General features: G+C 60.4%; 49 protein-coding genes and 2 pseudogenes. 21 read left to right on the top strand and 30 right to left on the bottom strand.

From position 1 onward, the window contains the following. Positions 1 to 220: 220 nt before the first annotated feature. The 7 genes from hslV to ACWKV5_RS08990 all read left to right on the top strand — a co-directional run bounded on the left by hslV (position 221) and on the right by ACWKV5_RS08990 (position 8,144). Positions 221 to 751 (top strand): ATP-dependent protease subunit HslV, encoded by a 531-nt coding sequence (hslV, locus tag ACWKV5_RS09020; protein ID WP_007899242.1) that lies wholly within the window; start codon positions 221 to 223, stop codon positions 749 to 751. Positions 752 to 806: 55 nt separating this feature from the next. After that, positions 807 to 2,147 carry an ATP-dependent protease ATPase subunit HslU gene (gene hslU / locus ACWKV5_RS09015; RefSeq protein WP_483840995.1) on the top strand — a complete coding sequence of 447 codons (1,341 nt, stop codon included), beginning with the start codon at positions 807 to 809 and terminating at the stop codon, positions 2,145 to 2,147. A 205-nt stretch (positions 2,148 to 2,352) separates the two neighbouring features. Then, the gene (locus ACWKV5_RS09010) at positions 2,353 to 2,733 is read left to right on the top strand and encodes a gamma-butyrobetaine hydroxylase family protein (RefSeq protein WP_483840994.1); all 381 of its coding nucleotides are present in this window, start codon (positions 2,353 to 2,355) and stop codon (positions 2,731 to 2,733) included. Between the two features lie 258 nt (positions 2,734 to 2,991). Beyond that, a complete protein-coding gene (gene phaC, locus ACWKV5_RS09005) occupies positions 2,992 to 4,671 on the top strand; it encodes a class II poly(R)-hydroxyalkanoic acid synthase (RefSeq protein WP_483840993.1) in 1,680 nt (559 codons plus the stop codon). Positions 4,672 to 4,815: 144 nt separating this feature from the next. Beyond that, complete coding sequence (phaZ, locus tag ACWKV5_RS09000) at positions 4,816 to 5,670, top strand: poly(3-hydroxyalkanoate) depolymerase (RefSeq protein ID WP_123435489.1); 855 nt, start codon at positions 4,816 to 4,818, stop codon at positions 5,668 to 5,670. Between the two features lie 110 nt (positions 5,671 to 5,780). Continuing rightward, complete coding sequence (gene phaC / locus ACWKV5_RS08995) at positions 5,781 to 7,463, top strand: class II poly(R)-hydroxyalkanoic acid synthase (protein WP_483840992.1); 1,683 nt, start codon at positions 5,781 to 5,783, stop codon at positions 7,461 to 7,463. Positions 7,464 to 7,523: 60 nt separating this feature from the next. Beyond that, complete coding sequence (locus tag ACWKV5_RS08990; protein ID WP_483840991.1) at positions 7,524 to 8,144, top strand: TetR/AcrR family transcriptional regulator; 621 nt, start codon at positions 7,524 to 7,526, stop codon at positions 8,142 to 8,144. 192 nt (positions 8,145 to 8,336) lie between these two features. Here ACWKV5_RS08990 and ACWKV5_RS08985 read toward each other — a convergent pair whose 3' ends face one another. From ACWKV5_RS08985 to ACWKV5_RS08975, 3 genes are all read right to left on the bottom strand, one after another. Continuing rightward, the gene (locus tag ACWKV5_RS08985) at positions 8,337 to 9,221 is read right to left on the bottom strand and encodes a phasin family protein (RefSeq protein ID WP_483840990.1); all 885 of its coding nucleotides are present in this window, start codon (positions 9,219 to 9,221) and stop codon (positions 8,337 to 8,339) included. Between the two features lie 10 nt (positions 9,222 to 9,231). Continuing rightward, entirely contained in the window at positions 9,232 to 9,654 is a 423-nt protein-coding gene (locus ACWKV5_RS08980; RefSeq protein ID WP_027922115.1) for a phasin family protein, read from the bottom strand. Positions 9,655 to 9,898: 244 nt separating this feature from the next. Beyond that, positions 9,899 to 10,174, bottom strand: a complete 276-nt coding sequence (locus tag ACWKV5_RS08975) for a polyhydroxyalkanoic acid system family protein (protein ID WP_077432309.1) — start codon at positions 10,172 to 10,174, stop codon at positions 9,899 to 9,901. Between the two features lie 155 nt (positions 10,175 to 10,329). Here ACWKV5_RS08975 and ubiE point away from each other — a divergent pair, with 155 nt between their 5' ends. From ubiE to ACWKV5_RS08920, 11 genes and pseudogenes are all read left to right on the top strand, one after another. Then, positions 10,330 to 11,100 carry a bifunctional demethylmenaquinone methyltransferase/2-methoxy-6-polyprenyl-1,4-benzoquinol methylase UbiE gene (ubiE, locus tag ACWKV5_RS08970; RefSeq protein WP_007948968.1) on the top strand — a complete coding sequence of 257 codons (771 nt, stop codon included), beginning with the start codon at positions 10,330 to 10,332 and terminating at the stop codon, positions 11,098 to 11,100. Next, a complete protein-coding gene (locus ACWKV5_RS08965) occupies positions 11,100 to 11,723 on the top strand; it encodes a ubiquinone biosynthesis accessory factor UbiJ (protein ID WP_483840989.1) in 624 nt (207 codons plus the stop codon). Before ubiE ends, ACWKV5_RS08965 begins: the two co-directional genes overlap by 1 nt. Next, positions 11,720 to 13,324 carry a ubiquinone biosynthesis regulatory protein kinase UbiB gene (gene ubiB / locus ACWKV5_RS08960; protein WP_483840988.1) on the top strand — a complete coding sequence of 535 codons (1,605 nt, stop codon included), beginning with the start codon at positions 11,720 to 11,722 and terminating at the stop codon, positions 13,322 to 13,324. Before ACWKV5_RS08965 ends, ubiB begins: the two co-directional genes overlap by 4 nt. A gap of 81 nt (positions 13,325 to 13,405) precedes the next feature. Then, positions 13,406 to 13,807, top strand: a complete 402-nt coding sequence (gene hisI, locus ACWKV5_RS08955) for a phosphoribosyl-AMP cyclohydrolase (RefSeq protein WP_046816940.1) — start codon at positions 13,406 to 13,408, stop codon at positions 13,805 to 13,807. Further along, positions 13,800 to 14,132 (top strand): phosphoribosyl-ATP diphosphatase, encoded by a 333-nt coding sequence (locus ACWKV5_RS08950; protein ID WP_008047820.1) that lies wholly within the window; start codon positions 13,800 to 13,802, stop codon positions 14,130 to 14,132. The genes hisI and ACWKV5_RS08950 overlap by 8 nt, the downstream gene beginning before the upstream one ends. A gap of 25 nt (positions 14,133 to 14,157) precedes the next feature. After that, entirely contained in the window at positions 14,158 to 14,436 is a 279-nt protein-coding gene (locus tag ACWKV5_RS08945) for a twin-arginine translocase TatA/TatE family subunit (RefSeq protein WP_010464483.1), read from the top strand. Positions 14,437 to 14,446: 10 nt separating this feature from the next. Next, positions 14,447 to 14,896: a Sec-independent protein translocase protein TatB gene (gene tatB, locus ACWKV5_RS08940; RefSeq protein WP_027922120.1), complete on the top strand. Its 450-nt coding sequence runs from the start codon at positions 14,447 to 14,449 to the stop codon at positions 14,894 to 14,896. Next, positions 14,893 to 15,687: a twin-arginine translocase subunit TatC gene (gene tatC, locus ACWKV5_RS08935; protein ID WP_027922121.1), complete on the top strand. Its 795-nt coding sequence runs from the start codon at positions 14,893 to 14,895 to the stop codon at positions 15,685 to 15,687. The genes tatB and tatC overlap by 4 nt, the downstream gene beginning before the upstream one ends. Next, positions 15,684 to 16,391, top strand: a complete 708-nt coding sequence (locus ACWKV5_RS08930; RefSeq protein WP_483840987.1) for a 16S rRNA (uracil(1498)-N(3))-methyltransferase — start codon at positions 15,684 to 15,686, stop codon at positions 16,389 to 16,391. The genes tatC and ACWKV5_RS08930 overlap by 4 nt, the downstream gene beginning before the upstream one ends. 221 nt (positions 16,392 to 16,612) lie before the next feature. After that, positions 16,613 to 17,671, top strand: a pseudogene (locus tag ACWKV5_RS08925) (methyl-accepting chemotaxis protein); the annotation flags it as partial. After that, positions 17,657 to 18,529, top strand: a complete 873-nt coding sequence (locus ACWKV5_RS08920) for a methyl-accepting chemotaxis protein (protein ID WP_483841186.1) — start codon at positions 17,657 to 17,659, stop codon at positions 18,527 to 18,529. The pseudogene ACWKV5_RS08925 and the gene ACWKV5_RS08920, both read left to right, overlap by 15 nt. 148 nt (positions 18,530 to 18,677) lie before the next feature. On the opposite strand, the gene ACWKV5_RS08915 is transcribed toward ACWKV5_RS08920, so the two are convergent. From ACWKV5_RS08915 to hutC, 20 genes are all read right to left on the bottom strand, one after another. After that, a complete protein-coding gene (locus ACWKV5_RS08915) occupies positions 18,678 to 19,412 on the bottom strand; it encodes an amino acid ABC transporter ATP-binding protein (protein WP_109627537.1) in 735 nt (244 codons plus the stop codon). Next, positions 19,405 to 20,364 (bottom strand): amino acid ABC transporter permease, encoded by a 960-nt coding sequence (locus tag ACWKV5_RS08910; RefSeq protein WP_483840986.1) that lies wholly within the window; start codon positions 20,362 to 20,364, stop codon positions 19,405 to 19,407. The genes ACWKV5_RS08915 and ACWKV5_RS08910 overlap by 8 nt, the downstream gene beginning before the upstream one ends. Positions 20,365 to 20,499: 135 nt before the next feature. Continuing rightward, complete coding sequence (locus tag ACWKV5_RS08905) at positions 20,500 to 21,297, bottom strand: transporter substrate-binding domain-containing protein (RefSeq protein ID WP_483840985.1); 798 nt, start codon at positions 21,295 to 21,297, stop codon at positions 20,500 to 20,502. Positions 21,298 to 21,489: 192 nt separating this feature from the next. Further along, positions 21,490 to 24,060 carry a glucans biosynthesis glucosyltransferase MdoH gene (gene mdoH, locus ACWKV5_RS08900; protein ID WP_483840984.1) on the bottom strand — a complete coding sequence of 857 codons (2,571 nt, stop codon included), beginning with the start codon at positions 24,058 to 24,060 and terminating at the stop codon, positions 21,490 to 21,492. Next, complete coding sequence (locus tag ACWKV5_RS08895; protein WP_483840983.1) at positions 24,053 to 25,867, bottom strand: glucan biosynthesis protein G; 1,815 nt, start codon at positions 25,865 to 25,867, stop codon at positions 24,053 to 24,055. The genes mdoH and ACWKV5_RS08895 overlap by 8 nt, the downstream gene beginning before the upstream one ends. Positions 25,868 to 26,188: 321 nt before the next feature. Beyond that, positions 26,189 to 26,626, bottom strand: coding sequence for a D-aminoacyl-tRNA deacylase (dtd, locus tag ACWKV5_RS08890; RefSeq protein ID WP_034148582.1), 438 nt, complete (start codon positions 26,624 to 26,626; stop codon positions 26,189 to 26,191). Next, on the bottom strand, positions 26,623 to 27,594 hold the full coding sequence (gene pip, locus ACWKV5_RS08885; RefSeq protein ID WP_483840982.1) for a prolyl aminopeptidase: 972 nt from the start codon (positions 27,592 to 27,594) through the stop codon (positions 26,623 to 26,625). The genes dtd and pip overlap by 4 nt, the downstream gene beginning before the upstream one ends. Positions 27,595 to 27,699: 105 nt before the next feature. Then, positions 27,700 to 28,617 carry an alpha/beta hydrolase gene (locus ACWKV5_RS08880; RefSeq protein WP_483840981.1) on the bottom strand — a complete coding sequence of 306 codons (918 nt, stop codon included), beginning with the start codon at positions 28,615 to 28,617 and terminating at the stop codon, positions 27,700 to 27,702. Positions 28,618 to 28,763: 146 nt separating this feature from the next. Next, positions 28,764 to 29,711, bottom strand: a complete 948-nt coding sequence (choX, locus tag ACWKV5_RS08875) for a choline ABC transporter substrate-binding protein (protein ID WP_483840980.1) — start codon at positions 29,709 to 29,711, stop codon at positions 28,764 to 28,766. Between the two features lie 266 nt (positions 29,712 to 29,977). Beyond that, entirely contained in the window at positions 29,978 to 30,781 is an 804-nt protein-coding gene (hutG, locus tag ACWKV5_RS08870) for an N-formylglutamate deformylase (RefSeq protein WP_483840979.1), read from the bottom strand. Between the two features lie 10 nt (positions 30,782 to 30,791). Next, positions 30,792 to 31,997: an imidazolonepropionase gene (gene hutI, locus ACWKV5_RS08865; protein ID WP_483840978.1), complete on the bottom strand. Its 1,206-nt coding sequence runs from the start codon at positions 31,995 to 31,997 to the stop codon at positions 30,792 to 30,794. Between the two features lie 100 nt (positions 31,998 to 32,097). Continuing rightward, positions 32,098 to 33,630 (bottom strand): histidine ammonia-lyase, encoded by a 1,533-nt coding sequence (hutH, locus tag ACWKV5_RS08860; protein WP_483840977.1) that lies wholly within the window; start codon positions 33,628 to 33,630, stop codon positions 32,098 to 32,100. A gap of 118 nt (positions 33,631 to 33,748) precedes the next feature. Further along, a complete protein-coding gene (hutH, locus tag ACWKV5_RS08855) occupies positions 33,749 to 35,272 on the bottom strand; it encodes a histidine ammonia-lyase (protein ID WP_483840976.1) in 1,524 nt (507 codons plus the stop codon). Between the two features lie 141 nt (positions 35,273 to 35,413). After that, positions 35,414 to 36,244, bottom strand: a complete 831-nt coding sequence (locus ACWKV5_RS08850; protein ID WP_007948989.1) for a quaternary amine ABC transporter ATP-binding protein — start codon at positions 36,242 to 36,244, stop codon at positions 35,414 to 35,416. Continuing rightward, on the bottom strand, positions 36,241 to 37,092 hold the full coding sequence (locus tag ACWKV5_RS08845) for an ABC transporter permease (RefSeq protein WP_483840975.1): 852 nt from the start codon (positions 37,090 to 37,092) through the stop codon (positions 36,241 to 36,243). Before ACWKV5_RS08845 ends, ACWKV5_RS08850 begins: the two co-directional genes overlap by 4 nt. A gap of 70 nt (positions 37,093 to 37,162) precedes the next feature. Beyond that, positions 37,163 to 38,131 (bottom strand): ABC transporter substrate-binding protein, encoded by a 969-nt coding sequence (locus ACWKV5_RS08840; RefSeq protein WP_483840974.1) that lies wholly within the window; start codon positions 38,129 to 38,131, stop codon positions 37,163 to 37,165. 69 nt (positions 38,132 to 38,200) lie between these two features. Continuing rightward, complete coding sequence (locus ACWKV5_RS08835; RefSeq protein ID WP_483840973.1) at positions 38,201 to 39,670, bottom strand: purine-cytosine permease family protein; 1,470 nt, start codon at positions 39,668 to 39,670, stop codon at positions 38,201 to 38,203. 153 nt (positions 39,671 to 39,823) lie between these two features. After that, a complete protein-coding gene (hutU, locus tag ACWKV5_RS08830) occupies positions 39,824 to 41,491 on the bottom strand; it encodes a urocanate hydratase (protein WP_483840972.1) in 1,668 nt (555 codons plus the stop codon). A gap of 492 nt (positions 41,492 to 41,983) precedes the next feature. Beyond that, on the bottom strand, positions 41,984 to 42,550 hold the full coding sequence (locus ACWKV5_RS08825; RefSeq protein ID WP_483840971.1) for a HutD/Ves family protein: 567 nt from the start codon (positions 42,548 to 42,550) through the stop codon (positions 41,984 to 41,986). A gap of 10 nt (positions 42,551 to 42,560) precedes the next feature. Beyond that, the gene (hutC, locus tag ACWKV5_RS08820) at positions 42,561 to 43,271 is read right to left on the bottom strand and encodes a histidine utilization transcriptional repressor HutC (RefSeq protein ID WP_172825957.1); all 711 of its coding nucleotides are present in this window, start codon (positions 43,269 to 43,271) and stop codon (positions 42,561 to 42,563) included. 146 nt (positions 43,272 to 43,417) lie between these two features. Between hutC and ACWKV5_RS08815 the strand changes: the two genes are divergently transcribed. Then, positions 43,418 to 44,782, top strand: a complete 1,365-nt coding sequence (locus ACWKV5_RS08815; protein WP_483840970.1) for a formimidoylglutamate deiminase — start codon at positions 43,418 to 43,420, stop codon at positions 44,780 to 44,782. Positions 44,783 to 44,901: 119 nt separating this feature from the next. Here the strand turns inward: ACWKV5_RS08815 and ACWKV5_RS08810 are convergent, their stop codons facing one another. Continuing rightward, entirely contained in the window at positions 44,902 to 45,471 is a 570-nt protein-coding gene (locus ACWKV5_RS08810; protein ID WP_483840969.1) for a lipocalin family protein, read from the bottom strand. A 31-nt stretch (positions 45,472 to 45,502) separates the two neighbouring features. Further along, positions 45,503 to 45,757: a hypothetical protein gene (locus tag ACWKV5_RS08805; protein WP_007949003.1), complete on the bottom strand. Its 255-nt coding sequence runs from the start codon at positions 45,755 to 45,757 to the stop codon at positions 45,503 to 45,505. A 283-nt stretch (positions 45,758 to 46,040) separates the two neighbouring features. Here ACWKV5_RS08805 and ACWKV5_RS08800 point away from each other — a divergent pair. Together ACWKV5_RS08800 and ACWKV5_RS08795 are read left to right on the top strand one after the other, a co-directional pair. Next, positions 46,041 to 47,075 (top strand): annotated as a pseudogene (locus ACWKV5_RS08800) (HAMP domain-containing protein); the annotation flags it as partial. 93 nt (positions 47,076 to 47,168) lie between these two features. Beyond that, a complete protein-coding gene (locus ACWKV5_RS08795) occupies positions 47,169 to 47,933 on the top strand; it encodes a methyl-accepting chemotaxis protein (RefSeq protein WP_370694468.1) in 765 nt (254 codons plus the stop codon). A gap of 115 nt (positions 47,934 to 48,048) precedes the next feature. Here the strand turns inward: ACWKV5_RS08795 and ACWKV5_RS08790 are convergent, their stop codons facing one another. From ACWKV5_RS08790 to ACWKV5_RS08770, 5 genes are all read right to left on the bottom strand, one after another. Then, positions 48,049 to 48,651, bottom strand: a complete 603-nt coding sequence (locus tag ACWKV5_RS08790) for a DUF924 family protein (RefSeq protein WP_483840968.1) — start codon at positions 48,649 to 48,651, stop codon at positions 48,049 to 48,051. A gap of 3 nt (positions 48,652 to 48,654) precedes the next feature. Next, a complete protein-coding gene (locus ACWKV5_RS08785; protein ID WP_059181786.1) occupies positions 48,655 to 49,665 on the bottom strand; it encodes a class 1 fructose-bisphosphatase in 1,011 nt (336 codons plus the stop codon). A gap of 285 nt (positions 49,666 to 49,950) precedes the next feature. After that, positions 49,951 to 51,324 carry a DUF3999 domain-containing protein gene (locus tag ACWKV5_RS08780; protein ID WP_483840967.1) on the bottom strand — a complete coding sequence of 458 codons (1,374 nt, stop codon included), beginning with the start codon at positions 51,322 to 51,324 and terminating at the stop codon, positions 49,951 to 49,953. Further along, positions 51,321 to 54,899, bottom strand: coding sequence for a DUF2339 domain-containing protein (locus tag ACWKV5_RS08775; RefSeq protein WP_483840966.1), 3,579 nt, complete (start codon positions 54,897 to 54,899; stop codon positions 51,321 to 51,323). The genes ACWKV5_RS08780 and ACWKV5_RS08775 overlap by 4 nt, the downstream gene beginning before the upstream one ends. A gap of 269 nt (positions 54,900 to 55,168) precedes the next feature. Next, the gene (locus tag ACWKV5_RS08770) at positions 55,169 to 57,619 is read right to left on the bottom strand and encodes a glycogen/starch/alpha-glucan phosphorylase (protein WP_483840965.1); all 2,451 of its coding nucleotides are present in this window, start codon (positions 57,617 to 57,619) and stop codon (positions 55,169 to 55,171) included. Positions 57,620 to 57,671: the final 52 nt, after the last annotated feature.

Here is a 57,671-nt window from a genome sequence, read left to right as displayed (position 1 = left end):
CCTGTAACTACGGTCCATCAGACAGACCGTGAAGACCGGGTTTGTGGCTGCTTCGCAGCCAAGCGGGAGCAAGCTCCCTCGCCACAATTGTTTCAGCGACCACAATCTCCACCGCCGAACACCACTCGTCCCCTCTCCCATCCCGCAGTTGAAAAACGCTCCACCACCCCCATATGAGTTGGCATAAGGCATTTTCGCCCCGCTGCGTGGAGACTCTCCCTTGACCACCATCGTTTCAGTTCGCCGCCACGGCAAAGTCGTCATGGGCGGCGACGGCCAGGTTTCTCTCGGCAATACCGTGATGAAAGGCAACGCGAAGAAAGTTCGCCGCCTGTACCACGGCCAGGTTATCGCCGGTTTTGCCGGGGCCACCGCTGACGCCTTCACCCTCTTCGAGCGTTTCGAAGGCCAGCTTGAGAAACACCAAGGTCACCTGGTTCGCGCTGCCGTCGAGCTCGCCAAAGAATGGCGCACCGACCGCTCCCTCAGCCGCCTCGAAGCCATGCTCGCAGTCGCCAACAAAGACGCGTCCCTGATCATCACCGGCAACGGCGATGTGGTTGAACCCGAAGAAGGCCTGATCGCCATGGGTTCCGGCGGCGGGTACGCCCAGGCCGCTGCCAGCGCACTGCTGAAGAAGACCGATCTGTCGGCCCGGGAAATCGTCGAAACCGCCCTCGGCATCGCCGGCGACATCTGTGTATTCACCAACCACACCTTCACCATTGAGGAGCAGGACCTCGCTGAGTAAGCCTGTTTTGGCCACCACGCCACGGCTCACTTTTACCTGAGGACCGCCAATTACTATGTCCATGACTCCCCGTGAAATCGTCCACGAACTCAATCGCCATATCATCGGCCAGGACGATGCCAAGCGCGCCGTCGCCATCGCGCTGCGTAACCGCTGGCGCCGGATGCAGCTGCCTGAAGAGCTGCGCGTTGAAGTAACCCCCAAGAACATCCTGATGATCGGCCCGACCGGTGTCGGTAAAACCGAAATCGCTCGCCGCCTGGCCAAACTCGCCAACGCGCCGTTCATCAAAGTCGAAGCGACCAAGTTCACCGAAGTCGGCTACGTCGGCCGCGACGTTGAATCGATCATTCGTGACCTCGCGGACGCAGCGATCAAGCTGCTGCGCGAACAGGAAATGACCAAGGTTCGCCATCGCGCTGAAGACGCTGCCGAAGATCGTATCCTCGACGCCCTGCTGCCACCGGCTCGCATGGGTTTCAGTAACGAAGACGCCGGATCGGCAACCGATTCCAACACCCGCCAGCTGTTCCGCAAGCGCCTGCGCGAAGGTCAGCTGGATGACAAGGAGATCGAAATCGAAGTCGCCGACGTGGCTGGCGTCGACATCTCCGCGCCACCGGGCATGGAAGAAATGACCAACCAGTTGCAGAGCCTGTTCGCCAACATGGGCAAGGGCAAAAAGAAAAGCCGCAAGCTCAAGGTCAAGGAAGCACTGAAACTGGTGCGAGACGAAGAAGCCGGCCGCCTGGTCAATGAAGAAGAGTTGAAGGCCAAGGCGCTGGAAGCGGTCGAGCAGCACGGTATCGTGTTCATCGACGAAATCGACAAGGTCGCCAAGCGTGGCAACTCCGGCGGCGTCGACGTGTCCCGTGAAGGCGTGCAGCGTGACTTGCTGCCGCTGATCGAAGGCTGCACCGTCAACACCAAGCTGGGCATGGTCAAGACCGACCACATTCTGTTCATTGCCTCCGGTGCATTCCACCTGAGCAAGCCGAGCGACCTGGTGCCTGAACTGCAAGGCCGTCTGCCGATTCGTGTCGAGCTCAAGGCACTGACACCGGAAGACTTCGAACGCATTCTCAGCGAACCGCACGCGTCGCTCACCGAGCAGTATTGCGCCTTGCTGAAAACCGAAGGCCTGGGCATCGAGTTCCAGCCAAGCGGCATCAAGCGCATTGCCGAGATCGCCTGGCAGGTCAACGAGAAGACCGAGAACATCGGCGCCCGTCGCCTGCACACCTTGCTCGAGCGCCTGCTTGAAGAGGTGTCGTTCAGCGCCGGTGACCTGGCCAGCGCCCATGACGGCAAGGTGATCATGATCGACGCCGACTACGTCAACAGCCACTTGGGCGAATTGGCGCAAAACGAAGACCTGTCCCGTTATATCCTGTAGGTCTCATTCTGTGAGGGCGGGCTTCTGTGGCGAGGGAGCTTGCTCCCGCTGGGTCGCGGAGCGGCCCCAAAATCGGCGAATGCGGTTTATCAGCAAGACCCATTCGCTGGATTTACGACTGCTGCGCAGCCGAGCGGGAGCAAGCTCCCTCGCCACAGGAATACCCGTCAGCACAGGGCCTACATAACGACGGAAGATCGGCCCCATGACGACCCAACTCCCCACCGACATCAAACTGCACAAAGCCTCGAAAACCCTGTCGCTGAAATACGCTTCCGGCGAGGAGTATCACCTGCGCGCCGAGTTCCTGCGCGTGCACTCTCCCTCCGCCGAGGTCCAGGGCCACGGCAAACCCATCCTGCAATTTGGCAAGATCAACGTAGGACTGACCAAGGTAGAACCGGCCGGTCAGTACGCACTGAAATTGACCTTCGACGACGGCCACGACAGCGGCCTGTTCACCTGGGAATACCTCTACGAACTGGCGCGACGTTATGACGCACTTTGGGACGACTATCTTGCCGAGCTCAAAGCCGCCGGAAAAACCCGCGACCCGAACGAATCCGTGGTCAAGCTGATGCTCTAGGTCAAGCCTCTTGCTCTTTAGAGGGCATTTTCTAATTTCATCTGTTTGAATGCTCCGCCTCAGGGCCAATGATTGGCCCGCTTGCGAAAAAAATTAAACTCGGGTAACCAATGGATCTGGCAAGTTCCCTGCAGTGCTCTCTGAACTAAAAAGCAGCGATGCAGAATTAACGGTCACCCGAGCAGTAGTACCTGGCATTGGCTGTATGACTGCACAGTCAGGCTCAGGTACTCGTCTCAGGACAATGGAGCGTCGTAGATGAGTAACAAGAATAACGATGACTTGAAATCTCAAGCCTCGGAAAACACTTTGGGGCTGAATCCTGTCGTTGGGCTGCGTGGTAAAGATCTACTGGCTTCTGCTCGCATGGTGCTCAGGCAGGCCATCAAACAACCGGTCCACAGTGCAAAGCATGTTGCCCATTTCGGCCTTGAACTGAAGAACGTGTTGTTCGGTAAATCCGAACTTCTTCCGACTCCCGAAGACCGTCGCTTCGCCGATCCGGCGTGGAGTCAGAACCCGCTCTATAAACGTTATCTGCAAACCTACCTGGCGTGGCGCAAGGAGCTCCACGACTGGATCGACGAGAGTAATCTGACGCCCAAGGATGTCGCGCGCGGGCACTTCGTGATCAACCTCATGACCGAAGCCATGGCCCCGACCAACACGGCGGCCAACCCGGCGGCAGTCAAGCGCTTCTTCGAAACCGGCGGCAAAAGCCTGCTCGATGGCCTTTCGCATCTGGCCAAGGACATGGTGCACAACGGCGGCATGCCGAGCCAGGTCAACATGGGCGCCTTCGAAGTCGGCAAGAGCCTGGGCGTGACCGAAGGCGCTGTGGTGTTCCGCAACGACGTGCTGGAACTGATCCAGTACAAGCCGACCACCGAACAAGTCTTCGAGCGCCCGCTGTTGGTGGTGCCGCCACAGATCAATAAATTCTACGTATTCGACTTGAGCCCGGAAAAGAGCCTGGCGCGCTACTGCCTTCGCAGCAATGTGCAGACCTTTATCGTCAGCTGGCGCAACCCGACCAAGGAACAGCGCGAGTGGGGCCTGTCGACTTACATCGAAGCGCTCAAGGAAGCGGTCGATGTGGTCAGCGCCATCACTGGCAGCAAAGACATCAACATGCTTGGCGCCTGCTCCGGCGGCATCACCTGCACCGCGCTGCTGGGCCATTACGCGGCACTCGGCGAGAAAAAGGTCAACGCCCTGACGCTGCTGGTCAGCGTGCTGGACACCACCCTGGACAGCGACGTCGCCCTGTTCGTCGACGAGCAAACCCTGGAATCCGCCAAGCGCCAGTCCTATCAGGCCGGTGTGCTGGAAGGCCGCGACATGGCGAAAGTCTTCGCCTGGATGCGCCCCAACGATTTGATCTGGAACTACTGGGTCAACAACTACCTGCTGGGTAACGAACCGCCGGTGTTCGACATCCTGTTCTGGAACAATGACACCACACGGTTGCCCGCCGCGTTCCACGGCGACCTGATCGAGATGTTCAAAAGTAATCCACTGATCCGTCCCGATGCACTGGAAGTGTGCGGTACGCCAATCGACCTGAAACAAGTCACCGCTGACATTTACAGCCTGGCCGGCACCACCGACCACATCACCCCGTGGAAGTCCTGCTACAAGTCGGCGCAACTGTTTGGCGGCAAGGTTGAATTCGTGCTGTCGAGCAGTGGGCATATCCAGAGCATCCTGAACCCGCCAGGCAACCCGAAATCGCGCTACATGACCAGCAGCGACATGCCGGTCAAGGCCGAAGACTGGCAAGAAAACTCCACCAAGCACACCGACTCCTGGTGGCTTCACTGGCAGACATGGCTGGGCGAACGTTCGGGCAAACTGAAGAAGGCCCCAACGGTTTATGGCAACAAAACCTTCACCGCCGGCGAAGCAGCGCCGGGCACTTATGTACATGAGCGGTAACTGACACACCCCACCCAGTGTGGGAGCGAGCTTGCTCGCGGAAGCGGCCCATCAGCGCAGCCTTTTTGGATGCGCTACCGCTATCGCGAGCAGGCTCACTCCTACAAGGGATCGGGGATGAATTCACCCACAGGGCCTTGAAGCATGCCGCAACCGTTCATATTCCGTACCGTCGACCTGGATGGCCAGACCCTCCGCACGGCGGTACGCCCCGGCAAGCCTCACTTGACGCCCTTGCTGATTTTCAACGGCATCGGCGCCAACCTGGAGCTGGTGTTTCCGTTCGTCGCGGCATTGGACCCGGACCTGGAAGTCATTGCGTTCGACGTCCCCGGTGTCGGCGGCTCGTCGACGCCGAATCGGCCGTACCGCTTTCCCGGTCTGGCGAAACTCACGGCACGGATGCTCGACTATCTCGACTATGGTCAAGTCAACGTGATCGGCGTTTCCTGGGGCGGCGCCCTCGCCCAGCAGTTTGCGTATGACTACCCCGAACGCTGCAAGAAACTCGTGTTGGCGGCCACCGCGGCCGGCGCAGTCATGGTGCCGGGCAAACCGAAAGTGCTGTGGATGATGGCCAGCCCACGACGCTACATCCAGCCGTCACACGTGATCCGCATCGCCCCGATGATCTATGGCGGCGCGTTCCGTCGCGACCCCACCCTGGCGGCCAGCCACGCGGCGAAAGTCCGTTCGGCGGGCAAGCTCGGTTATTACTGGCAGCTGTTTGCCGGCCTGGGCTGGACCAGCATTCACTGGCTGCACAAGATCAACCAGCCGACGCTGGTACTGGCCGGTGACGACGATCCACTGATCCCGTTGGTCAACATGCGCCTGCTGGCCTGGCGAATTCCCAACGCCCAGTTGCACATCATCGATGACGGGCATCTGTTCCTGATCACCCGCGCCGAAGCCGTGGCACCGATCATCATGAAATTCCTCGAGGAAGAACGTCAGCGCGCCGTGATGCATCCGCATCCTTCGCCGTTGGGCAGTTAGTCGCTTCATCGGCCGGCAGGACGCCGCGCCGCGCAACAACCCACAACAGCGTCTATGGTGATCTGGTTCAGTGAGTTTGTTTTTGGCTTGAAACGAAGGAGTGTTGAGACATGCGCGACAAACCAGCGAGAGACGCTTTACCCACTCCCGCCGCGTTCATCAACGCACAGAGTGCGATTACCGGCCTGCGTGGCCGGGATCTGATTTCGACCTTGCGCAGCGTGGCGGCCCACAGCTTGCGCAACCCGGTGCACAGCGCCCGACACGCCTTGAAACTGGGCGGTCAGTTGGGCCGTGTCTTATTGGGTGAAACCTTGCACGCGACCAACCCGCAGGACAGTCGTTTCAGCGACCCGGCGTGGAGTCTCAACCCGTTTTATCGTCGCAGCCTGCAGGCCTATCTGAGCTGGCAGAAACAGGTCAAAAACTGGATCGACGACAGCGCCATGTCCCCCGACGATCGTGCCCGCGCGCACTTTGCGTTTGCCTTGCTCAATGACGCCGTGTCGCCGTCCAACACCCTGCTCAATCCGCTGGCGATAAAGGAGATCTTCAATTCCGGCGGCAACAGCCTGGTGCGCGGTATCAGCCATCTGGTCGACGACTTCCTGCACAACGACGGTCTGCCCCGGCAAGTCACCAAGCAAGCGTTTGAAGTGGGCAGAACGGTAGCCACCACCACTGGCTCGGTGGTGTTTCGCAACGAGCTGCTGGAGCTGATCCAGTACAAGCCGATGAGCGAAAAACAATATTCCAAACCGCTGCTGGTGGTGCCACCGCAGATCAACAAGTACTACATTTTCGACCTGAGCCCGCATAACAGCTTCGTCCAGTTCGCCCTGAAAAACGGCCTGCAGACGTTCATGATCAGTTGGCGCAATCCGGATGTGCGCCATCGCGAATGGGGGCTGTCGACCTACGTTGAAGCCGTGGAAGAAGCGATGAATGTCTGCCGTGCGATCACTGGTGCGCGCGAGGTGAACCTGATGGGCGCCTGCGCTGGCGGGCTGACCATCGCCGCGCTGCAAGGACACCTGCAGGCAAAGCGGCAGCTGCGCCGCGTGTCGAGCGCGACCTATCTGGTGAGCCTGCTCGACAGTCAGATGGACTCCCCGGCGACGCTGTTCGCCGACGAGCAGACCCTTGAGGCGGCCAAGCGCAAGTCGTATCAGAAAGGTGTGCTGGATGGTCGCGACATGGCCAAGGTGTTCGCCTGGATGCGCCCCAACGACTTGATCTGGAGTTATTTCGTCAATAACTACCTGCTCGGCAAAGAACCGCCAGCGTTCGACATCCTCTACTGGAACAACGACAACACACGGCTGCCGGCGGCCTTTCATGGCGATCTGCTGGACTTCTTCAAACACAACCCGCTGAGCCATCCGGGCGGCCTTGAAGTGTGCGGCACGCCCATCGACTTGCAGAAAGTCACCGTCGACAGCTTCAGCGTCGCGGGCATCAACGACCACATCACGCCGTGGGATGCGGTGTACCGCTCGACGCTGTTGCTGGGTGGCGAGCGACGCTTCGTGCTGTCCAACAGCGGTCACGTGCAGAGCATTCTCAACCCGCCGAGCAACCCGAAAGCCAACTACGTCGAAGGCGCAAAGCTGAGCAGCGATCCACGGGCCTGGTATTACGACGCCAAGCAGGTCGACGGCAGTTGGTGGACGCAATGGCTGGAGTGGATTCAGCAACGGTCCGGCGCGCTGAAAGAAACCCACATGGCCCTCGGCAATCAGAATTATCCACCGCAGGAGGCAGCACCCGGTACTTACGTGCGTGTGCGCTGACGTTCAACCCACCACGGCCGACGCTGGCCGTGGCATTGACTCGACCATTAAGAAGACTGGATGAAAACCCGCGACCGGATTCTCGAATGTGCTTTGCAGTTGTTCAATCAGAAAGGCGAACCGAACGTCTCCACCATGGAAGTTGCCAACGAGATGGGCATCAGCCCCGGCAACCTCTACTACCACTTTCACGGCAAGGAGCCGTTGATTCTCGGGTTGTTCGAGCGCTTCCAGGCTGAACTGGCGCCGCTGCTCGACCCTCCTGCCGATGTGGAACTGGCACCGGACGATTACTGGCTGTTCCTGCACCTGATCGTCGAACGGCTGTCGCATTACCGGTTTCTGTTCCAGGACCTGTCGAACCTCGCCGGACGCCTGCCCAAACTGGCCAAGGGCATCCGCAACCTGCTCAATGCGCTGAAGCGCACCTTGGCGTCATTGTTGGCGCGGTTGAAGGCTCAGGGGCAATTGGTCAGTGATACGCAGGCGCTGGGGCAGTTGGTGGAGCAGATCACCATGACGCTGCTGTTCTCGCTGGACTACCAGCGGATTCTTGATCGTGAGGGTGAGGTGAGGCTGGTGGTGTACCAGATCATGATGCTGGTGGCGCCGCACTTGCTGCCGCCGATCAAGGTGGCGACCGAGCAGATGGCCCTCCAATACCTGGAAGAACACGAGTAGTCCCGACCACTGACAACCCTGTGGGAGCGAGCCTGCTCGCGAAAGCGGCATATCATTCAACATTGATGGCGACTGATACACCGCTTTCGCGAGCAGGCTCGCTCCCACATTTGATCTGCGGCGTTTGCAAAACCGCTCACAAACAAAAACGCCCGACCTTGGCAGGCCGGGCGTTTTTTTGAGCCCTGAAAATCAGGACTGACTGGTTGGCGTCGTTGCTGGCGCTACAGTCGGGGTTACAGCAGGGGTCGGCGCGGTAGCAGAGTTCGATGCGCTGACCGGGGCGACCGGGGTTGCCGGTTTGGCAACAGCAGCCACTGCTGGTTTTGGTGCGGCGGCTTTCGGCGCAGCCGGTTTTTTCACCGCTGGCTTCTTCGCTGCAGCAGGTTTTGCTGCTGGCTTGGCGGCCGGTTTGGCAGCTGCGGTTTTGGCAACTGGCTTGGCGGCTGGTTTTGCTGCTGGCTTGGCGGCTGCTTTGGCGGCAACCGGTTTAGCCGCTGGCTTGGCTGCAGCAGGTTTTGCTGCGGCAGTTTTGGCGGCAGGCTTGGCCGCTGCTTTCGCAGCTGGTTTGGCTGCCGGTTTAGCGGCTGCTTTGGCCAGTGGCTTGGCAGCGGTTTTAGCCGCTGGTTTGGCTGCTGCGGTTTTCGCCGCAACAGGCGCAACCTTGGCACCGGTGAGTTTTTCGATTTGCTTGGTCAGGGTATCGACCTTGCTGTGCAGTGCTTTCACTTCGTTGCGGCTCGGGACACCAAGGCGCGAAATGGCACTGTTCAGACGCTTGTCGAAAGCCCCTTCCAGCTCATCCCATTTGCCCAGTGCACGATCTTTAACGCCAGTGATGCGCGACTTGGCCGACGAAGCGGAATCCTTGACGTCATCGACTTTCTTGCCAACAGCGCTCTTGGTGAGCTTCTCGGCTTTCTCGCCGTCTTTGACCAATGTATCGAAGAGCTTGCTGCCGTCAGTGTCGATCTTCGAGTACACGCCTAAACCAGCCAGCCAGATTTTGCGGGAGTAGTCTTCGACTTTCCCGATCCACGAGCTGCCTTCTTTTGCGGTGTTCTTTTTAACAGCCATCCCGTTCTCCTTAAGATTTACGCGCGACGCGTTCGAGCAATGCCGTCAGCTCATCGAGCTTAGCAGAGAGTGTCTCAACGTCATGTTTAGACGGAATGCCGATACGATTCAAGGCACTTGCGACACGCGAGTCAAAAGCCTTCTCGACCTTGTCGAGTTGAACTTCGACCTTGCCTTTGAAAGTACTCACTTCACTCTTGGCTTCAACGATCTCGGCGTTAGCGGCTTCAAGCTTTTCAGCCACTACTTTTTTGCCTTTCTTTTCAACAGTTTGACCAGCCTTGATCAACTCTTGAAAGTATTCGCTACCCTCTTGCCCGACCTTGGCGTAGGCACCCAGGCCTGCCAGCCAGATCTTGCGGGCATAGGATTTGACGTCGCCCAGAGCTGTAGTCGAAGCGTCGATTTTTTTCTTCAAAATAACTTTGGCCATGGTGCACCTCACGCGCAGAAGGTTTGAGGAACTGCCCGGACAAGTGTCGGGCTCAGGCACAAAGTAGGGAGAAAAATTAGAAACGGCACCCTAACAACTGACATAAACCTTCGGAGGCACCGCAATAAAAATGTGGGAGCGAGCCTGCTCGCGAAAGCGTCAGGTCACCAACATCAATGCTGAATGACACACCGTCTTCGCGAGCAGGCTCGCTCCCACATTTGATTTTCATTCCAACCGGAAATCAGACGAGGGCTTTATCCAGCGCCTTCTCGATTTCAGATTTGATCATGCCGCTCATGGCCGACATCATCAGGCCCAATTCCACATCGACGCGGATCGAATCGTCGCTGACATGCACCGCGCCTTTCACTCCCGAGCGCTTGAGATTCAGCGTGTCGCCGGACCACTGCGGCTCCAGGCCATATTGCTCGGACAGTTTCTGCGCCAGCTTGTCGGCCTTCTCGCGGGCCGCTTCCTTGCCCAGGCCGTGGGCACGCTCAACACTAATACGGGCCATCGAATGACTCCTGCGTTATGGATACGTTCCTGAAGCATCTTGACCATTACTGCGTCAAAACGTCCCGGTGGTTGCCCATCTTACCTTCAGCCTTGCCAAGACAAAGCATGCCTTGGGGATTAGAATGTCCCGCATTCTCTTCTGGTGACAGCGATATGACTGATCAGCGCAAAGGCAGCGATGCCGAACCCACCACACACTTCGGTTTCAAAAACGTTCCGGAAAGCCAAAAAGCGGAAAAAGTCGCTGAGGTTTTCCATTCGGTAGCCGCCAAGTACGACTTGATGAACGACCTCCTGTCGGGCGGCATGCACCGTTTGTGGAAGCGTTTCGCAATCGAGCTTTCGGGCGTGCGCACTGGTAATCGCGTACTCGACATCGCCGGCGGCACGGGCGACCTGACCAAGAAATTCTCGCACCTCGTCGGCCCGACCGGCCAGGTGGTATTGGCCGACATCAACGAATCCATGCTCAAGGTCGGTCGTGACCGCCTGCTGGACCTCGGTGTCGCCGGCAACGTCGAATTCGTTCAGGCTGACGCCGAAAAGCTGCCGTTCCCGGACAACCATTTCGACTGCGTGACCATCGCTTTCGGCCTGCGCAACGTTACCCATAAAGAAGACGCCCTGCGTTCGATGCTGCGCGTGCTGAAACCGGGCGGCCGTTTGCTGGTACTGGAGTTCTCCAAGCCGACCAATGCGCTGATGTCCAAAGCCTACGACGCCTACTCGTTCGCCTTCATGCCGCTGATGGGCAAGCTGATCACCAACGACTCGGAAAGCTATCGCTACCTGGCCGAATCGATCCGCATGCACCCGAATCAGGAAACCCTGAAGTCGATGATGGTCGAGGCCGGTTTCGACCGCGTGACCTACCACAACATGACCGCAGGCATCGTCGCCCTGCACCGCGGCATCAAACCCTGATGTTGCTGGCCGGCCTGCTCGCCAGCGTTGAACTCGGCCTTAACCGGGTGCTGCGTCTCGACAGCACGGCGCTGCCGCGGCTGGCGCATTTAAGCGGTCGGGTGATTGCCGTCGACTGCCGCAGCCCGGCATTGCAGCTGTTCATCCTGCCCAGCGATGAAGGCATGATGCTCGCTTCCCATTGGGAAACCGGCGCCGACTGCACCCTGCGTGCACCGGCCTCTAGCCTGTTGAAACTGGCGATGAGCAAGGACAAGACCTCGGTCCTGCATGGCCCTGAAGTCGAACTCGACGGTGACAGCGGCGTGCTGCTGGAGCTGGCGGCGATCCTTCAGGACCTCGAACTGGACTGGGAGTACGAACTCTCGCGCTGGCTGGGACCGGTGGCCACGCAACTGGTTGGCGGTCACCTGCGAAGTCGCGCTCGCTGGTATCAGCAAGGGTTCGTCAGCCTGGGGCAGAACCTCGGCGAATACCTGGCTGAAGAGTCGCGCACCCTCGTCGGCCAGCGCGAGGCCGAAGCCCGTTTCAGTGAATTGGACCAGATCAAACTCGATCTGGAACGTCTCGAGGCGCGTTTCGAGCGCCTTTCCCGATCCCTCGACCCAAGCGATAACGCATGAAGCTGCTTGCCGTCCGCCGTTTGTTGCGCATCCAGCGCGTTGTGATTCGTTACCGCCTCGATGACCTGCTGTTTGCCCTGCCGCTGCCCTGGTTTCTGCTGGCGCTGCGTTACGCCTTGCCGTGGCGCTGGTTCCCGCGCAAGACGCTGGACCTGAGCCGTGGTGCGCGATTGCGCCTGGCGTTGCAGGACCTTGGGCCGATTTTCATCAAGTTCGGGCAGATTTTGTCCACCCGCCGCGACCTGTTGCCGGAAGACATCGCCGATGAGCTGATGAAGCTGCAGGACCGCGTGCCGCCGTTCGACTCGCAAGTCTCGGTAAGGTTGATCGAAGAGCAGCTCGGCAAGAAGATCAGTGAAGTGTTCAGCCGTTTCGACGTCGAGCCGCTGGCGTCCGCCTCGGTAGCGCAGGTGCATGCCGCGCAGTTGAAAACCGGCGAAGAAGTGGTGGTCAAGGTGATCCGCCCGGGCCTCAAGCCGATCATCGCCCAGGATCTGGCGTGGTTATTCATCCTCGCTCGCGCCGCTGAAAAGCTCTCGGCCGACGCGCGCCTGCTGCACCCGGTGGACGTGGTCCAGGATTACGAAAAAACCATCTACGACGAACTCGACCTGCTGCGCGAAGCGGCCAACGCCAGCCAGTTGAAGCGCAACTTCGAAGGCTCGCCGTTGCTGTACGTGCCGCAAGTCTATTGGGACTGGTGCCGGCCGAAAGTGTTGGTGATGGAGCGCATCTACGGCATCCAGGTCACCGACCTGGCCACCCTGGCCGACCAGCGCACCGACATGAAAATGCTCGCCGAACGCGGTGTGGAGATCTTCTTCACCCAGGTGTTCCGCGACAGCTTCTTCCACGCCGACATGCACCCCGGCAACATCTTCGTCAGCACCGTCAACCCGTGGAGCCCGCAGTACATCGCGATCGACTGCGGCATCGTCGGCAGCCTGACCCCGGAAGACCAAGACTATCTCGCCCGCAACCTGTTCGCTTTCTTCAAGCGTGACTACCGCCGTGTGGCGCAATTGCACATCGATTCGGGCTGGGTGCCGGCGGAAACCAAACTCAACGAATTCGAAGCGGCGATCCGCACCGTGTGCGAACCGATCTTCGAAAAACCGTTAAAAGATATTTCCTTCGGCCAGGTGCTGATGCGCCTGTTCCAGACCGCTCGACGCTTCAATATGGAAGTGCAACCGCAGCTCGTGCTGCTGCAAAAAACCTTGTTGAACATCGAAGGCCTGGGCCGTCAGCTGTACCCGGACCTGGACTTGTGGAACACCGCGCAGCCGTTCCTTGAGCGCTGGATGCGCGAGCGTGTCAGCCCCAAAGCCTTGATCGGCAACGTGCAGAGCCAGTTCGAACAGCTGCCGCACCTGGCCAACATGGCCCGCGACCTGCTCGAACGCATGTCCCAACCCCACGCCTACGACCCGCCACCGCCCTGGCATAAACGCAAGGATGACTGGTTCTTGCGCCTGCTCGGCTGCGCACACCTGGCGGGCGGCGTTATTCTGCTGGCCGGCGGACCGCTGAACGAGCTGGGTCATTGGCCCGGGGGAATCATGGTGGCCGTTGGTTTGTATCTGGTCGTTCGCCGATAGCCAGTCACGCAAGTCGCTGGCACACTGTTCAGACGCTTGGGCTCTACTCATGAAGTGTGGAGCCCGCTGTCGGAGTCGAAGATGAAAAACTGGCTGGACGAGATCAAGTGGGACGCTGATGGCCTGGTGCCGGCGATTGCCCAGGATCACAAGACCGGGCGCGTCCTGATGATGGCCTGGATGAACCGTGAAGCGCTGGAACTGACCGCTGCCGAGAACCGTGCCATTTACTGGTCGCGCTCCCGTGGCAAGCTGTGGCGCAAGGGCGAAGAGTCCGGCCACGTGCAAACCCTGCATGAGATGCGCCTGGACTGCGACGCCGACGTGATCATCCTGATGGTCGAGCAGATCGGCGACATCGCCTGTCATACCGGCCGCCAAAGTTGCTTCTACCGCGTCTTCGAGAACGGCGACTGGACAACCGTCGACCCGGTGCTCAAGGACCCGCACGCTATCTATTCCGCAGGGCACAAACATGAGTGACACGCTGACCCGCCTGGCCGAAGTGCTGGAAGAGCGCAAAGGCGCCGCCGCCGACAGCTCGTATGTCGCCAGCCTGTACCACAAGGGCTTGAACAAGATTCTGGAAAAAGTCGGCGAAGAGTCGGTCGAAACCATCATTGCTGCCAAGGATGCCGCCATCAGCGGCGACTGCAGCGATGTGATCTACGAGACCGCCGATTTGTGGTTCCACAGCATGGTCATGCTCGCCCAACTGGGGCAGCATCCGCAGGCTGTACTTGATGAACTGGACCGTCGCTTCGGTCTGTCCGGACACGCCGAGAAAGCCTCGCGCCCGTCCGCCTGAACAATTATTAGAGAGGAGCAGCAACATGGGCATTTTTGACTGGAAACACTGGATCGTCATCCTGGTTGTTGTCGTATTGGTATTCGGCACCAAGAAACTGAAAAACCTCGGCACGGACGTGGGCGAATCGATCAAGGGCTTCAAGAAAGCCATGAACGATGACGAAAAACCGGCCGATCCGACCGTGACCCCGGCGCAACCGGTTCCGCCTGTTCAGCCGCAGACCACGCAGTCCGTGAACCAGCCGCACACCATCGACGTGCAGGCACAAAAAGTCGAAGAGCCGATCCGCAAAGACGTGTGAGCACTGACTAATGTTTGGTATCAGCTTCTCTGAACTGCTGCTCGTCGGCCTCGTTGCCCTGCTGGTGCTGGGCCCCGAGCGCTTGCCGGGTGCTGCGCGCACCGCCGGCCTGTGGGTCGGGCGCTTGAAGCGCAGCTTCAACGCGATCAAACAGGAAGTTGAACGTGAAATCGGTGCCGACGAGATTCGTCGGCAGTTGCACAACGAGCACATTCTGTCGCTGGAGCAGGAGGCGCGGAAGATTTTCTCGCCGACCCAGCAGGAGCCGACGCCAGTGGAGCACGTGGGGGAACAGACGATTCACGCGCCTGTCGCCGCCACTGAACCAACGCCTGCGCCAGCACCTGTTGTAGCGACTGCGCAACCTGAGTCCGTTGTATCAGCACCACCGGTTGCTCCTGCCGCCGCGCCGACAGCGCCGGCCCCTCATGACCCAACACTGCCGCCGCGAGCCCCATGAGCGATCTCCCCGAAAACGACCAGCACATGCCGCTGGTTTCGCACCTCACCGAGTTGCGTACCCGCCTGCTGCGCTGTGTAGCGGCGATTTTCATCATCTTCGCCGGGTTGTTTGCCTTCACCCAGCAGATCTACACCTTCGTCTCCACGCCGCTGCGCGCGTACCTGCCCGCCGGCGCGACGATGATCGCCACCGACGTGTCGTCGCCCTTCCTGACGCCGCTGAAGCTGACCATGATGGTCTCGCTGTTCCTGGCGATCCCGGTGATCCTCCACCAGATCTGGGGCTTCATCGCACCGGGCCTGTACAAGCATGAAAAACGCATTGCCGTGCCGTTGCTGATGTCCAGCATCGTGCTGTTCTACACCGGCATGGCGTTCGCCTATTACCTGGTGTTCCCGTTGATCTTCAAGTTCTTCGCCGCCGCCACCCCGGCCGGCGTGGAAATGATGACCGACATCACCAGCTACCTCGATTTCGTCATGACGCTGTTCTTCGCCTTTGGCGTGGCGTTTGAAATCCCGGTGGCCGTGGTGTTGCTGGTGTGGATCGGCGTGGTCGACGTCAAATACCTGAAGAAAATCCGCCCGTACGTGGTCATCGGCTGCTTCGTGGTCGGCATGATCCTGACGCCGCCGGACATCTTCTCGCAGACGCTGTTGGCGGTTCCGATGTGGCTGCTGTTCGAGATCGGCATCCTGTTTGGCAGCCTGATCAGCAAACGTGGCGAGCATCCGGACGATCAACCGGTTGACGATCACAACGACCAGCCGCCAGCGACCCAACCGTGAACCTGCTGCTGCTCGAAGAAGCCGATTTCATTGCGGCCGACCGGGTGATCCTGCGTGATCGCCGGTTGACGCACATGCAGGAAGTTCACCGCTGCGAAGTCGGTGACAGCATGCGCGTCGGCAAGATCGGCGGGTTGATGGGCGCGGCCGAGGTGCTGCGCCTGGACGCCGCTGAAGCCGAATTGCGCGTTACCCTCGACCAACCGCCCCCGAGCAAGCTGCCGTTGACCCTGGTGTTGGCCCTGCCACGCCCGAAAATGCTCCGTAGGGTGTTTCAGACCGTGGCCGCCATGGGTGTGCCGCGCGTCGTGCTGGTGAACAGCTATCGCGTCGAGAAGAGCTTCTGGCAAACCCCGTTCCTAGAACCCGAGGCGATTCGCGAGCAATTGATCCTCGGCCTCGAACAGGCCCGGGACAGCGTGCTGCCCGAGATCGTTATCGAGAAGCGCTTCAAACCCTTCGTTGAGGACCGTCTGCCGGCAATCACCGAGGGCACCCTCGGCCTTGTCGGCCATCCCGGCAATTACCCGCCCTGCCCTCGCGGTCTGGACGAACCGGTGACCCTGGCCATCGGCCCTGAAGGTGGCTGGATTCCTTACGAGATCGACCTGCTGGGCAAGTCCGGCCTGCAACCGGTGCAACTCGGCGAGCGCATCCTGCGCGTCGAAACCGCCGTCACCGCCCTGCTCGCCCGCCTGTTCTAACTTCAAACACAATCCACTGTGGCGAGGGAGCTTGCTCCCGCTCGGCTGCGAAGCAGTCGTAAACCGGCACATGCAGTCTCGATGGAAAAAAGCGATGGCCGCTTCGCGCCCAAGCGGGAGCAAGCTCCCTCGCCACAGGTATTTATTCCCCGCCTTCAGATTCTCTTCCGCCTGCCGATACAGTTCCCACAAAACCAATCAGTGGTCCAGGGAGTTGCAGCATGTACCAATGGCTAGCCGAGAATCTGGGGAACATCAGCGTCAATCGCAAACTGGGAATCGGTTTCGGTCTGGTGTTGTTGCTTACCCTGTTGATCACCTTCACCGGCTGGACTGGCCTGAGCGACGTGACGAGCCGTGGCGACAAGCTCGGGTTCATCGCCAGCCTCAATGACTTGACCAAAGACCTGCGCCTGGCCCGCCTGGACTATGAAATGCGCCGGGGCGAACAAGGCCCGGGGGCAGTCAACGACAAGCTTGCGCAACTCGATACTGGCCTGCAAACCGCTCGCAAACTGATTGAGCAACCGGCCGACGCGGCGATGGTTGATCAGCAACTGGCTGCCGTCAGCCAGTACCAACAAGCATTCAGCGCGATGATCCAGGCCGGCGCCAACCGCGAAGATGCCCGCAGCAAACTCGGGGCCACGGCCGATAACGCTGTCGCCCGTGTCGCTGAAGTCGAGAAATCCCTACTGCAAGGTGAGAGCGTCGCCCAGTTCAACAGCGTGATCGACTTGAGCAAACTGATTCAGCAAGCGCGCTTCCAGGTTCGCGGCTACACCTACAGCGCCAAGCCTGAAGCCGAACAGCCTGCGCTGGACGCCATCGACAACGCCCTGAAAAACCTCGAAAGCCTGACATCCAAACTGCCGGAAGAGCACGCCGCCAACCTGCAACAGGCCAGTGACTCGCTCAAGGCCTATCGCGCTGCCGTCAGCCAGTACCGTGATTCCCAGGTCGCCAGTGCTGCTGCGCTCGTGCGCATGGCCGCGCAAGGCGACATTCTGCTCGACGTCAGCAAAAAACTCACCGTCTCGCAAACCATCGTCCGCGACACCGATGCGGCACACGCCAAGAACATGCTGCTGATGGCCACCGCCCTGGCCCTGGCCTTCGGTATTGTCGCGGCCTGGGCGATCACGCGCCAGATCGTCATCCCGCTGAACCAGACCCTGAAAGTGGCTGAACGCGTGGCGGCCGGCGACCTGACTCACAACCTGACATCCAAGCGTCGCGACGAACTCGGCCAGCTCCAGCGCGCCATGCAGAGCATGACCTTGGGCTTGCGTGAATTGATCGGTGGCATCAGCGACGGCGTCACGCAAATCGCCAGCGCCGCCGAAGAGTTGTCGGCGGTTACCGAGCAGACCAGTGCCGGGGTCAACAGCCAGAAGGTCGAGACCGATCAAGTGGCCACCGCCATGAACGAAATGACCGCGACCGTGCAGGAAGTCGCGCGCAATGCCGAAGAAGCCTCCGAAGCCGCCGTCGCCGCCGATCAGCAAGCCCGCGAAGGTGACAAAGTGGTCGGCGAAGCCATCGCCCAGATCGAGCGCCTGGCCCTCGAAGTCGGCAATTCCACCGCGGCGATGGGCGATTTGAAACGCGAAAGCGACAAGATCGGCAGCGTGCTCGATGTGATCAAATCCGTGGCCCAGCAAACCAACTTGCTGGCCCTCAACGCCGCCATCGAAGCCGCCCGTGCCGGTGAGGCCGGACGGGGTTTCGCGGTGGTGGCCGATGAAGTCCGCAGCCTGGCGCAACGGACCCAGAAGTCCACCGAGGAAATCGAAGAGCTGATCGTCGGTTTGCAAAACGGCACCCAGCAAGTCGCCACGATCATGGACAACAGCCGCGTCCTGACCGACAGCAGCGTTGAACTGACCCGCCGCGCCGGGGGCTCACTGGAAAGCATCACCCGCACCGTGTCGGCGATTCAGTCGATGAACCAGCAGATCGCCGCCGCTGCCGAGCAGCAAACGGCGGTGGCCGAGGAGATCAACCGGAGCGTGCTCAACGTGCGTGACGTGTCCGAGCAGACCTCGGCAGCCAGCGAAGAAACGGCGGCGTCCAGTATTGAGCTGGCGCGGCTGGGGACGCATCTGCAGATGCTGGTGGGCAGGTTCAAGGTTTGAGGTGATTCAATGGCCTCGGTTCGCTTGGGACCGAGGTGAAACATTCGCGAGCAGGCTCGCTCCCACATTTAACCGGGTTTCAATTCAGTAACGCGGTCAAAATGTGGGAGCGAGCCTGCTCGCGAAAGCGGTTCGACAGGCACCGAAGTTAGAGAACCTGCCGCAAAAACGCCTGCGCCCGCGGATCCTTCGGCGCATCAAAGAACTCCGCCGGCGAAGCATCCTCCAGCAATTTGCCGTGATCGAAGAACAACACCCGATCCGCCACTTCCCGCGCAAAGCCCATTTCATGGGTCACACAAACCATGGTCATGCCTTCCACAGCCAGGGTTTTCATCACGTCCAGCACTTCGCCGACCATTTCCGGGTCGAGCGCCGAAGTCGGTTCATCAAACAGCATGACCTTGGGTTCCATGGCCAACGCCCGGGCAATCGCAACGCGCTGTTGTTGGCCGCCGGACAGGCGCGACGGAAACTCGTTGGCCTTCTGTGCAATGCCAACCTTTTCCAGCAACGCCAGGGCCTTGGCCTCGCGTTCCTTCTTGCCGCGCTTGCGCACGACTTTCTGTGCCAGGCAGAGGTTTTCCAGCACGGTCATGTGCGGGAACAGGTTGAAGTGCTGAAACACCATGCCGACTTCGCGGCGGTAGGCGTTGACGTCGGTTTTCGGGTCGGCCAGTTGCAGGCCGTCGATGCTCACCGAGCCCGAATCAAACTCTTCCAGGCCATTGAGGCAGCGCAGGAAGGTCGACTTGCCGGAGCCGGACGGGCCGATCACCACCAGCACTTCACCCTTGGCCACGTGCGTGGTGACGTTATCCACCGCGCGAACCACCTGGCCGCGGGTGTCGAAGACTTTTACCAGATCGCGGACTTCAATCACTTTGCGCGAGCCTCCGCTCAAGCCGGCTGGCGATTTTCGACAGCGGCAGGTTGATCAACAGGTACAACCCGGCCACACAGAACAGGATTTCGAATGGCGAGAACGAGGTGGTGATGACTTCGCGGCCGCTTTTCAGCAGTTCGGTAATCGCGATCACCGAAACCAGCGACGTGTCCTTGACCAGGCTGATGAATTGCCCAGCCAGGGGCGGCAGCACCCGCTTCAAGGCTTGCGGCATCACCACGTGGCGCATCGACTGGCCAGCGCTCAGGCCCAATGAACGTGCGGCCTCGTTCTGGCCACGGGCAATGGACTGCACGCCGGAACGGATGATTTCCGCAACGTAGGCGCCCGTGAACAGCGACAACGCCGCGATCCCGGCGAATTCCCGGGACAGGTTCATCACGGTGCCAATGAAGAAGTAGAAAATGAAGATCTGCACCAGCAGCGGCGTGCCACGGACCAGTTCAACGTAAATCGTCGAGAGATCACGCAGGGTCGGGTTGTTCGACAGCCGGCACAGGCCGGTGACGAGACCAATCAACAGGCCAAGTACGCCGGACACCACGGACAACCACAACGTGGTCCACAGTCCCCAAAGCAGTGGACCGGCAGCCCAATGGCGGGTCACGCCGATCACATCGCCTTCGGCCACATCATCGCCTTGGGCGACTTGCAGACTGTCGTCGTCGACGGTCACACGCTGCTCATCACCCGCATCGTTGCGCAGGGTGACTTTGGCTTTATCGCCCTTGCGCACCAGTTCGCTGACGGTGGAGATGTCGGCGGCGCGCTGGGATTCTTCGGCGTGGTAGGCGAAGTATTGCGGCACGCGGTTCCAGCGCCATTCGTAGGACATCAGCGAGGTGGCGTAATACAACGCGCCGGCCAGGCCGATCAGTACCAGCACGGTTAAAACGTGCCAGGGCCATTGGGATTTTTTTTGTTTCATTGAGTTTGAAGCTTCCGAATTCTGTGTCGCGAAGGAGGCCGTCTTCGCGAGCAGGCTCGCTCCCACAGGGGAACGCATTCCAATGTGTGCGAGCCTGCTCGCGAATGGGGCGACGCGGTCTGTCTGGCCGAGCCCTTATTCCATGTCTTTCTGCCAAGCGGTGTCTTTGAACCACTTGTCATGGATGCGATCGTAGGTGCCGTCTTCATGGATCTGGTGCAGGAAGTTGTTGATGAAGTTGATGCTGTCGTAATCACCCTTCTTCAGACCGAAGGCCAGCGGCTCGTAGGTGAACGGCTTGTCGAGGAACACCAGTTTGCCGGCACCAACCTTGTTCACGGCCACCACGTTGTACGGCGCATCGTAGATGAAGGCGTCAGCCTTGCCATTGACCACGTCCAGCACTGCTTCCTGTTCGTTGTCGTAGCCGTGGTACTTGGCTTTGGAGATCAACTTCCTGGCGACCATCTCGCCGGTGGTGCCGAGCTTTGAAGTGATGCGGTAGTCGGCGGTGTTCAGGTCTTTATAGGACTTGATGGAGCCTTCCAGCTCCTTGCGGATCAGCAGAGTCTGGCCGACGACGATGAACGGTTCGCTGAAGTTCAGGCGCAGGTTGCGTTCCTGGGTCAGGGTCATGCCGCTGCCGATCATGTCGAACTTATCGGTCATCAGGGCCGGGATGATGCCGTCGTAACCGGTGGACACCAGCTCCAGCTTGACGCCCATGGCTTTGGCCATGGCCTTTAGAATGTCGACTTCGAAACCGATGATCTCACCGCGCTTGTTGGTCATCTCGAACGGCATGTAGGTCGGGTCCATGCCGACTTTCAGCGTGCCGCGCTTGACCGCGTCATCGATGGCACCGGCCTGCGCCGCGCTGACTGCAACCAATGCCGTGACGCCGACCAGCAGCATCGAGAGATACTTCTTCATCATCATGTCCCCAAAACCATTGCGGTGTGAGGCGCGCAAAAACGGCGGTTTCCCTCGGGAAACACACCCCTACGGATAAAAATTATCCGGGCGCACCAATTCGGGGACGGATCCTAAACTACTCGCCCGTTTGCACAAGGGCTGGCAAACGATCAGGCAAAAAAAAACCCGCTGCATGAGCGGGGTTTTTTATCACGCCAACTGAGGCTGTACGCTCACAGGCTTGAGCGGCAGCAGCGGCGCGTGGGGATCCGCGCTCACCGATTGACGCCAGGCTTGCAGCCATTCGGGGTGGCCTTCACTCCAGATCTGCTCATGCAGTCGACCCAATGCCACCGGGTCACTCAGCAATTGCACACGCTCATTGTTGTTCAAGCCCTGCGGCCCGACCTTCAAGGCGTGACGAACCCGCTCTACCCGCAGCCATTCGATGGGCTCGGCCTGACCGTGACGCGAGGTCGCCAGCGCGCACGCCAGGGCGTTCTGCTGCGGATCGACCACCGACCGGACGAAGCCGTCGTTCAGGGCGTGATAACGGTTTTCGTGGGTGTACTGGTCTGTGGCCAGCAGCGCCTGCGGCGGATTGTATTCCTCAGGGATCAGGAACAGGCTTTCGTCACGGGACTTCAAGCCCAGACCGACACGACTGGAAATCACCGACACCGGAATCGACAGCATCAACGAACCGACAATCGGCACCAGCCACCACAGGAAGCTCGGGTTCAGCCAGATCACTAGCAAGGCCCAGAAGAAGCCCAGCAAGGTCTGCGGACCGTGGCGCTTGACCGCTTCGCTCCATGGCGTGGAATCGTCGTCACGTTGAGGCGAGTTCCAGGTCGCGGCCCAGCCGAGGAACGCGGCCAGTACGAAACGGGTGTGGAAAATCATCCGCACCGGCGCCAGCAGCATGGAGAACAGGACCTCCAGCAGCATCGACATCGTCACCTTGAACTTGCCACCGAACTCTTTCGCACCCTTGGCCCAGATCAGGAGGATGCTCAACAGCTTCGGCAGGAACAGCAGCACGATGGTCGTGGAGAACAGCGCCACAGCCTTGTCCGGATGCCATTGCGGCCACAGCGGATACAGCTGTCGCGGCTCCATGAAGTATTGCGGTTCCATCAGCGTGTTGACCGCCAGCAGCGCCGTCGACAGCACGAGGAAGAAGAACCACAACGGCGCCGACAGGTAAGACATCACGCCGGTCAGGAACACCGCCCGGTGAACCGGGTGCATGCCCTTGACCAGGAACAGGCGGAAGTTCATCAGGTTACCGTGACACCAGCGACGGTCACGCTTGAGTTCGTCCAGCAGGTTGGGCGGCAGTTCTTCGTAGCTGCCCGGCAAATCGTAGGCAATCCATACGCCCCAGCCGGCACGGCGCATCAGCGCTGCTTCAACGAAGTCGTGGGACAGAATCGCACCGGCGAAAGCACCCTTGCCCGGCAACGGCGCCAGGGCGCAGTGCTCGATGAATGGCTTCATGCGGATGATCGCGTTGTGGCCCCAGTAGTGGGATTCACCCAACTGCCAGAAGTGCAGACCGGCGGTAAACAACGGACCGTACACACGCGTCGCAAACTGCTGCATGCGCGCATACAGGGTGTCCATGCCCGACGCACGCGGCGCGGTCTGGATGATCCCGGCGTCCGGTGTGGCTTCCATCAGGCGCACCAGGCTGGTCAGGCATTCGCCGCTCATCACGGAGTCCGCGTCGAGCACGACCATGTACTTGTAGTCACCGCCCCAACGACGGCAGAAGTCGTCGAGGTTACCGCTTTTACGTTTCACGCGACGGCGACGGCGGCGGTAGAAGATCTTGCCGAAGCCACCGGCTTCGCGGCAGACGTCCAGCCAGGCTTGCTGCTCGGCAACGCAAATGTCGGCGTCGTTACTGTCGCTGAGGACGAAGAAGTCGAAGCGATCCAGGTCACCCGTGGCCGCTACCGATTCAAACGTTGCCCGCAGACCGGCAAATACACGCGGCACGTCTTCGTTGCAGATCGGCATCACCAATGCGGTGCGCGCATCCTTCGGAATCGGCTCATTACCGGCACTTTTACCGGAGATGCGGTATTTATCGTGCCCGGTAAGCAATTCAAGGAAGCCCATCAACGCGGTCCAGAAACCGGCCGACACCCAGCAGAACAGAATCCCGAACAGAATCAGGATGCTGGTTTGCAGGGCATATGGCAGCACTTGCGTGGCGGTTTGCAGCAGCGGTTGATGCAGCACTTCGTTGAGGTCGACGAACGACCAGCCCTGGTACGGCATGATGCCTTTCATGTACCAGCCGGCGACGATGGTCTGACCGAGCATCAACACCAGCAGAATGTAGCGACGGATCGAACCCACGGTGCGCCAGCGAGCTGCCGGCAGCACACGTTCATCTTTCGGCGGTGCCGGCGGATTGGTGCGACCGGTCAGACGACGCCAGCCGCGCACCAGAATGTTGGTGCGCCACGGCTCCGGCACGACTTTGGTCCGACGGATCGGCGGGGTCGCCTTGAGGCAAACCCGACCACTGGCGTCGACCGCCAGCATTTCCGCTTCTTCCAGTTCTTGCGCAGTGTTCAGGGTCAAGCGACGGCCTACCGAGGCTTGGGCAGCCTCGGTCGGAGCGTCGAACGTCGAGGACGACAGACGCTGGTGCAATTCGCTGAAGGACTGGCAGCCCGCGAGTTCCGCGCGCTGCTCGTCGGTCATCGGTAGATGCGCCAGATACTCGGCAAGCGTCTCTGGCTGTACTTGAGAATTACTCATCGGCAGACAACTGATAGCTCCAGGTCTCGGTCAGGACTTCTTCAGTCGATCCCGATTCCGGTGTGGCTGGGGCCGCGTCGGCAGCCACTGGCTGCTTGGCGTCTTTATTAGCCTTGTCCTTGGCATCTGCAACCGGCTTGGCATCGGCCTGCTTGGCCTCTGCCTGCTTGGCTTCCTTGTCGGCTTTTTCCTGTTGCTTGGCGGCAACCTTGTCGGCTTTGGCGACAGACGAGTTCGAGGCTGGAATCGACGTCTTGGCCAAGTCTGCCGGCACGATGTTCTGCACCAGCGCCGCGCGCATTTCGGTGGCTTTTCCTGCGTCCTTGATCTTCATGCGCAGCGTCAGGCGCCAGCCCTTGGTTTCAGGGTTGTAACGCACGCTATTCTCGACCAGTTCGGCGTTGTCGCCCACGCTGACCTGGCTGCGAACGTCCGCATCCGGTGGCAATGCCGCCAGGGACGGGCCTTCGAAGTCCACCAGATAAGCAACGCTGCCGTCCGGCTGACGGATCAGGTTGGACTGTTTAACGTCACCAGTGGAGCGCAGGGTCTGTTTGACCCAGGCACTGTCAGGCGCGTGAATCGCGGACTCGTCCATGGTCCAGTGCATACGATAAGCGACATCGAGCGGCTGGCCAGGCTCTGGCAGTTTTTCCGGGTTCCAGAAAGCCACGATATTATCGTTGGTTTCGTCGGCGGTCGGAATCTCGACCAGATCCACGGTACCTTTGCCCCAATCACCCTTCGGCTCGATCCAGGCGCTTGGGCGCTTGTCGTAGCGGTCGTCGAGGTCTTCGTAGTGGCTGAAATCACGGCCACGTTGCAGCAGACCAAAACCACGCGGGTTCTCGACCGAGAAGTTGCTCACCGACAGGTGTTTCGGGTTGTTCAATGGACGCCAGATCCACTCGCCGTTGCCTGCGTGGATCGCCAGGCCGCTGGAATCGTGCAGCTCACGACGGTAGTTCAGCACTTTCGAAGGCTGGTTGGCGCCGAACAGGTACATGCTGGTCAATGGAGCAACACCCAGCTTGCCAACCTTGTCGCGCAGGAACATCTGCGCCTTGACGTCGACAATGGTGTCGCTGCCCGGACGCAGGGTCAGGCGATAGGCACCGGTTGCACGTGGCGAATCCAGCAGGGCGAAAATCACCAGGTGTTTGTCACCCGGCTTTGGCTGTTGAATCCAGAACTCGGTGAAACGCGGGAATTCTTCGCCGGATGGCAACGCGGTATCAATCGCCATGCCGCGCGCAGACAAACCATAGACGTGGCCCTTGCCGACGACGCGGAAGTAGCTGGCGCCGAGCATGGTCATGATTTCGTCTTGCTTGTCAGCCTTGTTGATCGGGTACAGCACCCGGAAACCGGCATAACCCAGTTGCTCGGTGGCCTTAGGATCGAACTTCACGTCGCCGAAATCGAAACGACTTGGGTCGTATTTGATTTCTTCGACGGAGTTAGCTGTGATTTCGTTGATTTTCACCGGCGTATCGAAATGCATACCCTGGTGATAGAACGACAGCTTGAATGGGGTTTTCTGATCGGCCCATTCGGCTTTTTCGGTCAGGAAACGAATTTTCTGATAGTCCGCGAATTTCATCTCGCGGAACTCGTTCGGCAGGTTACTGCGCGGAGCTTCGTATTTTTGTGCGGCCAGCTCTTTTGCCTTGACCGACACATCCTCCAGATTGAATGCCCAAAGCTGGCCGGCGCTGAATAGGCAGAGCAGTGCAGAGCCCGCTACCAGAGCGCTTCGGAACCGTTTGGCAGTCAATTTTGGTGCATTACAGGGACTAACAATCACGAGCAACCCTCGCCGAAAACAGATCAAAAAACCAACGGCCAGTTGAAGGGTTTGCACGGTCAACGGCATGAAAAAACCGACCTTGCAAACCACTCTTGCCAAGTTGGCGAGCATTGTTCCGACTCCGATGGGGCTAAATGATTCCCCAAACGGTCCAGGACAAGTCTCTACCTAAGTCAAAATGGACCAACGAACGCCGATCCCCGTAGCGCGCGATTATCTAGTAGGCCGCGTTACAACGCATCAGGCGCAACAAAGTATTTCTCGCGAAAAACGCCTGTTTACAGTCGAAAAGCCCTTAAAAAGTTGTTTCAAGCGCTTTCAGGTCTGTAACAGGAAGGTTACCGGGCCATCGTTGACCAGGTGCACCTGCATATCCGCGCCGAATCTACCTGATGCCACAGTGCCATGCACCTGTTTCGCTTTGCCTAATAGATAGTCGAATAGCTCCTCACCCAACGCGGGAGGGGCCGCGGTCGAAAAACTCGGACGCAGCCCGCTTTTTGTGTCAGCAGCCAGGGTGAACTGTGAGACCAGCAGCAACCCTCCACCGACATCCGCCAGGGACAGATTCATCTTGCCCTCGGCGTCGCTGAATACCCGATAGTTAAGCAGCTTATTCAGAAGTTTGTCGGCGCTGGCCCGAGTATCCTCGGGCTCGACGGCGACCAGCACCAGCAACCCCTGGTCGACCGCCCCCACCACTTCCCCCGCAACCTCGACTCGCGCACCTCGTACGCGTTGCAACAGCCCCTTCATGCTTCTTCGGGCGGCAGGTCGAGCAAGCGGCGCGCCATCTGGCCGGCAGCCCGAACCAGCGCATCGGTGATGCCCGGTTCGGCGGCGGCATGGCCGGCGTCACGGATGATCTGCAATTCACTGTTCGGCCAGTTCTGGTGCAATTCCCAGGCGTTATCCAGTGGGCAAATCACATCGTAGCGACCGTGGATGATCACACCGGGCAAATGGGCAATCTTGCCCATGTCACGGATGAGCTGGTTGGGCTCAAGGAAGGCATTGTTGGTGAAGTAGTGACATTCGATGCGTGCAATTGACAACGCACGCTGAGGCTCCGAGAAGCGATCGACCACCAGCGGGTTCGGACGCAACGTCGCGGTCCGGCCTTCCCACGTGGACCAGGCCTTGGCCGCATGCATCTGGGCAATCTGGTCGTTGCCGATCAGGCGCTTGTGGAAAGCGCTGAGCAAGTCACCGCGCTCGTCCAGCGGGATCGGCGCAATGTAGTCCTGCCAGTAATCGGGGAACAGACGGCTGGCGCCTGCCTGGTAGAACCACTCGATTTCCTGCGGACGGCAGAGAAAGATCCCACGCAGGATCAGGCCGTGGACACGCTCCGGATGGGTTTGTGCGTAGGCCAGCGCCAGGGTCGAACCCCAGGAGCCGCCAAACAGCACCCATTTGTCGATGCCCAGATGCTTGCGAATTCGCTCAAGGTCGGCGACCAGATCCCAGGTGGTGTTGTTTTCAAGGCTCGCGTGGGGGGTGGAGCGACCGCAACCACGCTGGTCAAAGGTGACAATGCGATACAGGTTTGGATCGAAATACCGCCGGCTCTGGGCATCACACCCGGCGCCGGGGCCGCCGTGGATGAACACCACCGGCAAACCTTCCGGTGAACCGCTTTCGTCGACATAGAGCGTATGGGTGTCATCGACGGCCAGATCGTGCCGGGCGTGGGGTTTGATCTGTGGGTACAAAGTCTGCATTGCGCGCTCCGTAAGGGGTCGAGGTCATCCCTGGGGGGACTTCTATTATTCTGCCGTCCGGCATCATAAACCCGAATTACGTCAATGAGCATGCCCCTTGCAGCGTCAGAGTCTGTCAGCCAAAAACCCGAGCAGCGTTTCATAGAGTGCGTCGACCTCGGCGACCTGGCCGCGTGCGCGCAAACAGCCGTGAACCAGCCCTTCGCCGTAGTACAACGTGGTGTCCACGCCGGCGGCTTCCAGTTGCTCGGCGTACAGCACGCCGTCATCGCGCAGCGGGTCGAATTGCGCGACGGCAATCAAGGCCGGCGGCAGTCCACCGAAATTCCCGGCGAGCAACGGCATGGCGTAGGCACCCGGCTGTCGGCTGCCGCGCAAGTACAAGGCGTGATAGCAATCGACATCGCTGCTGCTGAGCAACGGCGCATCGATACATTCGCTGCGCGATGGCGACTGTTGATCGCCGCCCAGTCCCGGATAGATCAGGACCTGCGCAGCGGGCAGTGGTTCGTGGGCATCGCGCAGCGCCAGGCACAATGCCGCAGCCAGATTGCCGCCGGCACTGTCTCCCATCACCAGCGTCCGTTCGGGATCAAGCTGGAACGGCCCGGTGCGCAACGCGCGCCAGACCTTGAGGCAATCATCGAACCCCGCCGGAAACGGATGTTCCGGCGCCAGGCGGTAATCAACGGCAATCACCAACACACCGAGTGTGGAGGCGAGCTCGGCGCAGATGAAGTCGTGGGAATCCAGATCGCCGACCACCCATCCGCCACCGTGCAGATACACAATGCACGGGCATGCATCGGACGATGGCGTGGCGTGTGGCTGGTAAGACCTGACGGCCACACCGGCCAAAGCGAAATCGACGACGTAGAGCCCTTCAGGACGTGGCGGGGTGAACGCCCGGCACATCTCGCTGTAGGCCAGGCGCAGACCGGCGAGGCTGGTGTCGGTGCTGTTGAAGCTGACAGTCTTCTCGACGAAGGCCGTCATCTGTTCGGAAAGCGGGTAGGTAGTCATGAGCCTGGTGCCAGTTCGTTCAGGGAGGCTAAAACCACTATGTGGGAGCGAGCCTGCTCGCGAAGGCGGAGGGACAGCCACCATTAATGTCGTCTGACACACCCTCTTCGCGAGCAGGCTCGCTCCCACAATTCGTGCATCTGAACTCAGTTTTTCAAAGTGGCCTGTACGGTTGCGACGCCATCCTTGCCATCAAAACTGGACACGCCCGCCAACCACCGCTGCAAATCTTCCGGGTGATCACGCAACCATTGCCTGGCCACGTCCTGCGGTGTCTTGCGCTCCATGATCGGCACCATCAACTGGCTTTCCTGGGACGCGGTAAACGTCAGGTTTTCCAGCAGACGGTTGACGTTCGGGCAACGCTGGGCGTAATCCGGCGCGGTAACGGTGGAAACGGTCGCCGCGCCTTCGTTCGGCCCGTACACGTCTTCACTGCCGGTCAGGTAGGCGATCTTCATGTTGATGTTCATCGGGTGCGGCGTCCAGCCGACGAACACCACGAATTCCTTGCGATTCACCGCCCGTTGCACGGCGGCCAGCATGCCGGCCTCACCAGACTCGATCAGTTTGAAATCCTTCAAGCCAAAGTGATTAGTCTCGATCATGGTTTTGATCGTGGTGTTGGCGCCGCTACCCGGCTCGATGCCATAGATCTTGCCCCCGAGCTGATCCTTGAATTTTGCGATATCGGCGAAGGTTTTCAATCCAGCGGCGGCCACGTAATCAGGCACCGCGAGCGTCGCCTGGGCATCGGCCAAGCTCGGCTTGTCCATGACTTTCACTTGATTGGCGGCCACGAACGGCGCGATGTTTTTGTCCATCGCCGGTTTCCAGTAACCGAGGAAGATGTCGAGGCGCTTGTCGCGGATGCCGGCGAAGATGATTTGCTGCACGGCGCTGGTTTGCTTGCTTTCGTAGCCGAGGCCATTGAGCAGCACATCGGCCATGCCACTGGTGGCAATGACATCGGTCCAGTTGACCACGCCCATGCGCACGGCTTTGCAGGAAGCATCGTCACTGGCCAGGACGCTGGTGCTCAGAAGAGCCGTGCCGCAGAGGATTGAGAGACAGCGGGTGAACAGTCTTTTCATCGGGAGAGTCTCGTGCGGCAGATTATTGTGAGGGCCGGTGTCTTCGTGCACCGTGCTCAGCACATTACGCAGCAGCGAGAGGGTAAAAGCGAACTGTGGCGACCGAGATTTGCACGGTGGCGACAGTTCCTGTCAGGTGTCGAAGTGAACGCCAAACCAATGTGGGAGCGAGCCTGCTCGCGAAAGCGGTGGATCAGCCGACATTGATGTCACTGATAAACCGCCTTCGCGAGCAGGCTCGCTCCCACAGGGTTTTGTGTAAGGTTTTAGCGTTTGTAGTGGGTTTTGCCCCAGGCCAGCAGGCCTTGCAGCAATTCCTTGAGTACCACTTGCGTCGGCGCAGCCAGATCCGGGCGATAGCGGAACGGCTCGAATTCTTCCATGTACGTGCACTGGCCCAACTCCAGTTGCACCGCATGAATATTTTCGGCCGGGTTACCGTAATGCCGGGTGATGTGACCGCCCTTGAAACGACCGTTCAGCACATGGCTGTAATCGGTGTGCTTCGCGCAGATCGCTTCCAGTTGAGTCGCCAACTGCGGATCGCAACTGGCGCCATTGAAGGTACCGAGGTTGAAGTCCGGCAGTTTGCCGTCGAACAGGTGCGGGATGATCGAGCGGATCGAGTGCGCGTCGAACAGCAACGCATAACCGAACTCGGCTTTCAGTCGCGCCAGCTCGTTCTGCAAGGTGCTGTGGTACGGCGTCCAGATCTGCTCCAGCCAGGTGGCGCGCTCTTCTTTCGAAGGCTCCAGCCCTTCGCGGAACAACGGTATGCCGTCGAACAGCGTCGCCGGGTATAGACCAGTGGTCGCGCCGACATACAAAGGCTTGTCGTCGGAAGGCCGGTTCAAGTCGATCACGAATCGCGAATACTCGGCCGCCAGCGTGCTCGCGCCCAACTCGGCGGCAAACTCGTAGAGCTGCGGAATGTGCCAGTCGGTGTCCGGCAGGCTGCGGGCGTCGGGGATCAACCCGGCTTCAACCGCCGGGGTCAGGCGCAGGCCGGCGTGGGGCATGCTGATCAGCAGCGGCACGCGGCCTTGTTTGAAGTTCAGAACCTTATCCACAACTGCTCTCCTAAACGCTTGTCTCGACGCCGTGACGCACGACGCGTTTTTCCAGGTCACCGCCCAGCCAGTACGACAGGTCGGCCGGACGATCGATTTGCCAGGCGACAAAGTCCGCGACCTTGCCGGCTTCCAGCGAACCGTGGGTGTCGGCCATGCCCAGCGCGGTGGCGGCGTGAATCGTTGCACCGGCCAGGGCTTCTTCCGGGGTCATGCGGAAACAGGTACAGGCCATGTTCAGCATCAAGCGCAACGACAGCGCCGGCGAGGTGCCAGGGTTGAGGTCGCTGGCGATGGCGATTTTCACCCCGTGCTTGCGCAGGGCTTCCATGGGCGGCAACTGGGTTTCCCGCAGGAAGTAGAACGCGCCTGGCAGCAGCACCGCGACGGTTCCGGACTTGGCCATGGCGATGGCGTCGTCCTCGGTCATGAACTCCAGGTGATCGGCCGACAGTGCGTGATAACGCGCCGCCAGGCTCGAACCGTGTAGCGACGACAATTGCTCGGCGTGCAGCTTCACCGGCAATCCGAGTTCCTGTGCAGTGATGAACACACGCTCGACCTGCGCCGGCGAGAACGCCAGGTATTCGCAGAAGGCGTCCACCGCGTCCACCAGTCCTTCGGCAGCAAGGGCCGGGAGCATGTCGGCGCAGATGTGATCGATGTAGTCGTCGGCGCGATCGGCATATTCCGGCGGCAAGGCGTGGGCGGCAAGGCAGGTGCTGCGCACGCTCACCGGCAGTTCGGCGCCGAGGCGGCGGATCACGCGAAGGATTTTACGTTCGCTGACCAGGTCGAGGCCGTAACCGGATTTCATTTCGACCGTGGTCACGCCGTCGCGCATCAGGCTTTTCAGACGCTTGGCGGCGCTGGCGAACAGCTCATCTTCGGTCGCCGCGCGGGTGGCGCGCACGGTGCTGGCGATGCCACCACCGGCCGCGGCGATTTCCGCGTAGCTGACGCCTTGCAGACGCTGTTCGAATTCACCGCTGCGGTTACCGCCAAACACCGTGTGGGTGTGGCAGTCGATCAGGCCCGGAGTCACCCAGGCCCCTTTAAGATCATTGACTGCCGGGTACTCGCCCGCCGGCAGTTCAGCGCGCGGGCCGATCCACTCAATGAGCGCACCTGACGTCACGATGGCCGCGTCCTCGATAATCGAGTAGACGCCTTGCGCCATGGTTGCGACGTGGCAGTGTTGCCAGAGAGTTTTCATCCCGAGTCTCCATCAAATTCAAAATCGAATCGCGAGCAGGCTTGCTCCCACAGGGTTTACGCAATCCACTGTGGGAGCGAGCCTGCTCGCGAAGGGGCCGTTACAGGCTCGGCAGCAACTTCGCCGTGATCAACTCGTTCAGGCAACGCGATGCCAACAACTCGGTCGCGGCATTGATGTCCGGCGCAAAGAAGCGGTCCTTCTCGTAGAACGGCACTTCGTTACGCAGAATCGCCCGCGCCTTTTCCAGTGTCGGCGAGGTTTTCAGACCATTGCGCAAGTCCAGGCCCTGCACCGCCGCCAGCCATTCCACTGCCAGCACACCGCGGGTGTTTTCTGCCATTTCCCACAGACGCTTGCCCGCCGCCGGAGCCATGGACACGTGGTCTTCCTGGTTGGCCGAAGTTGGCAGGCTGTCCACCGAATGCGGATGCGCCAGGGCCTTGTTCTCGCTGGCCAGTGCCGCCGCCGTCACCTGGGCGATCATGAAGCCGGAGTTCACTCCGCCGTTTGCCACCAGGAACGGCGGCAGTTGCGACATGTGCTTGTCCATCATCAGCGAGATACGGCGCTCGCTCAGGGAGCCGATTTCCGCGATGGCCAGCGCCATGTTGTCAGCAGCCATGGCCACCGGTTCGGCGTGGAAGTTACCGCCGGAAATCACGTCGCCTTCAGCGGCGAACACCAGCGGGTTATCCGACACGGCGTTGGCTTCGACGGCCAACACTTCGGCAGCCTGACGGAACTGAGTCAGGCAGGCGCCCATGACTTGTGGCTGGCAGCGTAGGGAGTACGGGTCCTGGACCTTTTCGCAGTTTTCGTGCGAATCGGACACTTCGCTGCGTTCGCCCAGCAAATCACGGTATGCGGCAGCGGCGTCGATCTGGCCTTTCTGGCCACGAGCAGCGTGGATGCGCGCGTCGAACGGCGAGCGCGAGCCCAATACCGCTTCAACGGTCAGCGCACCCAGTGCTACGGCGCCAGCGAACAGGTCTTCACCTTCAAACAAACCGCGCAATGCATAAGCGGTAGAAACCTGAGTGCCGTTGAGCAGCGCCAGGCCTTCTTTCGCAGCCAGGGTCAGCGGGGTCAGACCAGCGACTTTCAGCGCTTCGGTGGCTTCCATCCACTCGCCTTTGTAGCGAGCCTTGCCTTCACCCAGCAGCACCAGCGACATGTGGGCCAACGGCGCCAAATCGCCGGAAGCACCGACCGAGCCTTTCAGTGGAATGTGCGGGTAAACCTCGGCGTTGATCAGGGCGATCAGCGCGTCGATGACCACGCGACGAATACCGGAAAAACCACGGCTCAAGCTGTTGACCTTGAGCACCATGACCAGGCGCACCAGCGCGTCGCTGATCGGCTCGCCGACACCGGCGGCGTGGGACAACACCAGCGAGCGCTGGAGGTTTTCCAGGTCTTCGCTGGCGATGCGGGTCGAGGCCAGCAGGCCGAAACCGGTGTTGATGCCGTAGGCGGTGCGGTTCTCGGCGAGGATCTGTTCCACGCAGGCAACGCTGGCCTCGATCTGCGCCGAGGCGCTGTGGTCGAGGGTGATTTTGACCGGTTGCTGATACACATCACGCAGTTGGGCAAGGCTCAGTTGGCCGGGAATCAAATTAAGCGCAGTCACATCATTCTCCTTTTGAGAGTTTTTATTAACTAACCAGACGCTCCGGAAATTTCCGTTGTCCGTCGCTTCCCGACTTTTTGAGAGGGGCTGGCGCCTTGGCACGCTGGTGTTGTGGATTTCAGTTCAGGTTCGGTACAGCGTTGTGCAGCAAATTCTGTTCTTTCAATACCGCGGCGGCCGCAGCGATGTCCGGCGCCAGCCAGCGGTCCTGATCATAAGCAGGAACACGCTCGCGCAGCAGACGCCACGCCGCATCGGTGCCCGCGCCAAAGCGTTGCTCTTTCAAGAATTCAAACGCCTGGGCCGCCAGCAAGTACTCGATGGCGAGGATCTGCGTGCAGTTTTCCAGCGCACGATGCAGCTTCAGCGCGGCGTTGGTGCCCAGGCTCAAGTGGTCTTCCTGCAGGCCGGACGTGACGTAATTGTCGAGCACGGCCGGTTGCGCCAATTGACGGTTTTCCGCGCACAGGGAAGCGGCGACGTACTGGACGATCATCATCCCGGAGTTGACGCCCGGGTTGGCCACCAGAAACGCCGGCAGACCGCTGACGTGCGGGTTGATCAGGCGATCGAGGCGACGCTCGGCGATGGAGCCGATTTCAGCCATGGCGATGGCCAGCAAGTCCGCCGCCATCGCTACGGACTGGCCGTGCGGATTGGCTTGGGAAACGACGCGATAGTTGTCCGGCGTGCCCAGCACCAATGGGTTATCGGTGGCACCGTTGAGTTCGTTTTCAATCTGTTGAGTCGCGTGAACCAGTTGGTCACGGGCAGCGCCGTGGACCTGCGGGATCGAGCGAATGCTCAAGGCGTCCTGGGTGCGAATGCCTTTGCTGCTGGCGATCACTTCACTGCCATCGAGCACGGCGCGCAGGTTGATGCCGACTTGCTGCATGCCTGGGTGCGGTTTGAGCGCGATGATCTCGGCATCGAACGCGTCGATCTGACCGCGCTGGGCTTCGAAACTCATGGCGCCGATCACGTCGGCCCACTGCAGCAAATGCGCGGCGTCGGCAATCGCCAGGCAGCTGAGGCCGGTCATGCACGGCGTACCGTTGACCAGGCACAAACCGTCCTTGGCGCCGAGCTTGACCGGTTGCAGGCCTTCTTCGGCCAGGGCTTGCTGAGCGGAAACGATCTGCCCGCGATAGCTGACATTGCCGACGCCCAGCAGCGCGATGCCGATGTGCGCCATGTGCGTCAGGTAGCCGACGGAACCCTGAGACGGCACTTGCGGGGTGATGCCACGGTTGAGCAGCGCCAGCAGGGCTTCGACCACCTGGCGGTGCAGGCCGGATTTGCCGTGGCTGTAGTTGACGACGGCGGCGCACATGATGGCGCGCGTCTGCTCGTTGGTCAGCGGCGCACCGACGCCACAGGCGTGGCTGAGCAGGGTGTTGCGCGACAACTGACTGAGTTGTTCATCTTGCAGGGACACGTTGCACAACGCACCCAGCCCGGTGTTGATGCCATAGGCACGCTCGCCGCTGGTGACGATGCGCTGGACGATGCCCTGGGCGTTTTCAATGCGTGCCCAGACCGGCGCCGACAGCTCAAGCTGCGCGCCATGACGGGCGACGGCGACCACATCCTGCCAGCGGACCTGCGCTTCAGTGATAACGATTTTTTCAGCCTGGGACATCTTTGACCTCAACTGTATTTCTTCAATTTTGATGCAGCTCCACCGCCGCCTTCGCGAGCAGGCTCGCTCCCACAGGGGTACGCATTCCAATGTGGGAGCGAGCCTGCTCGCGAAGGGGCCAGCACAGTCACCGCAAATCTCTTAAACCACCGCAGCCCGACGCTGCACGAACCGGTCGACATACTCATCCGCCGGCGAATGCAGGATCTCGCGCGGGGTGCCGACCTGAATCAGGCGGCCGTCCTTGAGGATCGCGATGCGGTTGCCGATGCGCACGGCCTCGTCGAGGTCGTGGGTGATGAAGACGATGGTCTTGTGCAGGGTCTTTTGCAGTTCCAGCAACTGGTCCTGCATCTCGGCGCGGATCAACGGGTCGAGGGCGCTGAACGCTTCGTCCATCAGGATGATGTCGGTGTCTGCGGCCAAGGCGCGGGCCAGGCCCACACGCTGACGCATGCCGCCGGAGAGCTGATGCGGGTATTTGTTTTCGTAGCCCTTGAGGCCGACGGTGTTGATCCAGTGCAGCGCGCGCTCGGAGCACATTTGCTTGCTCTCGCCGCGCACTTTCAGGCCGTAGGCGACGTTATCCACCACGGTCTTGTGCGGCAGCAGGCCGAAGCTCTGGAACACCATGCTGATCTTGTGCCGGCGAAATTCGCGCAGGGCTTCCATGTCGTATTGCAGGATGTCCACGCCGTCCACCAGGATCGCGCCGCTGGTCGGATCGATCAGGCGATTGAAGTGGCGCACCAGGGTCGATTTGCCCGAACCCGACAGGCCCATGATCACGAAGATCTCGCCAGTGCCGATGCTCAGGGACAGATCGTTCACGCCGACCACGCAGCCGGTTTCGGACAGCACCTGGTCTTTGGTCTTGCCCTGGCCAATCATCGCCAGCGCATCCTTGGAACGGTTGCCGAAAATCTTGAAGACGTTTTTGACTTCGATCTTGCTCACGGTCGCGTTGTTCATTTGCTCACCTCATGCCGTGCCCGACCGTACGCCTGAGTAATGCGGTCGATCACCACAGCCAGAATCACGATCGCCAGACCGGCTTCCAGGCCACGTCCGACGTTGAGGGTCTGAATCCCCACCAGTACGTCTTCGCCCAAGCCACGGGCACCGATCATCGAGGCAATCACCACCATCGACAGCGCCATCATCGTCGTCTGGTTGATCCCGGCCATGATGCTCGGCAACGCCAGGGGCAATTGCACGCCAAACAGTTGCTGCCAGCGGTTCGCACCGAAGGCGTTGATTGCTTCCATCACTTCACCGTCTACCTGGCGAATGCCCAGGTCGGTCAAGCGAATCAGCGGGGGAGCGGCGTAGATCACGGTGGCGAAAATCGCCGGAACCTTGCCCAGGCCAAACAGCATCAGCACCGGGATCAGGTACACGAAGCTCGGCATGGTCTGCATGATGTCCAGCAACGGCATCAAGATCGAACGCAGGCGATTGCTGCGCGCCGAGAGAATGCCCAGCGGAATGCCGATCAGCACCGAAATGATCGTCGCGACCATCATCAGCGCCAGGGTTTGCATCAGCTTGTCCCAGAGGCCGACCGCACCCACCAGGAACAACAAGCCGACAATCACGGCCGTGGTCACGACTTTGCGCGTGGCGTGCCAGGCTATGCCTGCGACGATGGCGAGCATCAGCCACCAGGGCGCCGCACGCAGCAGGCCTTCAAGGTTGACGATGGCCCACAGCAGCGTGTCAGAGATCTGCCGGAACACGTCGCCGTAGTTGGTGACCAGCGCATCGACCCAACCGTTGACCCAGTCGGCGATGGAAAAGGTAAAGCTTTCGGGAAACATAAGAGACTCTCAATCAAGGGGTTGCGATCAAGCGTCCGACTGCCGCTACAGGCAGTCGGAGAGGCTCAACCTACAAGGCCGCGTCGATTTTCTTGGCTGCGTCTTCGCTCACCCATGCGTGCCAGACTTCAGGATGTTCCTTCAAGAAGATCTTGGCCAGTTTTGGCGACTCGATCCGCTCTTTGGTCATGCGTCCAAGGTTCTGGTTGAGGATGTCGATTGGCACGTTGACCTTTTCCAGCACGGCCACCAGTTCCGGGGCTTGCTCGTGGAAAGTCTTGGACAGGCCGACCTTGATGGTCACGGTCTTGTTCACGCCTGTTTTCTCTTCAAGTTTCACCGCGTCGATCTGGCCCATCAGCGGGGTTGGCGACCAGTAGTAGAACAGGATCGGCTCGCCACGCTTGTAGCTCGACAGCACGGCCGCATCCAGCGCCGGGCCGGTGCCTGGGCGGAAGTTGGTGTAGGTGCTTTCCAGGCCGTAGCTCTTCAGCATTTCGCTGTTGTCCAGCTCGCAGGTCCAGCCGGCCGGGCAGTTGTAGAAACGGCCCTTGGAGGGCTCTTCGGCGTCCTTGAATATCGCCGAGTATTTGCCCAGATCGGCAATGTTTTTCAGGTCAGGAGCCTTGGCTTCCAGCTTGCGCTTGGCATCGCCTTCGATGACGTAACGCGGCACGTACCAGCCTTCGATTGCGCCCACCACAGGTGCGCCGACACCGACGACTTTGCCGGCCTTCTCGGCCTTGTTCCAGACTTCGCTGCGGCCGACCCACTCTTCGGCAAACACCTGGATGTCGTTGCTGCTCAGGGCGTTTTCCATGGTGATGGAGTTACCCGGCAGGCTGTCGGTCTTGCAGTCGTAGCCTTTCTCCAACACGACTTGCATCACGTCGGTCAGCAGCATCGCGCTTTCCCAGTTCAGGCCGGCAAATTTCACCGGTTTGCCCGACTCGCACCAACCAGCAGCCTGAGTGGCGCCAGCACTGGCCAGCAGGCCCATGGAAAGTAATGTGGTCAGCAGGGTCTTGTTCGATTTCATTGTTGTGACGCTCCTAATCATGAATTGGCTTACGGCAGTCAAGAGGCATCCAGCCCTGTCCACGTCCAATCAGGCCTGCGTCGCAACGCGACCGGTCCCGCTTGTTTTAGGTTGTACAATGCTGTCCTGCTCGACCGGCAGAATCAGTTGATCGGGCACGGTGCCGTGCCATTTTTTCGCACACACGTAATACAGGGCTGCGGGAATCACCAGACCGATGATCCAGGAAATATCCACATCACCCAGGGCCGCCACCAGCGGACCGGTATAGAACTTGGTGGAGATGAACGGCAGCTGCACCAGCACACCGAAGACATAGACGCTGATACCGAGGGCGTTCCAACGGCCGTAGCGACCTTTTGGATCGGCCAGCGCCGGCACGTCATAGCGCTCGCGGGTGATGCAGTAGTAGTCCACCAGGTTGATCGCGCTCCATGGCGTGAAGAACGCCAGCAGGAACAGGATGAAGGACTTGAACGCACCGAGGAACGAGTGCTGGCCGAGCAACGCCATCAGGGTCGCCGCACCGACGATCACCAGCACGAAGACCAGACGCTGCAAGCGCGATACTTTCAGGTCACCACGGAAGCCGCTGATGATGGTCGCAATGCACATGAAGCTGCCGTAGGAGTTCAGCGTGGAGATGGTGACCTTGCCGAACGCGATGCTGAAATACAGCAGCGCAGCGGTGGCACCGGTACCGCCCAGACCGACGATATAGGCGACTTCGTGGCCGGCGAATTGGCCGTTGGCCGATGCGGCAGCGAACACGCCGAGGACCATCGCCACTTGTGCGCCAATGACCGAACCTGCGCCTGCGGCAAAGAAAGTTTTCACCGAGGAAGTCTTGCTCGGCAGGTAGCGCGAGTAGTCAGCCACATAAGGGCCGAAGGCGATCTGCCAGGACGCCGCGAGCGATACCGCGAGCAAGAAACTGCTCCAGCTGAAGTGGCGGATTTGCAACAGTGCGCCCACATCGACCTGGCTCATCAGACGGCTGAACAGATAAACAAAGGCAATCACGCCAATGACACTGGCAACACGGCCGATCCAATGGATCACCCGATAACCGAGCACCGTGACCAGCACGATGACACTGGCGAAGATCAGAATGCCGACGCTGTCGCTGACGTCAAACAACTGGCCCAGCGCCTGACCGGAAAGCACGGTACCCGTTGCGGTGAAGCCGAGGTACATCAGGCAGACCAGCACGATCGGGATGGCCGCGCCATACACGCCGAACTGTACCCGGCTGGAAATCATCTGCGGCAGACCCAGCTTGGGCCCTTGCGCCGCATGCAACGCCATGACCCCGCCGCCCAGCAGTTGACCGATCAACAGACCGATCAACGACCAGAACACGTCACCGCCCAGCACCACGGCCAGGGCCCCGGTGACAATCGCGGTGATTTGCAGGTTGGCACCCATCCACAGGGTGAACTGGCTAAATAGACGACCGTGTCTTTCCGCTTCCGGGATGTAGTCGATCGAGCGCTTCTCGATCAACGGTTTGTTGCCTGCACGTTCGCTGACAGCCATGGTTCAACCTCTGTGGATTGTTATGGGAATAACCGATTTCTGTTGTTGGCACTTGTGGGAGCGAGCCTGCTCGCGAAGAGGTCATCACATCCAGCATCGATGTTGATTGACCCACCGCATTCGCGAGCAGGCTCGCTCCCACAGGTCTTGTTTTTATTTGCCAGTAATCATCGGCAGGTTCAGCCCTTGTTCCTTGGCGCAGTCGATCGCGATCTGATAACCCGCATCGGCGTGACGCATGACACCGGTCGCCGGGTCGTTGTGCAGTACGCGAGCAATACGCTCGGCCGCTTCGTCAGTACCATCGCAGACAATCACCATGCCCGAGTGCTGGGAGAAGCCCATGCCGACGCCGCCGCCGTGGTGCAGGGAAACCCAGGTCGCGCCGCTCGCGGTGTTCAGCAGCGCGTTGAGCAGTGGCCAGTCGGACACGGCATCGGAACCGTCCTGCATCGATTCGGTTTCGCGGTTCGGGCTGGCGACCGAACCGGAGTCCAGGTGGTCACGACCGATCACGATGGGCGCGGACAATTCACCGCTGCGCACCATTTCGTTGAACGCCAGGCCCAGCTTGGCGCGCAGGCCCAGACCAACCCAGCAGATACGCGCCGGCAAACCCTGGAAGCTGATGCGCTCGCGGGCCATGTCCAGCCAGTTGTGCAGGTGGGCGTCGTCCGGGATCAGCTCTTTAACTTTGGCGTCGGTCTTGTAGATGTCTTCGGCGTTGCCGGAGAGTGCAGCCCAACGGAATGGGCCGATGCCGCGGCAGAACAGTGGACGGATATAGGCCGGTACGAAGCCTGGGAAGTCGAATGCGTTTTCCACGCCTTCTTCCTGGGCCATCTGACGGATGTTGTTGCCGTAGTCGAAGGTCGGGATGCCCATTTTCTGGAAATCCAGCATCGCTTTAACGTGTACGGCCATCGATTGCTTGGCGGCTTTGACCACGGCAGCAGGCTCGGTCTTGGCGCGAGCGCGGTACTCTTCCCAGGTCCAGCCGGCTGGCAGGTAACCGTTGAGCGGGTCGTGGGCGCTGGTCTGGTCGGTGACCATGTCCGGGCGTACGCCACGACGAACCAGTTCCGGCAGGATTTCAGCGGCGTTACCCAGCAGCGCGATGGAAATCGCCTTGCCTTCTTTGGTGTATTTTTCAATGCGGGCCAGCGCGTCGTCGAGGTCTTTGGCCTGCTCGTCGACGTAGCGGCTGTTCAAGCGGAAATCGATGCTGACCTGCTGGCATTCGATGTTCAGCGAGCAAGCGCCAGCCAGGGTAGCGGCCAGAGGTTGAGCGCCGCCCATGCCGCCCAGACCAGCGGTCAGGACCCAACGACCTTTCAGGTCATCGTTGTAGTGTTGGCGACCGGCTTCGACGAAAGTTTCGTAGGTGCCCTGAACGATGCCCTGGCTGCCGATGTAGATCCAGCTGCCGGCGGTCATCTGGCCGTACATGGCCAGGCCTTTGGCGTCGAGCTCGTTGAAGTGTTCCCAGCTCGCCCAGTGTGGCACCAGGTTGGAGTTGGCGATCAGCACGCGCGGTGCATTGGTGTGGGTCTTGAACACGCCGACTGGCTTGCCGGATTGCACCAGCAGGGTCTCGTCGTCGTTCAAGTTGGTCAGGCTCTCGACGATCTTGTCGTAGCATTCCCAGTTACGTGCTGCACGACCGATACCACCGTAAACCACCAGTTCTTTAGGGTTCTCGGCGACTTCCGGGTCGAGGTTGTTCATCAGCATGCGCAGCGGCGCTTCGGTCAGCCAGCTCTTGGCGGTCAGCTTGTTACCGCGTGCGGCACGGATTTCAACATCACGAAATTTAGTCACGAAAAGAACTCCTCAGCAATCAATCCAAAACCAACCCAGGCAGTGGGCGAGCAAGCCGATGGGCATCAGTGCACACCGGCGAATCAGTGGACGACGGTTGAGCCTTCGTGACTCATACGCATACGTCTTTACTTGTACATACAAGCATATGCAATCAAGCGGCCAACTTGTTGGATGGGTGTTCAAGAAAAGTTTTGGAGGGGCTGGGAGGCTTGTAGATCAAGGGTTTTGGCGGAGATGAAATTTTTCGGGGGGGAGATTGCGCGAGGGGGAGTAGCTGTTACTTGAGCGCGGCTTTGCGCCACGCTGGGGCGTTCGGTAACAAGATGGTGCGCGTTGGGGAACAGGAGGAAAGACCGCTTTTTGTGGCGAGGGGGCTTGCCCCCGTTCGGCTGCGCAGCAGTCGCAAAATTGTTGTAGTGATGGGGGGGGCGGCTTCGCCACCCAACGGGGGCAAGCCCCCTCGCCACATTAGATTTGTTCAGCAGTTAATCAGCGTGCTGTCAGCTCGATCACGCAACACTGGCCGCTAAGGGAGACTTCCAGCAGACCAACGTTACCGTCGAGTTGCAGGCAATCATGGCGACCGAGTTGTGAGGCGCTGTTACCGACCTTCACTTCAATTTCGTCGGTGACACCGAACACGAGCACCGTACCCGCCGAACTGAAAAACCGCTGCTCACCCGCCAGCCACTGCAACCGCGCGCTGTAACGCTGCGGCGCATAAATCAGGTTGAAGTCGCGGATCGGCCCGCCGAGCAATGTGCAGGACACTTCGCTCTCACCACTGAAGGCAAACGGGTGCAGCGGTAACAACGGATGCGTGTCCTGGCCATCGACCCGCAAGGTCATGCCGTCACCTTGCAGCACGGTGATGACCCGCTCGTAACCGGTGAATGTCGAGAAGTCCCCCGACTCGCCGATGTCGGCAATCGACAGGCGCCAGCCGAAACCCTCAAGGCCAACGCCCGCATCGCGGGTGATTTCTTCAGTGCTGCCGCCGCCGTTTTTCCAGGGCATGCGTGGGTAATCTTTGGCGCGTAAAACCTTGGATTTCATTTGTGGCTCTCTATTTATGAAACCGACCTTCCAGACGATGACGGGAACCGGGGTGGATCAAACGGGCGGCGGTCACTGGCTGACGGCCGGACCAGGTGCGGCGACGAATCAGCAGGCACGGCTCGCCCTTTTCAATCTGCAGCAACTTGCACTCGGACGCCTCGGCCAGAATCGCCTCGACCACGTGCTCGCCTTCCGTCAGCGGCGCGACCTGGTTCAGGTAGGCGTACGGCGTTTGCAGGGTGAAATCCTGCTTGAGGTATTCCGGGGCGACCAGCGCGTTGACGAAACGGTCTTCGATTTGCACCGGGATATCGTTTTCGAAATGCACGATCAGCGAGTGGAAAACCTTCTGGCCTTCGCGCATATCGAGCGCCAACGCACGTTCGGAGCCGGCAGCCTCTTCTTCAAGGGTGATCACCTTGCAAGTATGGCGATGGCCACGGGAGGCGATCTCGTCGGCGATGTTGTGCACTTCAAACAGCGCGGACTGGCTTTTTGGCTCGGCGACGAACGTGCCCACGCCTTGCATGCGCACCAACAGACCGTCGGCGGTCATCTCGCGCAATGCGCGGTTGATGGTCATGCGGCTGAAACCCAACTGGCTGACCAGCTCGCTTTCCGACGGAACGCGGTAGTGCGGCGGCCAGTTTCCACTGTCGATTTGCTGGGTGATCATCTGTTTGACGCGGGCGTACAAGGGCGCCGGACTGTCGCCCATGTTCGCGGCCAACGGTGACACTTGGGGCGGAGTCGGCACGGTTAATCCCTGTTCATTTGATAAAGGTTGCTAGCTTGCCGGAGTTTACCGAGCAGGCAAACGTCTGTATATGTATATACAAATAACACACGATGGGGTGCTGAACCATGTCCGCCTTCTTTGCCGAACGCGCGCTGCTGCCTAGTGGATGGGCCAACAATGTACGTCTTGAGGTCAGCGCCGAGGGCGTATTGACCCATATCCAGGCCGATTCCCACGCAGATGGCGCCGAACGGCTAAGCGGTCCGCTGCTGCCGGGTATGCCGAATCTGCACTCCCATGCCTTCCAGCGGGCGATGGCCGGCTTGGCGGAAGTCGCGGGTAATCCGAACGACAGTTTCTGGACCTGGCGCGATTTGATGTATCGCCTCGTCGGAAAAATCAGCCCGGACCAACTCGGCGTGATCGCCCGTCAGCTGTACATCGAAATGCTCAAGGCCGGTTACACCTCGGTCGCGGAATTTCATTACGTGCACCACGACACCAACGGCCAGACTTACGCAGACCCGGCTGAACTGGCACTGCGCATCAGCCAGGCCGCCCGCTCCGCCGGTATCGGCCTGACCCTGCTGCCGGTGCTCTACAGCCATTCCGGATTCGGTGGCCAGACACCCAACGAAGGCCAGCGCCGCTTTATCAACAGCACCGAAAACTACCTGAAACTTCAGTCGCGCTTGCAGCCGATCCTGGCGCAGCAACCGGCGCAGTCGCTGGGCTTGTGCTTCCACTCGTTGCGCGCAGTCACACCACAACAGATCAGCGAAGTGCTGGCCGCCAGCGACAAGCAATGCCCGGTGCACATTCACATTGCCGAACAGCAGAAGGAAGTCGACGACTGCCTGACCTGGAGCGGTCGTCGTCCGCTGCAATGGCTGTACGAAAACACCGAAGTCGATCAGCGCTGGTGCCTGGTTCACGCCACTCACGCCAATGCCGAAGAAGTCACGCTGATGGCCAAGAGTCGCGCCATTGCCGGTTTGTGCCTGACCACCGAAGCCAACCTTGGCGACGGGATTTTCCCGGCGGTGGATTTCCTCGCTCAGGGCGGACGCATGGGCATCGGCTCCGACAGCCATGTGTCGTTGAGCGTGGTGGAAGAATTGCGCTGGCTGGAATACGGCCAGCGTCTGCGCGATCAGCGGCGTAATCGTTTGTATGGCGCGGAGCAACCGATGGTCGGTCGCACGCTGTACGACGCAGCATTGGATGGCGGAGCTCAGGCGCTGGGTCAGCCGATTGGCGCATTGGAAGTCGGTAAGCGTGCGGATTGGCTGGTGCTGGACGGTAACGATCCGTACCTGGCGACGGCCAGTGGCGACGGGATTCTGAATCGTTGGTTGTTTGCCGGTGGTGATCGTCAGGTTCGCGATGTGCTGGTCAATGGCCAGTGGGTGGTGCGCAACGGGCGTCATGCCGCGGAAGAAGAAAGCAACCGCGCGTTCACCCAGGTCCTGCGCGATCTCCTGAGCTAACCCCAAACAACTGTGGGAGCGAGCCTGCTCGCGAAGGGGCCATCAGATTCAACAGAGATGTTGACTGACAGTCCGCCTTCGCGAGCAGGCTCGCTCCCACACTTGCTATGCGCTAACCGTCAGTTCGAGGTCTTGGCCATCTGCGTATCCGTCGCACGCCAGATAAGCCGCGTGGTGTCGTAACCCTGCTGACGCGCCTTGCTCAGCAATTCCTCTCGCACTACGCCATTGACCTTCGGAGTCCGCGACAGCAGCCACAGGTACTTGCGACTCGGGTCACCCACAATGGCCGTCTTGTAGTCATCGCTGACGTACAACACCCAGTATTCGCCCTTCGCCGTACCGGGCAGCAGTCGAGAAAACCAGGTATCGAACTCGACCCACAGCTTGTCGAATTTACCCGGCACCTGTGGATAAGCCGTGCCCTTGACCTCTTCCCACTGCCACTGCGGCGTCAGGCAGCGGTTCAACACCGCCATGTTGCCGTCAGGCTTGAGGCTGTAATGGGCTTCGGACTGCGCGCAGTCGCGCTGGAAATACATCGGCAGGCGAGCCAACTCGTACCAGGTTCCCTGGTAACGCTTGAGGTTGACGCTGTTGACGGTTTTTGGCGCCAGCGAATCATGGCCAGAAGTGGCGCAGCCAGCCAATACCAGGCCGGCAAAAAGTACGAGTAATAACCGCTTCATTGTTTTTCTCCCGTGGGCGCAACGCCCCGGTTTACTTCAGGCCTTGGCCGGAAAACATCAATACTTTGTCACCGGCGTACTGCACGCTGATAAAGCTGTTTTTGTCGCCCCAGGTGCAGCTGGACATGCCGAGCGCGCCCGAGCAATCAGCAGGTTTACCCAACAACGTTTCGACCTCGGCCTTAGGCATGCCGGTCGACAGTTTCGAGTAGTTTTCCTGATTGACCTTGCTGCATGCGGCCAACAACACGCAGAACGAGAGCAAGGCGAGAGATCGCAACGACATGGTGAAACTCCTGGAGCGAAGGGGAATGGCATGGCTGCCAAGCTGAAGCTTAGAAGAGAAAACCCCCATCTGGTTCCCCGACCGCGACGCTATTTATCAGGCCACTCGTCTGCCTTTTTTCGAAAAATCAGCCACTTTCTTGCGCCATTGCGTCATTCGTCAGTTTTTGCACAAAGGTGCCTAATCTTTGGCGCTGGCCAGTCGACATAGAAGCAGCGTAAAGCCCTCGACTGTGGCGAATTGACGCCCCTCGCTGATCAGCCCCTCCGCGGTAGTGCACTTAATGACCAGAAACATGAAATTCAGCCACAAGATCTTGCTGGCAGCCGCCCTCGTGGTCGCCGTCGCGTTCGCCTGCTTTATCCTGTTCAACGACTACCGCCAGCGCCAGACCCTGCGCAGCAGTACCGAATCCTCGATGCAGGAACTCGGCAGCCTGACCACCAGCAACATCCAGACCTGGCTGGAAAGCCGTATCCAGTTGCTGCAATCGTTATCCCAGCAGATCGCCGTGGATGGCAGCGCACCCGCCAGCCTGAAACGCGCCATCGACCTGCCGGCCTACACCAGCAACTTCCAGCTGAGCTATTTCGGCGGCACTGACGGTGTGATGTTCTCGATCCCGGCCGGCAATCGGGCTGCCGACTACGATCCTCGCGCCCGTGGCTGGTACAAGGCCGCCAACAGCGCGCAACAGACCATCGTCACCGAACCGTACATCGCCGCGTCTTCGGGCAAACTGGTGATCACCGTCGCCACGCCCGTGAAGAATCAGGGCCAGATGATCGGCGTTGCCGGTGCGGACATCGACTTGTCCAGCGTCAGCGCGATCATCAACTCGCTGAACTTCGGCGGCCACGGCCATGCGTTTATCGTCAGCGCCGACGGCAAGATCCTGATCCACCCGGACAGCAAACTGGTGCTCAAAGGACTGGCCGACGCCTATCCGAACGGCGCGCCGAAAGTCAGCCCGGGCCTGAAAGAAGTCGAGTTCGACGGCAAGACCCAGTTCATCTCCTTTACCCACGTCAACGGCGTGCCGTCGGCGGACTGGTACGTGGCACTGGTGCTGGATCAGGACACCGCGTTCTCGATGCTCAGTGAATTCCGCACCTCGGCGATCATCGCCATGGTCATCGCCGTGGTGATCATCATCGCGTTGCTGGGCATGCTGATCAGCTTCCTGATGCAGCCGCTGCTGACCATGGGCCGCGCGATGCATGACATCGCCGAAGGTGAAGGTGACCTGACCAAACGCCTGACCATCCACGGCCAGGACGAATTCGGCGCACTGGGCACCTCGTTCAACCGTTTTGTAGAGCGTATTCACACCTCGATTCGCGAAGTGTCCTCGGCCACCGGCCAGGTCAACGAAGTGGCCCTGCGTGTGGTGGCGGCTTCCAACTCTTCGATGTTCAACTCCGACCAGCAAGCTTCGCGCACCAGCAGCGTGGCTGCAGCGATCAACCAACTGGGCGCCGCCGCCCAGGAAATCGCCCAGAACGCCGCCCTCGCCTCGCAACACTCCAGCGATGCCCGGGCCCTGGCTGAAGATGGTCAGCAAGTCGTGGACAAGACCATCGCGGCGATGCAGCAGCTGTCGGCGAAGATCAGCGATTCGTGCGGCAACATCGAAACGCTCAACAGCAACACCGTGAACATCGGACAGATTCTGGAAGTGATCACCAGCATCTCCCAGCAGACCAACTTGCTGGCCCTGAACGCGGCCATCGAAGCGGCTCGTGCCGGTGAAGCCGGTCGTGGTTTTGCCGTGGTGGCGGACGAGGTGCGCAACCTCGCCCACCGCACTCAGGATTCGGCGCAGCAAGTGCAGAAGATGATCGAGGAGCTGCAAGTCGGCGCCCGTGAAGCGGTGAGCACCATGACCGACAGCCAGCGCCAGAGCGAAAGCAGCGTCGGCATCGCTAACCAGGCCGGCGAACGCCTGGGCAGCGTGACGCAGCGCATTGGTGAAATCGACGGGATGAACCAGTCGGTGGCGACGGCGACGGAAGAGCAGACCGCTGTGGTGGAGTCGATCAACGTCGACATCACCGAGATCAACACCTTGAACCAGGAAGGGGTGGAGAACTTGCAGTCGACCTTGCGTGCGTGTGCGGATCTTGAGCAGCAGGCGGCGCGGTTGAAGCAGCTGGTGGGTAGCTTCCGGATCTAAGTTGCTTTTCAGGGCCCCTTCGCGATCAGGCTCGCTCCCACATTTGATTTGTGTCGTTCACAAATCCCCTGTGAGCGAGCCTGCTCGCGAAGACAGCATCAGCCGCAATGAAACTTTAGAACCTGGATCCAGGCCGGGAAAGAAACGCCAACTCCTCAGCCGTCGACTCCCTTCCCGACACCGCATTGCGATGCGGAAACCGTCCAAACCGCGCAATCACGTCCCGATGCCGCTCGGCATAATCCAGGTAATCGCTGAACAGCGCCCGATCGATCTCTGGTTGTTGCGCCACCAATTCGATGTAGCGCGAGACGCCTTCATTCTGCACTGCGAGGTTTTCGCTGTGCTCGAACACCAGATAGATGAACACACGCTGAATCGGCAGCAACTGCTGATCAAAATCCGCAGCAATGCCTTGCGCCACCAGTGCCTGAGCCCTGAAGTCGCCGGAAAAGGATTTGGGAGTGTCGCGATAGATCATTCGCGGGAGTTGATCGAGCAGCAGCACCAGAGCCAGCCAACCTTCAGGGCGTTGCGCCCAGTCAGTCAATCCGCCGGCCAGTGCCTGCTCGACCCAGTCCCCGAAACGCGTTTGCGCTTCGAGGTCCTGGCTGTCGCGCTTGCCGAACCATAACTTGCCCTTGGCGGCCGCTGTTTCTTTCGCTGATCCGGAAGTTCCGAACCACCAATCGAGCAACGGCTGCCATGGCGCGGTCATGGTTTAGGCCTTGTGGTAAGCCGTGACGCGTTCGACTTCTTCTTTCGAACCGAGGAACACCGCGACACGCTGGTGCAGGCCGTCCGGCTTGATGTCGAGGATGCGCTGATGGCCATCGGTGGAAGCGCCGCCAGCCTGTTCAACCAGGAACGACATCGGGTTGGCTTCGTACATCAGGCGCAGTTTGCCCGGCTTCGATGGCTCGCGGCTGTCGCGCGGGTACATGAACAGACCGCCACGGGTCAGGATGCGGTGCACGTCCGCGACCATCGCGGCGACCCAACGCATGTTGTAGTTCTTTTTCAGCGGGCCTTCTTCGCCAGCCAGCAGTTCGCCGACGTAACGTTGTACCGGGGCTTCCCAGTGACGCTGGTTGGAGGCGTTGATCGCGAATTCCTGAGTGGAGGTCGGGATCTTGATGTCTTCGTGAGTCAGTACGAAGCTGCCCATTTCACGGTCCAGGGTGAAGCCTTTTACGCCATCACCCAGGGTCAGGATCAGCATGGTCTGTGGACCGTAGATCGCGTAACCGGCAGCCACTTGCTCGGTGCCTGGCTGCAGGAAAGCCTTTTCGTTCAAAGGCTCGTTCTGGCTCAGGTATTCGTTCGGGCAACGCAGCACCGAGAAAATCGTACCGACCGGCGCGTTGATGTCGATGTTCGACGAACCGTCCAGCGGGTCGAATACCAGCAGGTACGCACCTTTCGGGTACTTGCCCGGGATCTGGTAGGCATTGTCCATTTCTTCGGACGCCATGCCGGCCAGGTGACCGCCCCATTCGTTGGCTTCGAGCAGGATCTCGTTGGAGATCACGTCGAGTTTCTTCTGCACTTCACCTTGGACGTTTTCAGTGCCCATGCTGCCCAGAACACCACCGAGGGCGCCTTTGGACACGGCGTGGTTGATCTCTTTGCAAGCACGCGCCACCACTTCGATCAGGAAACGCAGATCGGCAGGGGTGTTGTTGCTACGGGTCTGCTCAATCAAATAGCGACTCAGGGTAACGCGGGACATGGAAGGCTCCGGTGGAATGGGGGGCTAAAAACCCGCGCAGTTTAACGCGAGTCGAGGCGCATTTCCTCCTATCAGACGTGATACGCCCAAGAGAGTTCATGTGCCGGTTTGAGCGTAGTTCGAAACGGGGCGGATGCAGACCTGCGGCAGGGGGCAGTTTCAAGGTATTTGGCGTTTTGAAGATCGCTTTCGCGAGCAGGCTCGCTCCCACAATGGATCTCCAATGTTCACAGGATCAGTGTGGGAGCGAGCCTGCTCGCGAATGGCGCGTAGCGCCAGCCATTCTCAGTGTGAGGCCGGGGGCTTGCGCAGCAAGCTGAACGCCATCGCCGCCAGGAACAGCACACTCAGCAACAACACCGCCCACAGCCCGAATTTCTTCCAGTTTGTACCCGCCGTCGCCGTCGTGGTCACCGTCGAAGTCGACGTCACCACTGCCCCGCCGTCCACCGTTGCCTTGCCCAAGCTCGCCAGTTTCTGCGCGCTGTAATCCGGGATCAGTGTCGACAGCGGCAAGCTCGCCGCTTTCACCGTCGCATTGCCCAGCGCCAGCGTGTAAGGCCCGGGGCCACGCGCCAGGAACACCAATTGCGTCGAACGCACGGCGAACTTCAGTGTCGGCGCTTCGGCTCCCAAGCCACCACCGCGCTCATCCACCACCAACTTCAACTGCTGCACAGTCTGCCCCGGCAACTGCAATTCGTTCTGCACCACGTCCTGGCCATTCTGGGTCAAGCGATACAGCAAACCGCTGCCCAGCGGCTGCCACGGCAAGCTGCTCTCGCGGCGACCCGACAACGCCACCGGCGCCAGACTGTTGGGCTGACTCAGCTCGACCTGCACCCGTTCGACATTCAGCCCCATCGGCAACTGCCAAGTGTATTCACCGGCCTTCGCGCTGCTGCCGGCCAACGGTTGCGACCAGACCAACGGCAGCGGCAGGCTGCGGGTGCTGGCGCTTTCCAGCTGCGCCGAGGTCAGCGCTGGCGCCGATTGCGGCGAATTCCATAGCAAGCGCAAATAACGCGCCGATTGCCCCGGCAGCCCGACTTCATGCTGCTCGACCCGTTCGTCGGCAAACGTCAGCCGTGCGACCTGCCCTTCGCCCCACGACTGCCAATGCTGCAAGTCGTCGCTGGCCTCGATGGAAAAACGCTGGAAGCCGTCACGCTCGCTGGTCCAGTCGAGGACCAATTGCTGCAGCGGCGCCTTGATGCCGCTGGCATCGAGCAACCAGCCGCGCAGGACTTCTTCGCCCGCTTCCAATTGGCTGGACGGCTGTACTTCGACCAGCGTGCCGTTGGCACTCGATTGCACTCGCACGCTGGGCGCGCGCTCGGTGGAATCCGCCGAGTTGTACAACGGGAACCACTTCACGTCGGTCAGCGTGCGATTTTCGCGGGTCTGGGCCGACTCGCGCGCCAAGGCATACCCCTGAACCTGACCGGCGGCGTTGAACACACGCACATCACTCAGGTCGGTTTGCCGCGCATTCAACTGCACGCTCAACGGCAATTCGAGTCGATACCACGGGCCGTCGCCGCTCACGGACAACGGCACTTGAGTGGTGAAATCCGCCGGTTGCTCCTGGGCACCGACAGACAGCGATACACCCAGCGCCACCGCGCCCAACCAGCCCAGGTTCTGCTTCTGACTCAAGACGACACTCCTTCGGTTTCCGGGGCCGGTTTTTCAGACTCCGGCACAGCCTCGACGCGTTTGGGCGGCAGCGGCGCGAAATAGCCCACCACCAGCAGCAACACGCCTACGCCGATAAACGACACGATCCGCGCGAGCCCGCCGCGGTTACTCAATTCGACAAAGAACAGCTTGGCCACCACCACGCCAATCAACGCCGCACCGATCAGCCAGACCTCGCGACGATGGCGCAAATGGCCGCCGATCATCAGGCTCAGCGCCATCAGGGTCCAGACGATGGACAGCCCGGCCTGCACCAGCATCGAGTCCAGCAAGGCATCGAATTCGAACGGCACACCGCCCCAATGGTGCGCGGTGCGCATCACCAACGCGGTGAAGAACACGAACAGCGAAACCCCGGCGATCAACTGCGTGGCGTGCTCGGCGTAGTCCTTGCGAATCCCCAGCTGTGTCACCGCGCTGCGCGACCAGACGTAGACGCCGAACAGCGCAAACAGCAGGCCCAACTCCAGCGGGTTGATCAGCGGCACATACGGCAGCGGTTCGGCGGTGCCGTCGCTGACCACGTTCGCCAGCCAGAACCAGCCGAGCATCAGCAACGCCAACGGTGCGGCCGCATACAGTCGGTACTCGCGGGGATACGCCGACACCGGCCACGGCCAAGTACGCGGCGCCGCCATCAGCACCAGGTACAGACTCGGCAGAATCGCCCAGCCCAACCAGCGCCAGGCGTTGTACTGCTCGGACAACAACAGCAAGCCGTAACGCAGTTCCAACGCCAGCACGCCGATCAACAACCAGCAACCGAGCACATGCGCGGTGCTGACCGCGCGCGCCAGCAACATCGGCGCCAGTCGTTTCAGCGAGACGAAATGCACGACGAACACCGCTGCCCAGGCCAACCCGCCAAAACTGGCCGCCGGGTGGTAACGCGAATGCCACGCCGCCAGCAACACCACGCCCGCCACTGGTATCAGCAAGGTGCAGAGCAAACCCAGCGAAGACCATTTCAAGCGCAGTGCCAACAGCGTCCACAGCGCCACGCTGATAGCCGCGACTGCCAGCAACATCGGCGCTTGCAAGTTCACCGGCGCAAAGCGCAGCACTTCACTGACCCACGCCAGCGCCCACCAGCCCGCGCCCCACACCAGCAGCACTTCGGACAAACGCTGCAGGCTCAACACATCGAACGCCGAAGCATGGTTGCCCAATTGCAATCGCCAGGCCCCGACCAGCGCCGCCAAACCCAGTACCAACGGCGTCCAGAAACCGCTGTGCGCCAGCGGCTTCAGCCCCTCGCTGGCCAACGGTCCAAGCAGGTCCGGCCCGGCAAACAGGAACGCCGCGCCGCCAATCACCTGCAACAGCAAACCGAAGACAAAACTCACGCGCTGCTTCAGATACAGGCTCAACCAGATGATGAACAAACCACTGGCCGCCCACACCGCGCTCGCGGTCTGCCATGGCAGCACGAACAGCACCGCGAGATTGATCAGCACCAGGCCGGCCAGCAACACCACCGACAAGCCGCGCAACAACCGCACGTCGCTGCGCACCATCTCATCGCGCGCAGCCAGCAGCATGCCGGCGATCAACGCCAGGCCGATCAGCGAGGCACTGAGCAAACCGCTCCAGCCGGCACTGAATACCGCCGCAGATTCACCGCCAGCACCTTGCAGGCGCAGCAGAAACAACGCGCCCCCGAGTAATTGCACCGCAAACGCGGTGAACAGGAACGTGCGCGATTGCAGGCGCAGCCCCACAAACAACGTCGCCAGACCGGCCAGCGCCCAGCTGATCGCCGTACCGTGGGTGAAGAAAAACAACGGCGCCAGCAGGTAAAGAAACGTCAGGCCGAGGCTAGCCAGAACCGGCAGCCCTTTGCGTTCCCATTGCGCCGTGTGCTCCGGCGAGGCTTGGCGCAATTGGTAGAAGCTGAACAGCAACGCCACGCCGAGCATCAACGCGCCCAACGGTGCGCCGTCGAGCAGGCTGCTTTCGCCGATCCGCAGTTCGCTGAGAAACGCCAGCGCCGAGCCCAATTGCAGCAGCAAGGCAAAGGCCCTGGCCAAAGGACGTTGCTGACGCAGGCCGAGCCAGAAAATCCCGGCACCTTCGACGGCCCAGGCAGCAGACGTCCAGCGCGCATCGAGCCCCAACGGGATCGCCAGGCTGGCGAAGATCACGCCCAGCGCCAGACAGGTTTCCGCCAGCAATAACGCGCGCCCGCCCATCAGCAAACGGGCCAGGCCCATGTAGATCATGCCCAGCGCCAATGCGCTGAACGCGGCGGCAAACTCAAGGTGCTGGACCAGTGCGAACTGCAAGCCGAAGCCCACCAGCGGCGGGCCAAACAGCATCGTGCCGTCGACGTAATCGCCCTTGCGCGCCGACCAGCGCAGCAGTGCCTCGCGACTGTCGTCCTCGGGCGCATCGCTCATTTCCAGCAACTTGCGCCGGGCGAACAACAGGCCGATGGCCAGGTACATCAGGAAAAACAGAATCAGGAACGGCTCGGTGCTCCACAGCAACTCTGGCGTGTAGGAACGCAGACCCCAAACGAAACCGATGCCGAACGTGCCGACAAAACCGATCAGGTTGAGCAAACGCCAGGCCTTGAACCAGGCAATGGCGAGGATGCCGGCGTTGAGCAAGGCAAAGTAGCTGAACAGCGCGACATGGTTGCCGGCGCCAGTGGACGTGAGAATCGGCGCAGCAAAACCGCCCAGCGCGGCGGCGCAGGCCAGCGCCAGGGAATCCTGGGTGATCGCCAGAATGGCCGAGAACACCGTCACCGCCACCAACAAGCCGAGCGCCGCCGTTGGATCAAGCAGCGGATGCAAACGCATGGCGGCGAACACCGTCAGGTACAGCACGGCAATGCCGGTGCCTTGCAGCATCAACGCGTAATTGGTGTTGCGATGACGCAGCCACCAGCCCAGACCGAGCAGGCCCAATGCCGCCGCCGCAACCCCGGCGTAACGCAGCTCAATCGGCACCACCATGCCTTCGGTCGCGTAACGCAGCAGAAAGGCCAGACCGAGGAACAACAGCACCACGCCGACCCGCAGCACGGTGTTGCCACCGAATAGCCAGGCGCGGGCACCGCTGATGGCGCGATCGATGAAGTTGGGGCCGCGCGGGATGGCAGGTTCGCGTGCAACCGGCTCGGGTTTCCAGACATCGGCCGGCAGCGGCTGACTGGTTTCAGTCGCCGCAGCGGTGGTCGGTTCGAGTTCGGCAGGGAGGTCCCAGATTAGCTCAGGGGTTTCGGCAGGGATTTCGTCGAGGGTAAATTCAGGAGGTGCAACGGACTCGCTGGCGATCGGTTCGCTGGTTTCCGGCGCGTTGACGCCAGACACTTCGAGCAAGGCCAGACGTTGCTGCACGGCATTCAGCGCAACTTGCGTTTGCTGCAGCAGAAGGTGCTGCTCGGCCGCTTTTGTACCCAGACGGGCGATGTGAATGGCTTGGCCAATACCCAAGCCGAGCAACGCGCCCAATAGCGCATCACTGAATGACTCGTCGAGTATCCAGCCAAGCACCAGCCCAATCAGCATGAAAATCCATTGCATGGTCGATATCCCTAAGCGGCCCCGCGATGGGGCGAGTCCGGCAAGGCAGCATTGGCTGAGTTTAGTGTGAAACCACACAAACCTGTGGGAGCGAGCCTGCTCGCGAAAGCGGACTGACTTTCAACATCGATGCTGAATGTCAGTCCGCTTTCGCGAGCAGGCTCGCTCCCACAATGGATTGCCAATGCATGCAACCCGGCGTAACCGGTGCTTAGTATATCGGCCAGGCCCAACGCACGTCGGGCCTTGCACGCAATTATTGCGAAAAGTTACTCCAGCGCCTTCCAGATATCCGTCGCGTACTCACGAATGGTCCGGTCGGATGAGAACCAACCCATCCGCGACGTGTTCAATACCGCCGAACGCCACCATTCCTTGGAGTCGTGCCAATGGGCCTCGACACGCATCTGCGCGTCCCAGTAAGAGTCGAAGTCGGCACAGACCAGGAAGCGGTCGTAATCCACCAGCGAATCGATCAGCCCGGTGTAACGGGACGGATCATCCGGCGAGAACACCCCGCCACGAATCGCTTGCAGCACGTCATTCAGCCGATGGGACGCGGCGATGTCCGGCGTCGCGTTGAACTCATGGTTCTGTTTGCGCGCTTCCACCTGTTGCGCGCTGAGGCCGAAAATGAACATGTGCTCGGCGCCGATGCGTTCGCACATTTCGACGTTGGCGCCATCAAGGGTGCCAATGGTCAGGGCGCCGTTGAGGCCGAACTTCATGTTGCTGGTGCCGGAAGCCTCGAAGCCTGCGGTAGAAATCTGCTCCGACAAGTCCGCCGCCGGAATAATGCTCTCCGCCAGGCTGACGTTGTAGTTGGGCAGGAACACCACTTTGAGCAAGCCGCGCACGGTCGGGTCGTTGTTCACCACCCGGGCGATGTCGTTGGTCAATTTGATGATCAGCTTGGCCTGGTGATAACTGGCGGCGGCCTTGCCGGCGAAGATCTTCACGCGCGGCACCCAGTCGATTTCCGGCTCGGCCCGAATCGCCTGATACAACGCCACGGTGTGCATCAGGTTGAGCAACTGGCGTTTGTACTCGTGGATCCGTTTGACCTGCACGTCGAACATCGCCGCCGGGTTGACCGCCACGCCCAGCCGTTCGTGAATGATGTAGGCGAGGGCTTTTTTGCTGTGCAGACGCTGTTCGGCGAAGGCTTTGCGGAACGCCGGCTTTTCGGCGAACGGTTCCAGTTCGAGCAGACGTGATTCGGCGTTGTCCAGCAAATCAGGCCCGAGGGCATCGACCATCATCGACGTCAATTCGGGGTTGGCCTGGTAGAGCCAGCGGCGGAAGGTGATGCCGTTGGTCTTGTTGTTGATCCGATCCGGGTACAGCTTGTGCAGTTCGGAGAACACGGTTTTGCGCATCAATTGCGTGTGCAGCCCGGACACGCCGTTGACGCTGTGCGAACCCAGGAACGCGAGATTGCCCATGCGCACACGGCGGCCGTTGTCTTCTTCGATCAGCGATACCGCGCGCAACACGTCGAAGTCGTGAATGCCTTTGGCCCGTAGCGAATCGATGTGCTGGGCGTTGATCAGGTAAATGATCTGCATGTGCCGCGGCAACATCCGCTCCATCAAGCCGACTGGCCAGGTTTCCAGTGCTTCGGGCAACAGCGTGTGGTTGGTGTACGACAACGTGTCCACGGTGACCTGCCACGCCGCATCCCATGCCACGTCGTAGACATCGACCAGTTGGCGCATCAATTCGGCCACGGCAATCGAGGGGTGCGTGTCGTTGAGCTGGATCGCCGCGTGGTCGCCCAGGGTCAGGACCGAGGTGTGCATGTTGCGGTGACGGCGCAGCAAATCCTGCAAGGACGCGGCGACGAAGAAATATTCCTGACGCAGGCGCAGTTCCTGGCCGGCTTCGGTGCTGTCTGCCGGATAAAGGACCCGGGAAATACTTTCGGCCCGGGCTACTTCTGCCACGGCGCCCAAGTGGTCACCTGCGTTGAAGCGTTCCAGGTGCAAATCTTCCATGGCGCGGGCGCGCCACAGACGCAGCGTGTTGACGCTCGCCCCACGCCAGCCGACCACCGGCGTGTCGTAAGCAATCGCGCGGACGGTTTCCACCGGGGTCCAGACTTGCTTGGTCTTGCCGTTTTCATCGGTGACGGTTTCGACACTGCCGCCGAAGCCGATCGGGTAAACGACTTCTGGACGCTCGAATTCCCACGGGTTGCCGAAGTCCAGCCAGTGTTCGGTCTGTTCCTGCTGCCAGCCGTCGACGATGGCCTGGCGGAACAACCCGTGCTCATAACGAATGCCATAGCCGTGGCCGGCGATGCCGAGGGTCGACATGCTCTCCATGAAGCAGGCGGCCAGACGACCGAGGCCGCCGTTGCCCAGCGCCGCGTCGGGTTCCAGCAGGCGGATGCGCTCGAGGTCGACGCCGAGTTCGGTCAGCGCTTCGCGGGCGACGTCGAGCAAGCCAAGGTTGCTCAGGCTGTCGTAGAGCAGCCGGCCGATGAGAAATTCGAGGGAGAGGTAATAAACCCGTTTCTGCCCTTTGCGGTAGATCTGCCGGGTGTGGTCCATCCAGTGCTCGACCATGTGGTCCCGCGCCGCCAAGGCGATGGCTTCGAACCAGTCGTGGTCGAAGGCGTGATCCGGGTCTTTACCCACCGCGTAGGTGAGTTTGGTCAAGACGGCGTCGCGAAATGCGGCCACCTCTGCTTCGCGAACAAGTGGTTCTTGAGTCATCGATAGGACCTCGAGCGAGCGTGGAATGGTTGAGCCTAGACGGTCTGACAGA

It is taken from the genome of Pseudomonas oplopanacis (genome assembly GCF_057128725.1).
Note: the sequence above shows the minus strand (reverse complement) of the source record. Positions and strands in the feature narration are given on the sequence as shown.

Excerpts from the sequence above, each read along its gene's own strand:
- ACWKV5_RS08850 (WP_007948989.1), bottom strand. The coding sequence starts at position 36,244 with ATGAACAACGCGACCGTGAGCAAGATCGAAGTCAAAAACGTCTTCAAG.
- ACWKV5_RS08920 (WP_483841186.1), top strand. The coding sequence starts at position 17,657 with ATGCAGAGCATGACCTTGGGCTTGCGTGAATTGATCGGTGGCATCAGC.
- ACWKV5_RS08815 (WP_483840970.1), top strand. The coding sequence starts at position 43,418 with ATGTCCGCCTTCTTTGCCGAACGCGCGCTGCTGCCTAGTGGATGGGCC.
- ACWKV5_RS08950 (WP_008047820.1), top strand. The coding sequence starts at position 13,800 with ATGAGTGACACGCTGACCCGCCTGGCCGAAGTGCTGGAAGAGCGCAAA.
- ACWKV5_RS08810 (WP_483840969.1), bottom strand. The coding sequence starts at position 45,471 with ATGAAGCGGTTATTACTCGTACTTTTTGCCGGCCTGGTATTGGCTGGC.
- ACWKV5_RS08980 (WP_027922115.1), bottom strand. The coding sequence starts at position 9,654 with ATGGCCAAAGTTATTTTGAAGAAAAAAATCGACGCTTCGACTACAGCT.
- ACWKV5_RS08835 (WP_483840973.1), bottom strand. The coding sequence starts at position 39,670 with ATGGCTGTCAGCGAACGTGCAGGCAACAAACCGTTGATCGAGAAGCGC.
- ACWKV5_RS08770 (WP_483840965.1), bottom strand. The coding sequence starts at position 57,619 with ATGACTCAAGAACCACTTGTTCGCGAAGCAGAGGTGGCCGCATTTCGC.
- ACWKV5_RS08985 (WP_483840990.1), bottom strand. The coding sequence starts at position 9,221 with ATGGCTGTTAAAAAGAACACCGCAAAAGAAGGCAGCTCGTGGATCGGG.
- ACWKV5_RS08910 (WP_483840986.1), bottom strand. The coding sequence starts at position 20,364 with ATGAAACAAAAAAAATCCCAATGGCCCTGGCACGTTTTAACCGTGCTG.
- phaZ (WP_123435489.1), top strand. The coding sequence starts at position 4,816 with ATGCCGCAACCGTTCATATTCCGTACCGTCGACCTGGATGGCCAGACC.
- hutH (WP_483840976.1), bottom strand. The coding sequence starts at position 35,272 with ATGTCCCAGGCTGAAAAAATCGTTATCACTGAAGCGCAGGTCCGCTGG.
- hutC (WP_172825957.1), bottom strand. The coding sequence starts at position 43,271 with ATGGGCGACAGTCCGGCGCCCTTGTACGCCCGCGTCAAACAGATGATC.
- ubiB (WP_483840988.1), top strand. The coding sequence starts at position 11,720 with ATGAAGCTGCTTGCCGTCCGCCGTTTGTTGCGCATCCAGCGCGTTGTG.
- hutI (WP_483840978.1), bottom strand. The coding sequence starts at position 31,997 with ATGAAAACTCTCTGGCAACACTGCCACGTCGCAACCATGGCGCAAGGC.
- ACWKV5_RS08945 (WP_010464483.1), top strand. The coding sequence starts at position 14,158 with ATGGGCATTTTTGACTGGAAACACTGGATCGTCATCCTGGTTGTTGTC.
- ubiE (WP_007948968.1), top strand. The coding sequence starts at position 10,330 with ATGACTGATCAGCGCAAAGGCAGCGATGCCGAACCCACCACACACTTC.
- ACWKV5_RS08965 (WP_483840989.1), top strand. The coding sequence starts at position 11,100 with ATGTTGCTGGCCGGCCTGCTCGCCAGCGTTGAACTCGGCCTTAACCGG.
- ACWKV5_RS08795 (WP_370694468.1), top strand. The coding sequence starts at position 47,169 with ATGTTCAACTCCGACCAGCAAGCTTCGCGCACCAGCAGCGTGGCTGCA.
- dtd (WP_034148582.1), bottom strand. The coding sequence starts at position 26,626 with ATGAAGGGGCTGTTGCAACGCGTACGAGGTGCGCGAGTCGAGGTTGCG.
- ACWKV5_RS08790 (WP_483840968.1), bottom strand. The coding sequence starts at position 48,651 with ATGACCGCGCCATGGCAGCCGTTGCTCGATTGGTGGTTCGGAACTTCC.
- ACWKV5_RS09010 (WP_483840994.1), top strand. The coding sequence starts at position 2,353 with ATGACGACCCAACTCCCCACCGACATCAAACTGCACAAAGCCTCGAAA.
- phaC (WP_483840992.1), top strand. The coding sequence starts at position 5,781 with ATGCGCGACAAACCAGCGAGAGACGCTTTACCCACTCCCGCCGCGTTC.
- ACWKV5_RS08880 (WP_483840981.1), bottom strand. The coding sequence starts at position 28,617 with ATGACTACCTACCCGCTTTCCGAACAGATGACGGCCTTCGTCGAGAAG.
- mdoH (WP_483840984.1), bottom strand. The coding sequence starts at position 24,060 with ATGAGTAATTCTCAAGTACAGCCAGAGACGCTTGCCGAGTATCTGGCG.
- ACWKV5_RS08805 (WP_007949003.1), bottom strand. The coding sequence starts at position 45,757 with ATGTCGTTGCGATCTCTCGCCTTGCTCTCGTTCTGCGTGTTGTTGGCC.
- hisI (WP_046816940.1), top strand. The coding sequence starts at position 13,406 with ATGAAAAACTGGCTGGACGAGATCAAGTGGGACGCTGATGGCCTGGTG.
- ACWKV5_RS08825 (WP_483840971.1), bottom strand. The coding sequence starts at position 42,550 with ATGAAATCCAAGGTTTTACGCGCCAAAGATTACCCACGCATGCCCTGG.
- hslU (WP_483840995.1), top strand. The coding sequence starts at position 807 with ATGTCCATGACTCCCCGTGAAATCGTCCACGAACTCAATCGCCATATC.
- pip (WP_483840982.1), bottom strand. The coding sequence starts at position 27,594 with ATGCAGACTTTGTACCCACAGATCAAACCCCACGCCCGGCACGATCTG.
- ACWKV5_RS08845 (WP_483840975.1), bottom strand. The coding sequence starts at position 37,092 with ATGTTTCCCGAAAGCTTTACCTTTTCCATCGCCGACTGGGTCAACGGT.
- phaC (WP_483840993.1), top strand. The coding sequence starts at position 2,992 with ATGAGTAACAAGAATAACGATGACTTGAAATCTCAAGCCTCGGAAAAC.
- ACWKV5_RS08905 (WP_483840985.1), bottom strand. The coding sequence starts at position 21,297 with ATGAAGAAGTATCTCTCGATGCTGCTGGTCGGCGTCACGGCATTGGTT.
- tatC (WP_027922121.1), top strand. The coding sequence starts at position 14,893 with ATGAGCGATCTCCCCGAAAACGACCAGCACATGCCGCTGGTTTCGCAC.
- ACWKV5_RS08775 (WP_483840966.1), bottom strand. The coding sequence starts at position 54,899 with ATGCAATGGATTTTCATGCTGATTGGGCTGGTGCTTGGCTGGATACTC.
- ACWKV5_RS08975 (WP_077432309.1), bottom strand. The coding sequence starts at position 10,174 with ATGGCCCGTATTAGTGTTGAGCGTGCCCACGGCCTGGGCAAGGAAGCG.
- ACWKV5_RS08785 (WP_059181786.1), bottom strand. The coding sequence starts at position 49,665 with ATGTCCCGCGTTACCCTGAGTCGCTATTTGATTGAGCAGACCCGTAGC.
- ACWKV5_RS08840 (WP_483840974.1), bottom strand. The coding sequence starts at position 38,131 with ATGAAATCGAACAAGACCCTGCTGACCACATTACTTTCCATGGGCCTG.
- ACWKV5_RS08990 (WP_483840991.1), top strand. The coding sequence starts at position 7,524 with ATGAAAACCCGCGACCGGATTCTCGAATGTGCTTTGCAGTTGTTCAAT.
- choX (WP_483840980.1), bottom strand. The coding sequence starts at position 29,711 with ATGAAAAGACTGTTCACCCGCTGTCTCTCAATCCTCTGCGGCACGGCT.
- tatB (WP_027922120.1), top strand. The coding sequence starts at position 14,447 with ATGTTTGGTATCAGCTTCTCTGAACTGCTGCTCGTCGGCCTCGTTGCC.